Here is a 56,202-nt window from a genome sequence, read left to right as displayed (position 1 = left end):
ATCCGCGGGTGGACTTGGTTACTACTGATGGCTTCCTCTACCCTTCTGAGGAATTGAATCGCCGTGGGATTATGCAGCGCAAGGGGTATCCGGAGTCGTATGATCAGCGTGCGTTGATGCGGTTTGTCACGGCGGTGAAGTCGGGGGCGCGGCATGTGAAGGCCCCGGTGTATTCGCACACGCTCTATGACCGGGTGCCGGATGAGTTCGTCGATGTTGACCGTCCGGACATTCTCATTCTCGAGGGGCTCAACGTTTTGCAGACGGGCCCGACGCTGATGATTTCCGATCTTTTCGATTTCAGTGTCTACGTCGATGCCCCGCGCGCGGACATCGAGCGTTGGTACATCAGCCGTTTCCTCCGTCTCCGCCAGACAGCGTTTCGCGCTCCGGGCGCGCACTTCGCGGATTATGCCACGCTTGACGACGAAGCTGCGGCCGAGGTAGCCCGACGCATTTGGCAGCAGGTGAACTTGCCGAACCTTACGGAAAATATTTTGCCCACTCGAGTGCGTGCGTCATTAGTTCTTACGAAGTCTCGGGACCACAAGGTTTCGAGGGTCCGGATGCGCAAACTCTAACATCCGGAAATTTTTCCGGATGTAGGGAGGTTATTTGCCGAAGCGGCGCGAGCGCTGCGAAAAGTCTCGAAGTGCGCGGAGGAAGTCGATGCGGCGGAACTCGGGCCAGTAGGTATCGGTGAACCAAATCTCGGAGTAGGCGGTTTGCCAGAGGAGGAAGCCGCTGAGCCGCTGTTCTCCGGAAGTGCGGATGACTAGATCGGGGTCCGGTTGTCCGGATGTGTAGAGGCGGCGAGAAATGGCATCGGTGGTGATGCGCTCCTCAAGCTCGGAAGCATCGATTCCCTCGGCGACTGATTCCCGGATGATTCTGCGTACTGCGTCGACGATTTCCTGCCGGCCGCCGTAGCCAACGGCGATGTTGACCTGGATGCCGGTGTTGTTCGCGGTGACTTCTTCGTCGTGACGCAGCCGGGCGGTCATTCTTTCCGGAAGGAGCTCGAGGTGGCCGACCATGCGCAGGCGCACGTCGTTAGGCGATTGTGCCAATTCGTCGACGACGTCAGCGATGATGTCGAACAGTAATTCCAGCTCTTCGGGGTCGCGCCCGAGGTTTTCGGTGGAGAGCAGGTAGATGGTGACCAGCTCGATTTCCTGCTCGGCGCACCAGCCGACGAATTCTGCGATTTTGCGGGAGCCGACGCGGTGGCCGTGGCTGACGTCGGTGAATCCAGCCTCCCTCGCCCAGCGGCGGTTGCCATCGGCCATGATGGCAACGTGCTTGGGGCGAGGTTTTCCTTCTAGCTCTTGGGCTAGTTTGCGCTCGTAGAGCGGATAGGCGATCCGCCGGAGTGAGGACGGCTGGTTTTCTTTCACATATGTAACCCTACCCAATGGGCACGGCCACTTTGTGCTTAGTCGCGTGCCTGCCGACGCTTCCGGACTTCTGTCGCAAGCGTACGCAGCAACCGGTCGGTGGTTTCCCAATCCATGCACGCATCGGTGACGGACTTGCCGTATACGAGGCCCTTACGACCATCGGTAATTTTTTGCGCGCCGGCTTCGAGGAAGGACTCCATCATGATGCCGGTGATGCGCTCGTCGCCGCCCCCGATGAGCTTGCCGAGCTCCTCAACGACCTCGGCCTGGCGCACCTCGGATTTTCCGGAATTGGCGTGGGAGGCGTCCACCATAATGCTGACGGTTTGCTCGGCCTTGTTCAGGCGGGCTTCGGCGTCGTTAAGCGATTCTTCGTCCCAGTTCGGGCCGGAGGTGCCACCGCGGAGGATGATGTGGCAGTTGTGGTTGCCGGCGGTTTCGACGACGGCGGCGCGGCCTTGGTCGTTCATGCCGAAGAAGAAGTGCGGGTTTGCTGCGGAGACCAGCGAGTCCACGGCGACCTGGACGTTGCCGTCGGTGCCGTTCTTGAAGCCGATGGGCACGGAAAGTCCGGAAGCGAGCTGACGATGGACCTGCGACTCCGTGGTGCGCGCACCAATTGCACCCCAGGAGACGGCGTCGGAAATGTACTGCGGGCTGTTGGGCTCGAGGAATTCGGCGCCGGCGGGCAGGCCGGTGCGCAGGACCTCGATGAGTACCTCGCGGGCCATGTGCAGGCCCTTGTTGATTTTGAAGGAGCTATCCAGGTCGGGGTCGTTGATGAGTCCCTTCCAGCCGACGGTGGTGCGCGGCTTTTCGAAGTAGACGCGCATGACGACCAGCAGGTCCTCGTCGAGCTCATCGGCGGTGGCCTTCAGGCGGCGGGCGTAGTCGATGGCGGCCTCAGGGTCGTGAATGGAGCACGGGCCGACAACGACCAGCAGACGATCGTCTTCACGGGCGATGACGCGGGCGACGTCGAGTCGCGACTGCTCTACCTCGTTAACCAGGTTTGGGGTCAGTGGCTGTTTGGCCATGACCTCTTCTGGGGAGGGCAGGTCGTGGAAGGCTACGACGCGGCGGTTCGCGGTCGAGGCGGGGGCTTCGAGGGAAGTTGGAGGGGTCATCTGAGGTCTCTTTTCTCTGGGTGATTAGTTGCGCATTTTGGCTGTAGGTACGACAAAAGGCAGCGCCCCGATTGGTTGGGGCTGCTGCCTTTGGCTCCGGTTGGTGGCGACGTGACGATTAGCCGCCGGCTGTGACTATGTCGTCACTGCCTCCGGAGCCTTCGAAAAATAAAATCGCCACATACGCATGTGCTTGACTGTAGCGCACTGCCTAGAATCCCGCAATTCGAACTCCAAATCCCGCCACACGGGAAACAATCAGGGGTGCGCGCAACTGCCCGTCGTCAAGCGACGCGCACACACCTTGACGCTGACTACTCCGCTTCACGACGCTGCTCTGCTGCAGCCATCGCCTTATCCACAGCCTCGGAATCGAAGGGATCCATGTCGTGCGCCTCGGCGAACTTCCGGCGAGCGGCCATGCGCTTCGCGCGCCGCGAGAGATCCCAGCCGAGAGCCAGGATGACGATGAGCAAAACGACAATGATGAGCAGGCCAACAGGAGAGGCCTTTCCGAAGTCAGCACCCCGCGGACCAGTGGGGTTCTGCGCCAGGAAAATTGTCGTGCGAGCCGCCAAGGCATCGAAGCTTTCAATCATGAGTTCCAGCTTAGCGTTAATTCCGGACTATTCCGCGTCGGGGTCGATACCGGCGAAGAGATCGGTCTCTGGCAGCTCGGTCTGCACTCGAGTGCGGGCAAGCTCAAACTCTTCGGTCGGCCAAACGCGCTGCTGAATGTCTACCGGCACGGCGAAGAATGGCCCGTTCGGATCGATCTGCGTAGCGTGCGCCAGCAGCGCCTGATCCCGCTGCTGGAAGTAATCGCCGCACTCAACCTGCGTGGTCACGCGGGTCATGATGTCGCCGGGAGTCTTAGTCCAACGGCGGAAGGACTCGGCCAGCGGGCTTTCCAAACCGTTGTCGCGATAGTAGTTGTCCAGCGCGATGAGACGCGCCTTGATGAAACCGTGGGTGTAGTAGAGCTTGGAAATTTCCCATGGTTCACCGAGCTCGGGGTACTTATCCGTTCCAGACTCCAGCCAAGCGCGCATGGACACGATATGGGTCATGATGTGGTCCGGGTGCGGGTAGCCACCGTTTTCGTCGTAAGTAATGACGACGTGCGGACGAAACTCGCGAATTGCCCGAATGAGAGGCTTGGTCGCATCCTCGACCGATTGGCGAGCAAACACTCCGTGCGACAGCACCGGCACCGGGTTGCCCGCAGGCAGACCGGAGTCGGTAAAGCCGAGCCACTCATGTTCAACGCCGAGAGTCTCAGCGGCTGCAGCCATTTCGTGAACGCGCACTGCGGCGATATTCTCCCGCACCTCCGGCCGATCCATCGCAGGGTTGAGAATGCTGCCGGCCTCACCGCCGGTGCAGGTCACCACTTTGACGCGATGCCCTTCCGCCGCATATCGGGCCATCGTTGCGGCGCCCTTGCTCGATTCGTCATCAGGATGAGCGTGAATTGCCATCAGACGAAGTGTCAATTGAAGTCACTCCCGCTACTATCTCAGTCCATGTTTTCTGGCCAAGGCCGGAGCCCTTCGACCGCAACGATGCTACTCCAGCACCGTTTCAATACCGCCCCACTATAGCGCTGCACCATCATATGACCACGCAGCATCGCTACTCGGTGGAACGACATAGCAGCAGGACACCGCGCCACACCAGAAAGATTGTTTAACTGTCAACATTTTACCACGTCGACCGAGAACTCCGATAGGCTAAAAAGCATGGCTGAAAGTTCGGAGCGAAACACCCGAAATACCGCAGCGCCGAAGCGAGAGCGCGAGCGCTATGGGGACAACAGTCGCACTCTCCCCGCAAAATTGGTTGTCATCGCTATTGTTGGCATGCTCGTCATCGCCGGCGCATACATCTTCGTTCAGATGAACCGCGTCTCCGCCCCGGATGTCTCTGCAACGCAAGCGGGCTGGAGCCGCACTCCAGGTAAGGAAGATGAGCAGTTCATCTTCACGCTGGACGTCACCCGCGAAAAGCCGGAGCTGGATAGCTACTGCATTATCTATGCGCTGAACTATGACGTGGCAGAGGTCGGGCGTCGCGACGTATTCATCCCGGGCGGCGGCCCCGCTACCGTGCGGATGGACGTCCCCATTGCCACCCGCGAGCTGGCCGTCGCAGGCGATGTCTATGGCTGCTCCACCGACATTCCGGAGTTCCTCGCACCTGCGAAGTAATCTCCCTTCGCGACTGAGGATCATGCGCTGCGGGGGCACGTCGTAAAGCGTGCGCGACAACACTCCGACGCGCCTGTTATTGCCATGTGGCGTGACAGTGCTATCCTGTGACGCAGCCGACGGCCCCACGCGGGGCCGCTTTTGTATTAAATAGCCAAAAACACAGGAGGAACCATGACTGAGGCAAAGAACAATAGCCCATGGCTCACCCAGGAGTCCTACGACAAGCTCAAGGCCGAGCTTGAGGCGCTATATGAAAACCGCCCGGTCATCGCCGCCGAGATTAACGAGCGTCGCGAAGAGGGCGACTTGAAGGAAAACGCCGGCTACGATGCCGCCCGCGAGCAGCAGGGACAGGAAGAGGCACGCATCCGCTACCTCGAAGACCTGCTGCAGCGCGCCACCGTCGGCGAGATTCCACAGGAGTCCGGTGTGGCTCTGGTCGGCACCGTGGTCCACGTCTACTACGACGGCGACGAAGACGACACCGAGACCTTCCTCATCGGTACCCGTGGCGCTGACTCCTCCAACCCGAACCTGGAGACCTACTCCACCGATTCCCCGCTGGGCAAGGCTCTGGTCGGCGCTAAGGAGGGCGAGACCCGCACTTACGCTTCCCCGAGCGGCGACGAAGTGTCTGTCACTGTGGTCAAGGCTGAGCCGTACGACCCGGAGATGGACGCCTAAGCGCTCCCGGCGTTAGACCGCCTCAACCCAGGCGGCAACTTCGGGCCACAGTGCCCGATTCTTGGACCGATAGAAGCCCATATGGCCTATCGGTCCATTTTTTGTGCCCTCTCCCGCTTCGATATCGCGCTTTACGACGTCACACTGCACAGCCCTATCGGTCAATACGTCGACTGCCAACAACAAAGCGCCGGCCAACCCGTAATAACGGGCTAACCGGCGCTTGTGCGTTAGTTAGTTTTCTAGCGTTTAGTCCCTGAAGTAGGACAGCAGACGCAGAATCTCGGTGTAGAGCCAGACCAGGGTCACAGCCAGACCGAGGGCGACACCCCAGGCGTACTGAGCCGGAGCGCCAGCGCGGACCAGGCGGTCAGCCTGATCGAAGTCAATCAGGAAGCTGAAGGCTGCCAGGCCGATGCAGACCAGCGAGAAGATGATCGACAGCATGCCGCCGTCACGCAGCGGGAAACCCAGGCCGAACAGGGAGAGCACCAGGTTGCCCAGCATGAGGACCAGGACACCAATCAGAGCCGCACTCATAAAACGGGTGAACTTCGGGGTCACGCGGATAGCGCCCGACTTGTAGACGAAGAGCATACCGATGAAGACACCCAGGGTAGCCAGCACGGCCTGCATAATCAGCGCACCAGCGGCAACGCCCTGAATTGGAGCAGTGAACATGAAGCTGATGCCACCGACGAAGAGGCCCTCGAAGGCCGCGTAGGTGAGGGTAACCGGCGCGGAGCCGTACTTCTTGCCGAAGGTGGAAACCAAAACAGTAATCAGACCACCGATGGCGCCGACAATGGTCAGAATCATGGCCAGGCTGGTGGAGACACTGACGGCAATGAAGAAATTGACCGCAGCCAAAACGATGATGGTTGCCAGCGTGATGCCGGTCTTGGAAACGACATCGTCGACCGTCATCGGACGGTAGTCGGCGGCAACCTGCGACTGGTACGGGTTATCCCCGTAGCCAGCGCCCATCTGACCTTGGCCGTAGTGATGTGCGCCCGCCTGTCCGCGGGCGACGGTCTTAGTAAGTGAACTGAATGCAGGATTGCTGCTTTCGCGCACGTCGTCCTTCTTTCTTTTCTCAGTTTTTCTTACGTTTTGTATTCAGGCACACGCGCTTACGTTTGCCTACACTTTCTACAACGGGCGATGTAAAGGTATTGTTCCCAACCCTGAAAAACAGTTAGTATCAAGGTAATTCCTCGCCTGCTGGCGGTGATTTTGTAATCGCGGAAAAACTCACAGTCGCCAGGCGTGGGCACCACATGAGTGATTATGAAACAGGAGGTTGGTCAAGATGTCTGATGGCCTTGACTACGATCCGGATACCACTGGTGATTTCGACGAGACCACGCTCGATGGCTCAGAGGGACTCGATGGCGACTTCCTCACCGGTGATGGCGAGAATTATGTAATGGATCCGCCGGACCGCTGGCGGGGCGCTTCTCCGCATGACACTCTCGGCAAGCGGTTGGCCGAGGAAAAGCCGGACATCGACGTCGACGACGATCTGGATGATGACCCGGAGATGCGCTACGGCGATGTCGACGGCCACGAACCGTTCGAGTTCGGCAACGATGGCCCGCGCGACCCGGACCGCAACCGTCGGATGGGCTGGACTACTTACTAAAGTTTTCTAAGTTTTTGTAGTTTTGCCAAATTTACTATCTCGGGGCGCCGCGCAACAGTAGTATCTGTGCCATGACAGCATCTACTGCTACGACAAACCGAACTACCATCCGCAATCCGCTTAACGACGAGCTCGTTGCCCGCCTTCTTCAGCGCGTCACGGTAGCTGATAAGTCGAAGACCGCCACTATCTCGGCACCATTTACCGGCCAGGAGCTGGCGCAGATTCCTGTCGGTACCCAGGCCGATGTCGACGAGGCCTTCAAGCGTGCCCGTGCCGCGCAGAAGAAGTGGGCCCGCATGGCGCCGGAAAAGCGCGGCGAAGTGCTGCACCACTTCCACGACCTGCTCTTTACCCACTGCGACCAGGTGCTGGACCTGCTGCAGGCCGAGACCGGTAAAAACCGCGCCAGTGCCCACGAGGAGCTCGTACACACAGCTATCACCGCCCGCTACTACGGCAATCAGGGCCCGAAACTGCTTGAGCCGAAGCGAGCACACGGCGCTGTCCCGGTACTTTCCAAGACCACCGTCTACCACCATCCAAAGGGCGTAGTCGGTGTTATTGCTCCGTGGAATTACCCACTGACCCTCGCGGTTTCCGACGCGCTGGCTGCACTGATGGCCGGTAACGCCATCGTGCTCAAGCCGGACAGCACCACTCCGTTTACTGCTCTCTTCGCTGTCGATTTGCTCTACCGCGCTGGCCTTCCGGAGGATCTCTTCCAGGTCATTCCAGGTCCCGGTCGCGTTGTCGGCCAGGGCATTGTCGGCCAGTGTGACTTCCTGATGTTCACCGGCTCCTCCGAGACCGGCCGCTCGCTGGCGCAGCAGTGCGGCGAGCGCCTGATTAGTTTCTCCGCGGAGCTCGGCGGCAAGAACCCGTTGATTGTCGCCGAAGATGCCAACATCAACCGCGCGGTCGAGGGCGCACGCATTGGCTGCTTCACCAACTCCGGTCACCTGTGCGTGTCCATTGAGCGAATCTATGTCGTGGACTCCGTCTGGGACGAGTTCGTCCCGGCATTCACCGACCGCGTGAAGGCAATGTCCATCGGCGCTGGCTACGAGTGGGAAACCGAGATGGGCTGTCTGCAGTCGCAGGGCCAGTTCGACACCGTCAAGTCCATGGTCGACGAGGCCATCGAGGCCGGCGCCACCGTGCTGGCCGGCGGTCGTCCTCGCCCGGATCTGGGACCGCTGTTCTACGAACCGACCGTGCTTACCGACGTCCCGGAGGGCGTCGCCCTGCTGACCGAAGAGGTATTCGGCCCGGTGGTAGTCCTCCAGCGTGTCTCGGATGTCCACGAGGCTATCGCCAAGTCCAACGATTCCCGTTATGGCCTCAACGCTTCGCTGTGGACCTCCCCGCGTCGCGCAAAGGAGCTGGCTCCACAGCTTGAGGCCGGCACTGTCAATGTCAACGATGGTTTTGCTGCGGCCTTCGCGTCTGTCGATGCCCCGATGGGTGGTTTCAAGGATTCGGGTGTGGGCCGTCGTCAAGCAGCGGGCGGCCTGCTGAAGTACACCGATGAGCAGACAGTGACCGTGCAGCGTCTTTCCCCGGTATCGATGCCGCAGATGCCGCGTGAGCTGTACTCGAAGGTGTTCAACACGGCACTTGTCCTCGGCAAGAAGTTCAACGTCCTGCCGTAATCCGCATGTAGCGCGCACAAATAGCAAAAGGCCAGGTCAGAAAACTCTCTGACCTGGCCTTTTGGTGCCCCCAGTGGGACTCGAACCCACACTGAAAGGGTGTTACTAGGTGTTTCGTCTAGTGTCGTTGATTCTCACTAGTTGCAGTTTCTCCAGGTCAGCTACGCCTAGCGGTTTACCTAGTGTCGTTGATTCTCACTAGATGCGTTTATTACTTGTTGATTAAGTGTTGACCATTCTCACGGGATTTCTAAACCCTATAGGAAAGTTTAGTAAAAAACGTGTTCCCCATGTTCCCCAAGGTCAGAGAATGTTTTTACTATGTTCCCTTTATGTTCCCTCCGTGTTCCCCCAGGTAGGGAACATGTTCCCAATGGTCTCAAGGAATTTAGCTTTTCCTTCACGGTTCTCGCCCCGTTGCGCCTACCGGTTGCCCCTGTTGCTGCGGGTGGCTGATTCTAGGGAGCTGAGGGGTGTAGCGATTCACGATCCCCTTTTTGCCGTGGCACCTGCTCTCGGTTCAACCGTTACGAGGTTCGTAGCAGATGACTTTTTTCGGAAAATGGAAGAAAGTGTTCTCGGTCAACAATGACCGGGAAGGTTCCCGGAACCGGGAATATCTCCCGTGAGCATGTAGGGCTTACCTCTGAACCGGCGAATTTTACACCGGTGTAAAATCAGTGCGGCCCTGGCAGGTGATCCATTTGGATCACGTGAAGCCTTGGGCATAATCCATAATTCTGGATTTTGAATCTTTCAAGATTCGGTGCTGGTGATGAGGTGGTGTCAATGTCACCACCTAAAGCCGTGAATGTTAAGGATTTTAACAATGTTAAGATTCGGTGCCGGTGGCCCAATCGCCTGTTGTTTACAAGTTGTAAATATCTCGGTGAGACCCCTTGGAAATTCGGAAGAACTTCCGTTATTGGAGGATTCTCCATTAATAGCTTCCGCGCGCGGGGCTTATGTACGGTTCGCTCGATTCGACGGATTCGTCGATATAGCTTCCATGCACTCGCGGGGCTTAAGTCGGGATTCCGACCTAAAACCCCTGTTCGCAAATCGATTCTAATCGGTTAAAGGGCGGGAGCACGTACCCTAACACCCTCCAACCGCTCACAGAGCATCCTAGAGTTAGTCGTTTTCTAGGTCTCCTAGATAATCCTCAATCAACGGAGGTGGCGCAGTGTAATAAGCCTCGGTGGTAGTCCGCTTAGAGTGCCCCAGCTGACGTTGCGCCGCGTCGATACCGTACTTCTCGGAAATACGGCTAGAGATCGTAGACCTAAACTGTTTCGGCGTTATCTTCACACCAAAGTTCAGCCCAGCGGTTGCGAGACGTAGCCAACGGTTCAGATTCCGAACGGTGATGTACGTCCCGTTCCTGCTGGGGAAAAGTGGCTCACCCCAGAATTGAACGGCTTCACTGTCTAACTGTTCCTGTATCGCTGCTGCCGCGTCTGCCGTGATGGTGATGTTTCGCCGCGCGAACTGTGACGCATGGTTTTTTATCCGTTCGGTTCGCCCGCCGCTCGCGTCTGACTGGCCGGTAACGATGACGCGCCTGTTAGCCGGGTCTACATCTGTAATGCGCAGTCCTAGTACCTCGGAGCTTCGCAGGCCGCTACCGGCTATCACTCGAACTATTTGGGGTAGCCCGTGGCCGCGCTTATGCCCCGCTGGTTCTTCATCATCGCCCTGGTTGGGATCTAGCCCAGTACACCATCGTTCAATGGCTTCAATGTATGCGTCTTGCTGTTCTTTGGTGATGTTTGCAACTGGTTTTCTATCCGCTTTAGGCAGTTTGATTGATTGCCAAGGTGAGGTTGCTAGTCCGCCGACGCGCACGGCGTAGTTGAGTGCCGCCGATAGGACGGTGGCTGTGGTTTTGGCTGTACCTGGGGTTAGCTCGTTGATAAACGCCTGCAGGGTTACGGGCGATAGCTCGTTGAGCCGTAGCTGGCCTATCCCTTCTTGAATGTGTGCATCGATGACCTGTTTGTAGATCCGTTTTGAGTGGTCGGTTACGTCGTGTTGGTCAATCCAAGTTTCGATGAGTTTGGATAGTTGGGTGTTTGGGGTTATGACTTCGGCGTATGGGGTGCCTAGTCGTTCTGTGCAGCGTGCTTCTAGTTTTCGGGTGGCTTCTGCTTTGCTTTTGCCGGTGGCTGTGACTTGTACTCGTTTGCCGGTGTAGAGCCGTAGGTTTGTGAGTGCTTTGATTTTTCCGCTGGGGGCGGTGCTGTATGAGATGTTTCCGTGTGTGCCCGGTGGTGTAGGTGGCTGACCCCTGGACACGGCTAGTCGTCCTTTTCGGCAACACTGCCGCCAAGCGACTCAATTGTTTGCTCGAGTCGCTGCACAACCCTTTTGAACCACGTTAGCGATTCCTCAAAGTCTCCGTGCTCCTCCATCATCTTTAACGCCTTGTATTGAGTGTTTTCCCGCTCCTGAGCAGCCTTAACTAGCTGGTTCTCAAAGTAGTTAATTTCCCCGGACGCGGCCACGAAGGTTGAAGTTCCTTCTACCCATGAGCCCGCTCGGATTGCCCGATCTTCCAGCCCCGGCAGGTACTCAACAATGCCGTCCGGGTAGGCAGGGAACAAGAGCAGGATAGGGGCGGTGTTGAGCGCAGCGGCCAAAACTAGCCATTCGGCAACGCTGATTGACTTCCGGTTGCCGTTTTCAAGCTGAGATAGCCCGCTTCTTGCGACCTTGTGCCCTAGCTCGGCTGTTCGTGTTTCTAGCCAGAGTAGAGACCGGTCGCCGCGTAAGCGCTGCACTTCCGATCCAATTTTGGCGGTCATTTCTTTTTGCCAGTCACCCATATATCGCACTTTAACCAAGAAATGCGATGTTCACTAATGTTTCAGGTATTGCGCTGTTACTGCACATGTAGTAACGTTCTTTCTAGAGGCAGTAATTGTACTGTTTCTGAACATCACATTTTTTAGGAGGTATGCGAATGCCTAATAGAGAGCTACCGCCAACTATCTCGGTGCAAGTGGCCTCACAGCTTCTAGGAATCAGCTCCAGTGGAGGATACGCAGCTATTCAGAAGGGAATTTTCCCCACTCAAGTAATCAAGATTGGCGGCCGCTACGTCATTCCAACCAAACCATTGCTTGACCTGCTTGGACTCGACGAACTGCCGACCGAAGTAACCAGCACAGATACCCCTCAAGCCGCTTAAGGAGAAATACCGATGACTACTAACGATCTGGCACACACCGCCGCCGAGCTGCAGGCAATTACCACAGAGACGCACAGCATCTATTCAGAGTGCTACTTCAACGGCGTGAAGCAGGTCACCACCTCCGCCACTGCCACCAACCTCAAGGACGCGACCGCCGACCTGCTGGACTTCTGTAACCAGCACCCACAGTCACGCCACGACTTCGCCATCTATGACACCGCTGAGAACGACAACGGCACCACTGTCACCATCGAAGGCACCCTGTCACCAACGGACGGCGAAACAGACGAAACGAACTGTGTCGTTATCGTGTTCGCCATTCCCCACCAGCAGGCCGCGTAATACCAAGGAAGGAACAACCTCAATGACTACCAACTACACCCCCGCCGACTCCCTGGCCTACCTCGCCAACACCTCAATGCTCGACATCGCAATCGAGCTACTGGAAGAGCTCAGCGACAATAACCCATCGGTTCAGGTATCAACCTCAATTCAGGTCATCCACACGATGGAAAAACTCATTCAGGCCGAAGCCAGCGCGCACAACGTGGCCGACCTGCAGCGCTACTCAAACGAGGTTCCGGTGAACATCTCGTACACCGATGAGGACGGCGAAATGACCAGCACGCTTCACCCGTCCGGGAACTACTCCAACCCTGCCTTGGGCATGTCCTTGGATTGCGCGTAACCCCAAAAAAAGAAGAAAGGGCTGCACTCATGACTACACAGACCATCAACGAGCACATGGCCAACTTGTGCGACCTGGCAGAGCACTTCATCAACCAGGAGATGCCAGACCGCGCGAAAGAAGGCGCCCCCTGGGAACAAGTGGTTAAAGACCGACTGGCCGCCGAAATTGCAGGAAACCAGGACTACCGCCGGGTAGCTGCCGCGCTACTCATCGAACGGTCGGCAGGCGTCACGATCTCCGATGGGGACATGGCGACCGAAAAAACGAAGAAGTTCCTCGACGGGCTGGCAGGCATCGACGATTTTAACGAGATCATCAACGCTGTAGACGGGGCGGTTTTTGACTACACGATGCAGGAACTTACCGCCAAGGGTGAAGCCGTCATGTCGGCAATCTTCAACTACATCGAAAAGCAAGAAAACCAGGAATAGAAAAAGACGCTCTAGCCAAGGGCTGAAAAGCTAGAGCGTCTACATTCCCAAAAAGAAAGGAAGGACATCAAAATGACTACCAACCAGAAGATTACCACAACCGAATCAACGAGCAGCAAGCATAAGCGCCGCCGCAGGCCTTACCATACGCGCGCCCGCGTTACTGACGCTGGCGAATATATGGTTTGCGGCCACTTCATCTCGAAGAACCGAATTATCGATGTCAACACCTACACCGGTGACATTGAGTTCTTCCCCTGCCCGGGATGTGAGTACATCCACCGCCTGGAAAAAGAGATGAAAGGCCATTGGCCAATCTTTCGTATCCCAGCGTCCCTAGCACTGGACATCGTGGACATCGCTCAACCGAAGGACAGTGCAGCATGATCACGATGGACGCCACCGCCCTACTCAACGCGGCAGACGAAGAACTAGTCAACTGGGCAAACGCCCTGCTCAACATCCTTGATTTAAGCGGTTTTACAAACACCGCCGCCCAACTATAAGGGGAGAAAACAAGGGTGTGACGAAATAGAGTGACGAAAACAAACTGAATAGCAGCCCTGGACAGCGAACGCGGGTGCAATTCCCGCGCAGGGCACGAAGCCCCACAAACCGCGTGGGCAGCCACGGGCGCAGGCCAGGAGCCACATAAGCCGCCCCACACAGACAGTGGCTTAGGCGCAGCCAGGAGCTGACCCTAGCGAACCTCACCACCCCGTTGACACATTGGAGGTTCCTTCATGACTCGTACGCAGCAATACGCCGACGCAGCCACCCTCGCAGGGTGGGGGCTGGAAGTCTTTCCACTCAAAGGAAAAGCACCTCTAACCCGCCACGGCCACAAGGACGCAACCACCAACCAAACACAAATAGAATCATGGTGGACGCGCTGGCCACATGCCAACATCGGAGCACGACCCGCCGCGAACGTGATTGTGTTCGACATCGACCCGCGCAATGGCGGCAATAGCACCTGGCGCCGAATCAACAAGGGGAAATACCTCCCCGCCACGCTGGTCACTCGCACCGGCTCCGGTGGCCTTCACATCTGGTTCCGGCTCCCCTACTCGGCTCCCGTGAACAAGACAGCCGGGGACGGCATCGATCTTAAAAACCACCGTGGCTATTTGGTTATGCCCGGCAGCACACACCCGGGCACTGGCCGCCCTTACGTGTTTCAGTCCTGGCATGACCCTAACCAGCTCCCAGAACTGCCGAAGCATCTACATCGCTACGTGTTCCGGCCACCGGCGAAAGTCCAAGCGGTTATCCCTCGCGCAGTTTCCTCTAGCGGAAACCTTGCCGGCCGGCTTATCAACGACGTGGCCGCCGCACAGTCTGGTTCTCGCAACGAGACACTTAACCGCGCCGCCTTCATCGCCTACAAGTACGGGTTAGACATCTCGGAAGAACTAGCTAGCGCAGCCGCCTGCACCGGGCTATCCGAGCCGGAAATTATGCGCACCCTCGCTAGCGCACGACGCGCAGCGCAGGAGGTGGCAGCATGACCACCACCACGCGCATGAACCTCGCAGACCGCGTAGACGCCGGACTCATCCAACCACCCGCCGACTGGGGCATCTACCCGGCACCAACGCAGCCAATGGCGGTAGCCCGCCACCTTGTTCGCGACCTCTACACCAACCCCGAAAACCTTCCTCTACTCGCGTACTGGAAGGGGCAACTCTGGCATTACGCAGGCGCCGAATGGCACGCCCCGAAAGATGCCATTGAGTCCAAGGGCGATATTTGGGAGCACTTAGAAAAGCAGGCTTACCCCGCTGGCACCGATGGTGAGGTTAAGCCCTGGGCACCAACCACCCGCCGCGTCTCGGACATCCTGGAACCTCTCAAGATCCTCACGATACAGGGCTACGACGCTACCCCGCCTTACGCCACCGGTACCGGCACCCCAGCCGGAAACATCATCTCGATGGCTAACGGACTGTTCAATCTGGACACCCGCAAGCTCACTGACCACACGCCCGCAATCTTCAACACCTGGAGCCTGCCATTTAACTATGACCCCAACGCCAAGTGCCCACGATGGGCAAAGTTCCTTGACGAAGTTTTTGAGCACGACCCCGAAGGCGCTCATCTACTCCGAGAATTCATGGGCTACCTGCTCAGTGGCCGCACTGATCTTCAGAAGTCCCTCATGCTCATCGGAGCAAGCGGCGCAGGCAAGGGAGTCATAGCAACTGTAATCCGCGCGCTGATGGGAGACGGCAACACCGCAACAATCACCCTCGACGGCATCGCCCGCAATGACTCGATGCTATCCGGTTGCATCGGTAAACCACTGGCCGTCATGGAGGACGCACGCGACACCGAGCACGCCGGAAAACGGGCTGTAGAGCGCCTGCTGTCCCTCATCGCAGATGATCCAATGGGCATTGACCGCAAATACAAAGACCCGTGGTTTGGCCGCCTAGGTACTCGCCTGCTGTTTGTCTCCAACGAGCTGCCGCGGTTTAAGGACTCATCCGGCGCTATCCTGCGCAGGTTTTCCATCATCCGCCTGGAAAAGAGCTTCACGAATAACCCAGATCCAGACCTAGCCGACAAACTTCTAGCAGAACTCCCCGGAATTTTCGTGTGGGCACTCGAAGGACTAGACCAGCTCGACAAGCAAAACGGACGGTTCACAACCCCCTCCGGCGCTCGCGGACTCGTAGACACTCTGGCCGACCTTGCCCGCCCGCTCGATGAGTTCATCGACTGGGCAGACGAAAACGACAAGCTCATCATCACCGGAAACAAAAACGATGCCGCTGACGCCAAGGAAGTTAACCGCATCTACCGCCAATGGTGTGACAGTCAAGGCCGCGCGCGCATGAACTCAGTAACCCTGGCCAACACCATCACCGCCGCTTACCCCACCGTTGAACACATCATGCCGAAGGAGAAAACCACTCGCGCCGACGGCACTTCCAAGATTAAGCGCTGGCGTGAATATCGCGGCATCAAGCTCATCGACACCGACACCACCGACAGCTGGATCATCGCAGGAATCTCATAGGAGAAACATCATGGTAACCGACCCGCGCATCGCAACGATACGCAAGCCCCATGGAGAAAAAATCGCAGTTCGCGCCCGCCGAGACCTCAAAGACGGAGGGAACGGAATCTTCCTCATCATCGGATGTGAGGCTTACCTAATTAGCCCCCGTGAAGTAAGGCAGCTGACTAACAACCTCGTAGACCTCATGGAGCAAATCACAGATGCCTAGAGCCAAATACCCCTGGCCGAACATCAAGGAAGTACCCGCCTACCTCGCGCCACTGCTGACACCCGCCTACAGCCTGATTTTCACTCAAGCCGCGTGCCGTGGCCGAGCACCACTGTTCGACCACACCATCGACGGCGAAACGACGGAGCAGCGCGAAGCCCGCCACCATCACGCCCGAACCCTCTGCCGCATCTGTGACGCCCGCCGAGAGTGCCGCAAAGTAGCCGCCAACACTCCCCCAGAACAACGCCGCGGCATCTGGGCAGGAGAGCTCTACGGAGACAACGGACACCCACTAGACCACCAGGAAGCAGCATGACCCCCACCCCACTACAACGAGCACCACCGCCCTACCCACCAACACCAACACATCTACACACAATCAACGCCCAAAGGAGGCACACCAACATGACAATCCCTGGCATTGGCAACATGGCCACCACCACCGCGCGCCAGCAGCACATCAACTTCATCGACACACCACCGGTAAGCGCCGACACCGGCGCCGCCGAAATGACCTGGCTCGCGCAGACCTGGGAAACCAAAATCAAGCCACCGAAGCAGTGGAACGACCTACACCAACGCGCAATGCAGGCACCGAAGTTCTTCCACGACCTCGCACGCCAAGAACAGCAGGCAAGCCGTGACGCCCTCGTAGACGCCCTGGTATCAACCAACGTTGACCAGTGGGACAAGACCATCACCGCCCATGTGGAAAAAGCAGCTACCCCCACCTACCTCGCGGACGGGGGTGGGGTCTCCCCACTCGAACGCGCCACCACCGCCGCCCTCCGCAGCGCAGCCCGAGGGGTAGCCAACAACCGCGCCACACGCCTACAGATCGCAGCACAGCTCGACACCGACACAGTGCAGCGCAACTTCCAAGAAGCAGCGCGCGCACTCGGACAACTCGCATGGAGCACAGACCACAAGGCACTAGCAGCACGCGGCAACGACTACACAACCTTTATCACCAACGGAGCTAAGCTGCAGGCGCTCCAAATCTACTTTGCGCAGCGAGGAGGAACCGAAGCACAGCGCGTGCCTGGCATCTGCCTGTTCGCCGACATCACACCACTTGAACCACTGCAGCAGGTCAACAACGGCATCATGACCGGATGGGAATCAACCCAACACGACATCGACGAGCACAGCAGCCGCACGAAGATCGCAGCCGAAGCACGAAGCCACTTTCCAGACTTCCTCGTAAAGCTCGCACAAGGCGAATACGACGGAATGAAGCTCGACATCTCAACCGACGAAGAAACCATCAAGCAGCGCATCAAGGCACTGGACAGCTGGGGCAAAACCGAAGTACGCGAAGATGCAGCCGCCCGCGTGAGCCTTACCCCAGGAGACCACCAGCGCGCAGCAGAACAGCGAGCCGCCTTCTACTAGCTCCTTCATCTCACCCCGCCTAGTGGCCGCCACCGCATCACACCAGATGCCCCGTGACGGCCACTTTTTCATGCACAAAACCTATCAACGAAACTGTTGATACAACACCTAAAAACGGGAACACAACCGGGGAACGCGAAAAACACCGCCAGGGAACACGGGGAACACACCTGGGAACACGGAGGGAGCATGAACTGCAGCCCCTCTACCAGCGGGAACACGGGGAACATAGGGAACACGTATTTTCTTTAAACTTTCTACGGTATATAGCCCCCAATAGGTAAAACCTTAACCCCCTAGGGCTTCACCGATGCCGACCCCTGGGGAGGGAACCCTAACCAGACCACGGAAGCAAAAAGGGCACTGCATTGCCGCGATACCTCCCCAGTGTCTCGGTGTCACAACGGTGTCAAAAATAGAGCCGGGGGAAGGTTAGGTTTTCCTTAGTTTCCGCAGGTAGTGGCACCTTTTTCATTGGGTTGAGCCGTAAAGTTAACGAGCCCAAAAACGTAAAGTGAACGGACACCCGTAATTACTTGTGGATTAAGTGTTGACTTTTGGCGTTTACGTCAAAAAGACCAGGTAGAAAAACGCTTCTACCTGGTCTTTTGGTGCCCCCAGTGGGACTCGAACCCACACTGAAAGGATTTTAAGTCCTCTGCCTCTGCCAATTGGGCTATAGGGGCCCCTAAGAAAGATTAATGGGCGATATGGGTGTCTACCAAACTCGCCACAATTCCGTCGAGGATATCCTTCTCGCTGATGTAGAAAAAGCGCTGCTCTTCCTTCGCTGCCTCGGAAAGCGGCAGCGCCTCAAACATGTCCATCAGACCGTCCACAATGATGGAACCGCCGGCGAAGACATCCGCGCGCTTCGGATGCATCACGGGATTGGCAGCGAGGGACTCCGCGTCGGTCTCAATCACGGACGCGGTCAGCGCACGCAACGCCGCAAAGCGCAGCTGCGACAGGTGGATTGCCTCCGGGTCGTAGGTTTCTAGCCCCTGTTCCAGCGCCGACAGCGTGGTGAAGGTCCCGGCGCAGCCGACGATGGTGCGAGCCTTGTCGACAGGCACCTTCGCAACAATCTCGTCGGCCAGCTCCGCAACATACGAACGCGCCTCCTGGACCTGTTCCGCCGTCGGTGGCGAGGCCTGCAGGAACCGTTCGGTCAAGCGCACACTGCCCATAGCCACGGAATCAGAACCGGCTACCGTACCATCGTGGTCACCGACAATAACCTCGGTGGAGCCACCGCCGACGTCAATGACGCAATACGGACCGAGCTCGGGCTCCAAGTCATCGACTGCCCCGCGGAAGGACAGCGCGGCTTCCTCGTCGCCGGAAATGACCTCGGCCTCTGCACCCCACGGAGCGAGAATCTCGCGGGTCATGGCGAAGAAATCGTCGCGGTTGCTTGCGTCGCGTGTCGCCGATGTCGCCACCATTCGGACTGCTTGCACTTTTTCGACCTGCATAAGCTCCGCATACTTCGTCAGAGCCTCCCGCACGCGCTCCAGCGCCTCTGGAGCCAGCATGCCAGTGGCATCCACGCCCTGGCCAAGGCGGACGATTTCCATCAGTCGGTGCAGTTCTGTGATTTCGAGAACTCCATCGACGACCTCGACCCGGCTGATAAGCAGGCGAAGCGAGTTAGTGCCGCAGTCGACGGCAGCGAGGGTCGTCATTTATCCCTCCACCCCCGGGTACGCAATACCGAGCTCGGCAATCGTGGGCCAATCTGCGGGAATCGCAGTGCCGCGCAGCTTCTCGTTCTCCGCCGCCAGCGCCACCGACTCAGTACCCAGTCGGAAGTGATCCGGCCCCTTGGCCAGCGCGTAGGCAATAAGGACGTGCAGGCACTTCACGCGCGTAGGCATGCCGCCACCGGAGAAGTCCGTGCCCAGGTCTTCCATCTCATTGCGCTCCGCCAGAAATGCCTCGTGCGCGCGCTGGTAATCGGCCGCGAGCTCTTCGTCGCTTTCCAGACGCGCGGTCATTTCCTTCATCACGCCGGTCGTCTCCAACCGGGAGGCCTCCGCTGTCAAACGCGGATCAGTCAGGTAAAAGAGCGTGGGAAACGGAGTGCCATCGTCCAAACGAGGCTTCGTCTTGACCACACCAGGAGTGCCGTCGGGGCTGCGGTAAGAGATGTCCACTACACCCCGTGGTTCACGTCCGAGCTGCTCCGCTATCACTTCCAAATCTGCGGTATCCACAGACATCGGTCACACTCCTTTTGCTTCCGTTTTACTGACACATAATCTCACAGTCGCCTTACAAGCGCGTTGTTTCGCTTTACGACGGCACACTCCGCCGCGCATGCAACCTCACCGAGAGGCTCAGGTAGCCGTATGGAGGTTTAGGACTCCGGTACCGTCGGCAAGCTCTCTGGCCTCGTTGCCTGATCGCGCCCCGGATTCGGGCGAGTCTCTTCGGGTTCGGGCGGGATGGAAATGGAATCCCACAGCGTCTCGTACCACTTCTTAGCCTGGTGCTGCGGAATTTCCTCCGGCTGCGTCACAGGCTGTTCGCCCACGGCCGGATCGAGGATACGGAATGGGGTCTCCCCCGGCTCTACCAGCCCCAGGCGCAGACGTGCCTGCTCCTTAACGTAGGCGGGGTTGGAGTAAAGCTCCTTTTCATCCTCTAACTGCTTAATTCGCTGTTCCATGCGAGCAATATTGTCCTGCGTGGCGGCGACATCCGCCTGTTGTTGTGCAAAAGTCCGCAGCGGAATTGCGAGAACAGATACTAAGAAAAGCACCAGCAGACCAATGCCGATCTTCTGTGCTGTGCTCAGCGAGCGCATTCCCGATGCGATTGCCGCTGCCGAACGCTGCCCCGCCCCTGCAGGGCGCGACTGTGTTCCGCGGCGAGATCGGTCCGATGCACTCATGCCCCACACTCTACCCGACCGCCAGCCGATGAAATAACAAAAACCCGCCCACAACCACGTGCGTGGTGCGGACGGGAAGTGCTAGACGCAGCTTTCGCAGCGCCTCAGCTCTTTACTTGAAACGCGGGAATGCGCTGCGACCAGCGTAGACTGCGGCGTCACCCAGGTACTCCTCGATGCGCAGCAGCTGGTTGTACTTAGCAACGCGCTCGGAGCGAGCCGGAGCACCGGTCTTGATCTGGCCACAGTTCAGGCCGACAGCCAGGTCAGCGATGGTAGTGTCCTCGGTCTCACCAGAGCGGTGGGACATCATGGACTTGTAGCCGGCGTTGTGAGCCATTGCGACGGCCTCGAAGGTCTCGGACAGGGTACCAATCTGGTTGACCTTGACCAGCAGAGCATTAGCGGCCTTCTTCTCAATGCCCTCTGCCAGACGCTTCGGGTTGGTGACGAAGAAGTCGTCGCCGACAATCTGGACCTTGTCACCAAGCTGAGCGGTCAGGGTGGTGTAGCCCTCCCAGTCATCTTCCTGCAGCGGATCCTCGATGGAGACGATGGCGTAGTTCTCAACCAGGTCAGCGTAGACAGCTGCCATCTCCTCAGCGGTGTGCTCGCCGCCCTCGAAGTGGTACTTGCCGTCCTTGAAGAACTCGGAAGAAGCGACGTCGAGAGCCAGAGCGACATCGTCGCCCAACTTGTAGCCTGCGGCCTCAATTGCCTCAACAATCAGGTCCAGTGCAGCCTTGGTGGAGTCAACCGACGGAGCGAAGCCACCCTCATCGCCGAGGCCAGTGGACAGGCCCTTGTCCTTAATGACCTTCTTGAGTGCGTGGTAGACCTCAGCACCGACGCGCAGTGCTTCCTTGAAGGTCGGGGCGCCAATCGGAGCAATCATGAACTCCTGGACGTCAACGCCGGAGTCAGCGTGTGCGCCACCGTTGAGGATGTTCATCATCGGAACCGGCAGAACGTGACCGTTCGGGCCGCCGACGTAGCGGAACAGATCCAGGCCAGCGGACTCAGCAGCAGCCTTGGCAACAGCCATGGAAACACCCAGGATTGCGTTAGCACCCAGGCGGGACTTGTTGTCGGTGCCGTCCAGCTCAATCATGGTCTTGTCAACCAGACGCTGGTCCTCAGCCTCGAGGCCAATAATTGCGTCCTCAATCTCCTCGAGCACAGCGCGGACAGCCTTCTCGACCCCCTTGCCCAGGTAACGGTCTCCGCCATCGCGGAGCTCGTGTGCCTCATGAACGCCGGTGGAGGCACCGGACGGAACCGCAGCGCGGCCCACAGCGCCGTCTTCCAACAGCACCTCAACCTCAACGGTCGGGTTACCACGGGAGTCCAGAATTTCGCGTGCGTTCAACTCGATGATTGCAGCCATAGGTCACCTTTCCGCCGGAACCGTTCCGGCACATGACTCCAATTGTGGCACGGTTTGCCGACCTTCGCCTTAAATCCTTTTCACCCTATGCGGGCTGATTCAGCGCATAGTTCGCCGCAGCATCCCGAACATCGCGAAGATACTGCTCAGACTGGTTATACGAGCGAATTGCAGATGCCCACCCTTCCGGGGTGGCGAGGTCGCGTTCCCCACTGCAGAGCATCCGTGCGGTGGTCGCAGTTGCGTCGTCGATGTTGTTGGGGTCGGCGACGCCATCACCAGAAGCATCCATCGCAAAACGATGCCAGGTCTCGGGAATAAACTGCATCGGCCCCACAGCGCGGTCATACTCTGTGTCACCGTCGAGTTCGCCGTTGTCAGTATCGAGAACCTCAGCAAACCCACTCGTGCCGTCCAGCGGCGGACCGATAATCGTCGGACTGACTACCCCATCGGCGCCGATATGAGCCGGCTTGAGCCAATTGCCCGAGTACGTGCCGTGATTAGTCTCCACTTTGCCCAGTCCTGCAAGCGTGTTCCACTCCAGGTGGCAGTTCGGGAACTGTTCTGCCGCAATCACATATGCGTTGCCGTAGGCGCGGAGAGCGTCCTCAGAAATACCCGTCTTCGGGGAAATCTGCTGCGCCCACTGTCGGAGCTGTTCCGAGGTGCGCCCGGGCGCGTTGACATCAATCATCGGCGGTGGCTCAGCCGCAGCAGGCGGCACATTATCCGGAATCGGCTTCTTGGTCAACGACGGGATTACGGGTCCAGTGAACATAGCCAACGCCCCAACCGTGCCAATGATGATCAGCACCGCCAGGGAGGTTAGACCGAGGCAGCCACAGCCTCTCGAGGACTTCTTTTTCCCCTTACTGCGGCCACGCGGCTTCGCCCCGCGGGGTGCGGGGTGCGCGTATTCATCAAAGGGAGAATTAGAAGGCATGGGGAATTACTCTACGGGGTAGACCGTAAAAATCACTCAAACTCGAGGACAGAAATCACTTTTGCTGGAAACTAGCTGTCGCTTTCCGACGGGCCGAAGTCCTCAGCCTCTTCGTTATCTTCGCTGCCCGCTGCCCACTGCTCAGCACTGCCGGCCTGCTGATTCTCCATCTGGGCCAGCTCAGTCAGGAATGCGCGTGAAGCCTGTCGGGTCCGTTCTTCCGCACCGGACTCAGTCTCCAGCCCCGGGGTCGGGACCAGAATCTCCACTGGAATGTCTGCATCGGACAGTCCCAGTGCACGTGCGCGGCGGATGGCTTCCTCAGCCAAAGTCAGAGCTGGCAGCTGTGTGGCCGGGTTCGAGCGCGGACGTCCGCGGCCGTAAGCCCACAGTCGCTCCTGTTCTTCCTCCGACACCATCTCTCCCTCGGCCACAGTGCCGTCGAAGAGGTACGGCTGACGAGCGCGCATCTTCAAAATAAAGTCGGTCGCCACATCGTCGAAGTCGAAGTCCTCCGCGATTTCAGCGTGGAAGAGGATCTGCAGCAGCAGATCTGACAGCTCGCTACGAATGTCACCGCCCTCGTTGACTGCGTCGACAAACTCGTAGGTCTCTTCAATGAGATACGGCAGCAGGCTCTTGTGCGTCTGGCGAGCTTCCCACTGCCCCGTGCGCCGTGCTGCCGCCATGATGTCCACGGCCTCGACGACGTGGGGCAGACGAGCTGCGGCAAGCTGTTCCTGCGGAGTCAGCGGTTCTGCAACAGGCTCTGCCCCTGGCTCTGCAACCGGTTCTGACTCAGGTTCTTTCACCGAGTCCTGCTGGGGAGCCGCCGCAACCTGAGCTGCCGGAGCTGCTGGGTCCTGCGCATCATCCAGCTCGACCGAGTAGACCTTCTCGCCCGCATCGAGGCGATCGAGTACCTCGTCGTTTTCCATATCGGTGGTGACCAGAATCTCCGCCTGGGACACCGAGTGCCCACCGGCGTCGGCGATTGCCCAGCGCACACGGATCGGGACTTCTTCGGTGTAGCTGACTTCACCGGTCAGCAGGCTAGCGGCTTCCAGCGGAATCGCTGTTGGAAAGCGGCTATCGAGCTTGATGATAGTCATACGGTTTCTAGTCCTTTCCCATGTGCGAGATATCCATACGTGGAATTCCCGCCATCGATGTCAAGAAGTCTGCTACCCACTGCACCAATGCAATATCGCGGACAGGTTTTGCCCGCAACCCTCGCCCTTCCTTCGGCATTCCGACGGAAACCGTGCGCGTTGCCGCACGATAGGTCGCCTGTGGATACAGGCGCTTGAGACGCACCTGCTTGGAGTCAGCAAGCTCCATAGGGGTTATTCTAATGTGCGCACCCATGGCTTGAACTTCATGCACGCCGAATTCCCGGCAAATAATTCGAAGTCGTGAAATAACCGCCAGTCTCTCCACCTCAATGGGTGGGGTTCCGTAACGGTCAACAAGCTCTTCGAGCACTACGTTGATATCGTCCAGCGCACTGGCGGCAGCAAATTTGCGGTACGCCTCTAGACGTAGGCGTTCCGACGACACATATTCGGCCGGAATATTCGCATCGACCGGCAAATCGATCCGCACTTCCTTCGGTTCGTTATCGGAAGCATCCGGAGTTTCACCATCGGCCACTGCCTTCAGCGCGGCCACGGCCTCGCCAACCAGTCGGACGTACATATCGAAGCCGACACCGGCAATGTGACCGGACTGCTCCGCACCGAGGATATTTCCGGCACCGCGCATTTCCAGGTCCTTCATGGCCACAGCCATACCGGCACCCAAGTCATTGTTCTGCGCGATCGTGGACAGACGGTCGTAGGAAGTCTCCGTCAGCGTCTGATTTTCCGGGTAGAGGAAGTAGGCATAGGCGCGCTCACGGGAACGGCCCACACGACCACGCAGCTGGTGCAGCTGGGAAAGGCCCATATGGTGCGCGTTTTCCACAATCAACGTATTGGCGTTGGCAATATCCAGGCCGGTCTCCACGATGGTGGTACACACCAGCACGTCGTACTCGCGCTGCCAGAAGCCATCGACCGTGCGCTCCAGCTGCTCCTCCCCCATCTGACCGTGGGCCACTACCACGCGGGCCTCGGGCACCAAATTGCGGATAGTCTGGGCGACTTTGTCAATGGTTTCCACCTTATTATGCAGGTAGAACACCTGGCCGTCGCGAAGCAGCTCTCGCCTGATAGCAGCGGCGACCTGCTTGTCGGACTGCGCGCCGACGTATGTCAGCACCGGGTGACGGTCCTGCGGCGGGGTGAGAATCTGGCTCATCTCGCGGATGCCAGCAATCGACATTTCGAGCGTGCGCGGAATTGGCGTTGCGGACATGGTGAGTACGTCGACGTGGTGCCGTAGCGCCTTGATGTGTTCCTTGTGTTCGACGCCGAAACGCTGCTCCTCGTCAACGATGACCAGGCCGAGTTCTTTCCACTGCACGCCGGTCTGCAAGAGACGATGCGTGCCGATAACAATGTCGACCGTCCCGTTCTTCAACCCTTCGAGGACCTCCTTGGAGTCCTTCGGCGAGGTGAAGCGGGACAGTCCACGGATGGTGACCGGGAAGCCCTCCATACGTTGGGTGAAAGTGGTCAAGTGCTGCTGCGCCAGAAGTGTGGTCGGCACCAACACTGCCACCTGACGGCCATCTTGAACAGCCTTGAAGGCAGCACGCAGTGCCACCTCGGTCTTGCCGTAGCCGACATCGCCGATGAGCACGCGATCCATCGGCACCGGCTTTTCCATGTCGGACTTAATTTCGTCGATGGCCTGCAGTTGATCTTCGGTCTCGGTGAAGGGGAAGTTATCCTCCATCTCCTGCTGCCATGGCGTATCCGGCGCGAACGCGTGGCCCGGCGCGGCTTGGCGCTCGGCGTAGAGCTTGACCAGCTCTTCCGCAATCTCGCGGACGGCACCACGGGCCTTGCGCTTGGTGGACTTCCAGTCCGACCCGCCCATCTTCGACAGGGTGGGCTTTTCGCCGCCGACATAGCGCGACAGCAAATCCAAGCTCTCCATCGGCACGTAGAGCTGGTCCGAGGGACCTCCGCGCTTGCTCGGTGCGTACTCGAGCACCACGTACTCGCGGCGTGCCTGATCCTCGCCCGTGCCGATGGTGCGCTCAGTGAGCTTCACAAACCGACCAATGCCATGCGTGTCGTGCACGACATAGTCACCGGCCTTCAGCGCCAGCGGGTCCACCCGACCACGGCGCTTCGCCGGCTTGCGGCGCCCACCAAGCGCGCCTTCCGCGATGCGGTTACCTGTGATGTCCTGCTCGGTAATCAGAGTCAGCGCGCCACCGGGGATTCGCGGGAACACCAGGCCACCGTGCAAAACACCCTGGTAGACGGTAATTCTTCCGGACTCGGGATACTCCGGGCCCGCCGCCATGCGCGTCGCAATTCCGGCTTCCCTAAACTTTTCCGCTTGCCGACGCGCCCCCGCGGGCGTCGCCGCCACGTACGCCACTCGCTCCCCCGCGACCGTGGCATCGCGCAGCTGCTTCATCAGGTGACCAATTTCCTTTAAGTCGCCGCGTGGCGCGGGCCCAGGCTCAAAGGTCAGCGGCAGCACATCATCTTCGGTGACTCCCGCCTCCAACATGCCGGGCGGGGAAATATGCCACGAAGTGGGCATCGGGATAGAGGCCAAGCTGCGGTACGCGCTGGGCTCCAGCCCATCCGTGGCGATTGGCGCCGAGCCACCCATCGCAGCAGTTTCCCACGCTGCGGCCATAAACTCCTCGCCTGCACTGATAAGGTCCTGTGCGCGAGAGCGAATGCGCTCCGGCCCGCACATGAGCACATGAGTTTTCTCCGGCATGACCTCGGTGAGCATCTTCATCGGATGCTGACTAATCAGTGGAATCAGCGATTCCATGCCCTCCACCCACTGGCCGTCGCCGATGCGGGTGAGCATTTCTTGGACCTGACCCGAGCGCGTGGTGGCGAGTTTCTCCGCGGCGGCCTTAACGTCGTCGTCGATAAGCAGTGCACGACACGGGAAGATATCCAGCTGGTCGACCTCTACCTCAGAGATCGTGCGCTGGTCAGCGACGGAAAAGGCGCGCAGGTCGGTGACCTCATCACCCCAGAGCTCGATACGTACCGGCAGCTCTTCGGTCGCAGGGAAAACATCGACGATGCCGCCACGCACGGCAAACTGGCCACGCCTGCCGACCATGTCCACATGCGAATAGCCGTGATGCACCAGCCGCTCAACCAGGTTCTCGCAGTCCCGGTCCAGTTGGACGTGAATGGGGGCGCTGGCTTCAGCCTCGAGGTCGTCCACAATCGGCTGCACCAACGAGCGCGCCGCCGCAATCAGAACGTCGACTTTGCCCCGGCGAACGTCGTAAAGCGCCTTACGACGCTGCGCCACGGTATCCACCGCTGGCGAAAGCTTCTCATGCGGGAGCGTCTCCCACGAGGGGAACATAGCTACACGGTCGCCGATCATCGACTTGACCTCGGCAGTCAGGTCCTCCGCCTCACGGCCGGTAGCCGTGATGACCAGCACCGGCACCTTCGTAGACATGGCGTAAATAAGGTGCGAACGCACCGCGTCCGCACCCGTGAGCGCCAGCTCGTCTTCGCCGATGCGCCCGAGCACGCCGACAAATTGAGGATCCGTGACAACGAGGCTTTCCAGCCCCGACAGCGGGTTCGGCAGAATGCTGGGTGTGGCTTTCGCCGAGGAAGACGCAGAAGTTGGCATAGCCCCAATATAACCATGCACCCCGGATCCACCCTGCGTGCTGGTTAGCCGTTCTCCGCCACCTGCATCGGGTCTGCTGCGGCACCTGCGCCGAACTTCGCGCCCTCAGCGGCCGCTGGCACATCAGCGGAGCCATGCAGAGTCGGAGAACCCTCCATGCCGGCCAGCCCGTTCCAACACAGGTTCACGATGTGCGCCGCCACTGTCTCCTTATCCGGACTGCGCTTCTCCATCCACCAGCGAGCGGTCTGCGAAACCATACCGACCATGCAGTTTCCGTAGAGCACCGACATGGCCGGGTCGAAGCCGGCGCGTTTGAAAGCCTCGGCAAGGATAGGCGTAATCGACTCAGTGGCATTATTCAGCAGCGTCTCATAGCCACCCGCCACGCCGGGGTCCCGAGAAATAATGGAGAATCCCTCCGGGTTTTCCTCCACATAAGTCAGCAGTGCCAACACCGCCTGTTCGATGCGGTAACGCGAGCGTCCCAGGGACAACGCTTCCCTAATCGTGGCCTCCAGGGTCTTCATCTCCTGGTCGACGACTGCCTGGTAGAGCCGCTCTTTGGTACCGAAATGCTCGTAGACAACCGGCTTTGATACCCCGGCTGCGGCAGCGATCTCCTCCATTGAGGCGGCATCAAGCCCCTTGGCGGCAAAGATTCCACGGCTGACTTCTGTCAGCTGAGCTTTGCGCTGTGGACCGGTCATACGTCGTCTCGGAGAATTGGAGGCCATGCTTTTAGATTAGTGGCTAAAGTCTTGCTATCGTATATCGCAGGCGCAAGCGAGTTGGCTGAGTCGAATCAGCCATGCAATTTTTCGCGTTTGCCCCATTCTCCCATGGTGTAATGGCAACACTCCGGTTTTTGGTACCGGCATTCTAGGTTCGAGTCCTGGTGGGAGAGCAAGCGGGGGGCCGGCCCCTTAATTAAGAAGTGACTTTTCGCCCCGCCGTGACCGTGATGCACCCTGACCGAGGAGTAGCAAGTTTCATGTCGAACGGTTCGGCCACCGCTGTGGTCATTCTCGCCGCGGGTCAAGGCACCCGAATGAAATCCGATACGCCGAAAATGCTGCACGCTATCGGCGGTCGTACCATGTTGGAGCACGCGCTCTATGCCGCCAAGGGCATTAATCCGGATGAGATTGCTGTTGTCGTTGGCCACCAGCGCGAAAAGGTAATCGACGCCATCGGGACTTGGGCTTCGGATACCGAGCACTCCAACGGTGTCGTCATTGCCCACCAGGACGAGCAAAACGGTACCGGCCACGCTGTTCAGTGCGCGCTGGAGCACCCCGAGCTGCAGAACTTCGATGGCACCATTCTGGTGACCACTTCCGATGTTCCGCTGCTGGATTCCGAAGCGCTCCAGGCACTGCTCGAAGAGCACAACCGCAAGCCACGCGCTGCCGTGACTGTGCTGACCTCCACTGCTGACAACCCGCACGGCTACGGCCGCATCGTTCGCAACGCCGACGGCGAAGTTCTGCGCATCGTGGAGGAAAAGGATGCCTCCGACGAGGAACGCGAGATCACCGAGGTCAACTCCGGTGTCTACGCATTTGATGCCGAGACCCTGGCAAACGCTCTCAAGCAGCTGGACACCAACAATGCCCAGGGCGAGCTCTACCTCACCGATGTCATCGGCATCGCCCGTGAGGCCGACCGCTCAGTACGCGGTCACCGCCTCGCCGATGCCACCGTCGTCGCCGGTGTCAATGACCGCGTCCAGCTGGCTACCCTTGGCCGCGAACTCAACCGTCGCACCTGCGAGGCAGCTATGCGCGGGGGCGCCACTATCGTCGACCAGGACACCACGTGGATTGACGTTGAGGTGGAAGTCGGCCGCGACGTCACGATTCTGCCGGGCACGCAGCTGCACGGCAAGACCGTGATTGGCGACGGGGCCACCGTGGGACCGGACACGACACTGACCAACATGGTCGTCGGCAAGCGCGCCAGCGTCGTACGTACACACGGTTCCGATTCGGAGATCGGCGAGGATGCGACGGTCGGACCGTTCACCTACATTCGCCCGAACACCAAACTCGGTGTCGGCGCGAAGCTCGGCGGCTTCGTAGAAGCGAAGAACGCGCAGATCGGAAACGGTTCGAAGGTTCCGCACCTGACCTACGTCGGCGATGCGGAGATTGGCGAGCACTCCAACATTGGTGCCTCCAGCGTGTTCGTGAACTACGACGGCGTCAACAAGCACCGCACTGTTATCGGCTCGCATGTTCGCACCGGCTCCGACACCATGTTCATCGCTCCGGTGACCGTGGGTGATGGTGCGTACTCAGGTGCAGGTACTGTTATTAAGGACGACGTTCCTCCGGGAGCATTGGCGGTCAGTGGTGGCCGTCAGCGCAACATCGAGGGATGGGTCGAGCGGAAGCGTCCAGGTACCGCTGCTGCTGAGGCAGCGCAGGCGGCGCAGGTAGCTGACAACGCTGACAACAACAAGGAAGACCAGGAAGGCTAGACGGCAGATGACCGGCCAGTGGATCGATAACCAAAAGAACCTCATGCTCTTCTCCGGAAGGGCACACCCGGAATTGGGCGAGGCAGTTGCCAAGGAGCTCGGCACAGAGCTGACTCCGATGACCGCTCGTGATTTTGCCAACGGCGAAATCTTCGTGCGCTACGAGGAATCCGTCCGCGGTTCCGATGCCTTCGTACTGCAGGCGCACCCGGCACCGCTGAACAAGTGGCTCATCGAGCAGCTGATTATGATTGACGCGCTCAAGCGTGGTTCGGCCAAGCGCATCACCGCTATCCTGCCGTTCTTCCCCTACGCCCGCCAGGACAAGAAGCACCGTGGCCGTGAGCCGATTTCCGCTCGCCTGGTCGCTGACCTGCTCAAGACCGCAGGCGCTGACCGCATCGTCTCCGTGGACCTCCACACCGACCAGATTCAGGGCTTCTTCGACGGCCCGGTCGATCACATGCACGCCATGCCGATTCTGTCGGAGTACATCAAGAAGAACTACTCCCTGGACAACCTGGTCGTGGTCTCCCCTGACGCCGGCCGTGTGAAGGTTTCCGAGAAGTGGGCCAACACCCTGGGCGACGCCCCGCTGGCCTTCATTCACAAGACCCGTTCCGTCGATGTCGCAAACCAGGTTGTCGCCAACCGCGTGGTCGGCGAGGTCTCCGGTAAGACCTGTCTGCTCATCGACGACATGATTGACACCGGCGGCACCATCGCCGGCGCTGTCAAGGTGCTGCGTGAGGCTGGCGCTGAGGACGTCATCATCGCTACCACGCACGGCGTCTTCTCCGACCCAGCTCGCGAGCGCCTGTCGAAGTGCGGTGCCCGCGAGGTCATCACCACCGATACCTTGCCGCAGTCCACCGAGGGCTGGGACAACCTGACCGTCCTGCCAATCGCACCACTGCTGGCTAAGACGATCCACGAGATCTTCGAAAACGGTTCCGTCACCACCCTCTTCGAGGGTCAGGCATAAGTTCTTTCCGCTTGCCGACGGGCACCCCGCCGCGACCAGCAACCTAGTTTTGCTGGTGGTGGCGGGGTTTGCTGTTTGACCTGTTAGTCCACTACAATTTCTCCGGTAAGTCTCGGCGAGGGCGGCCACAGTAGGTGGTTGCCGTTATCGACGCGACGCTCGCAGCCCAACTTTTGCGCCCACGGTGGCATGGATGCGGCACGTGCTCGACTCGACGACTCAGTATCGAATCGTTTAGGAGTCCATTTTCATGGCAAAGCCCAACATCATCAAGATTGATGCCCGTAACCGCACCGAGTTCGGCAAGGGTGCCGCTCGCCGTGCCCGCGTTGCTGGCGACATCCCGGTTGTCATCTACGGCGCTGACCTGGATGCCCCGAAGCACATCCTCGTTGACACTCTGGATTTCCACGCTGTCATCCGTAACCACGGTGTCAACGCTGTTCTGGACGTCAACATCGAGGGCGAGTCCCAGCTGTCCATGGTCAAGGCTGTTGACCAGAACCCGCTGACCCTCGACATCGACCACGCTGACCTGCTCGCCATTCACCGTGACGAGAAGGTTGAGGTTGAGGTTCCGGTCGTTCCGACTGGCGAGCTCGCTCCGGGCGCCCTGCTCATGCAGGATGCCGAGACCATTCTGGTCAACGCACCGGTTCTGGCTATTCCGGAAGAGATCGAGGTCTCCGTCGAGGGTGCAGAGGTCGGCACCATGGTTCACGCCGGCGACGTTACCCTGCCGGAGGGCCTGGTCCTCACCGACGACGCTGACCTGCTCATCTTCAACATTGTCGAGCCGGAGGAAGAGCCGGCTGGTGACGTCGATGCCGACATCGAGGGCATGGGCGAGGCTGAGACCCCGGATGAGCCAGCTGAGGAAGAGGCTGCTGAGTAATTATGAACTCGCAGGCCTAGCTACCACAGCTAAGTAAAAAGGGACGGACACTCTGGTCCGTCCCTTTTTTGTTCTTGAAACTCCCCGAAGCCAACAGACCGCGCACCGTGTGCCAAGATTGAATTCATGAACGCCTCCACCACACCTCTGCTTGTCGTGGGGCTCGGCAACCCTGGGCCCAAATATGAACTCACCCGCCATAACGTCGGGCATCTGGTGCTAGATGAACTAGCGAGCCGCACTTCTCCGATGCCTTCGTCGTTTAGCGTGCATAAGAAGTCCAACGCTGAGATTGTGCAGACTCGGTTTAAGACCTCCGATGGCGGCGAGCGACAGGTGATTCTGGCTAAGCCCCGGACCTACATGAATCTGTCGGGTGGTCCGATTGCGGCGCTGGCCAAGTTCTTCAACGTCGCGCCTACCGACGTCGTGGTAGTCCACGATGAGCTGGACCTGGACCCAGGCGTGGTACGGCTTAAGCGCGGCGGGGGCGAGAATGGCCACAATGGCCTGCGCTCGACCACGAAGTCGTTGGGCACGAAGGACTACATGCGGGTACGTATTGGCATTGGCCGTCCTCCGGGCCGCCAGGATCCAGCTGATTATGTGCTGCGCAACTTCAATGCCAAGGAGCGCGAGGAACTCGCTTTCACTCTGCCCACTGCTGCGGAGGCGGTGGAGCTAATCGCCAGCCACGGGCTGGAGATTGCGCAGAACCAGATTCACGGGCGGTAGCAGTAGCGGGAAGGGGGCTATTTTCACGTTCCCGGGAGCTTCAGTCTTTACAGCTCGTCGGTGTTCGTGCTGCTCGGCGTTTTCGTCGGCGTTTTCGCTCTGTCCACCGAGCGCCTGGCGGTGGGATTCGGGAAGCTGCGGCAGGGCGCCCGTGAGGGCATCGACCAGGTGATGAGGATCAGGCGCCCGAGGAGCTCCCCGTCCGGCACGCCCACGACTCGGCGTAGCGGCCGCCCTTCGCCAGCAATTCATCGTGCGTGCCCCGCTCTGCGACCGTCCCGTCCTCCGAAAGCACGACGATGAGGTCGGCATCGCGAACGGTGTGCAGGCGATGGGCGACGACAATCACGGTGCGATCGCCGCGCAACGCCTCCATCGTGCCGACGATCGCCCGCTCAGTGGCCGCATCCAGCGAGGACGTCGGCTCGTCGAGAAGCACCACCGGGGAATCCTTCAGAAGCGCCCGGGCGATGGCGAGGCGCTGCCGCTCGCCTCCCGACAGCAGCGTCCCCTCCTCCCCCACCGGGGTATCCCACCCGGAAGGCAGCAGCTCCACGATGCGGTCCACCCCGGAACGCCGGGCGGCCTCGCGCAAGCGATCCCCGTCACCGGGCTCGGAACCGAATCCGGGATCGGCGAAGACCACGTTGTCCCGCACGGACGAGTCGAAAAGGAACGTCTCCTGGAACACCGGGGTCACCAGCGAGTTCACGCCGTCGGTGCCAATCCGAGGCAAGGGTACCCCGCCGATGAGGACCTCCCCCGAGTCCGGATCATGAAAACGCGACAGCAGCCGCATGACCGTCGTCTTGCCCGCCCCCGACGGTCCCACTACGGCAACCAGCGCTCCCTGAGGTGCACGGAAGCTGACGCCGTCGAGAACCTTCTTATCCCCGTACCCGAAGCTCACGTCGCGGAACTCCACGTCATGCCCGTCGGGCAGCTCCGGTGCGGCAGGTTCGGGAAGGGCGGGGATTGCCCGCAGGTCACGCAACGCAGCCAACGTGTTGCGGCCCGCACCGAAACCGCCGGACAACGCTCCCGCCGTGGTGATCGGTCCGGTGAACTGGACGACCACGATGAGCATCGGCGCCAAATGCGCCGGCGCCATCCCGCCCGTCGCGGCGACTGCCACGGCGACTATCACCGCCGCCGTGAACACCGCATGGACGACCGAACCCAGTCGTCCGATGGCCGCCCCCTGCGTCGACGTCGCCTTCGCGAACGCATCGTGTTGGGCCCGGATTGCCTCATCCACCATCGCGTCCGCCGCCGAACCGTCGCCCGCGGCGCGAATCGCCTGCTGGCAGCGGGTGAACTCGATCAGCCTGCCGGAGACGGCAGCGACGGCGTCAGCATGCGCTTCGTCCGACTCCCCGCCGACCCGACCAATGGCCCGGTAGGCGAAGAAGATCACCGGCGCCGACGCGACGAGAACCAAACCGACGCGCCAATCCACCGCCAGAATTCCGAAGGCGATGACGGTCGGCGCAACCGCCGCGGCGATGACAGGCCGCAGGATCACGTGCGGCACGGACGCCGCGAACGCGATACCCGACGATGCCATCTCCGAAAAGCGGCCGGCCGTGGACTTGGTGACGTACCCGAGTGGCAACGTCAGCACGCGTTCGCCCAGAGAACGCAGTAGGGACGACAGCACCGCTGCGGAATTCGCCCTGCCGACCGTCCCCGCGGCGAGAGACAGCACCGCATGGGCGGCCGCGAGGCCGGCGATGACGCCGGTGAAACGCCACGCCGTCGCATCATCTCCCTCGGCCAGAGCCGACAGCAGCGGCAGCAGCGCGACGAACGCCGCTCCCTGAGCCAGCGCGGCAAGCGCGGCCAACGCAATGAGCCACGCCAGCGTCATTCTCGAGCGCCGATCCGTCATCGACCACAAGTCCCGAATCATCGGTTCCCCGCCTTTTCATCGTCTAATTCAGTGCCCCGCGGGGCGGATGGTTCGTCGTCGAGCGCGAACGCGCGCCACAAATCCCGGTAGCGGCCACCGCGCGCAAGCAACTCGTCGTGGGTACCCGCCTCCGCGACCGCTCCCCCGTCGAGAACGAGGATGCGGTCGGCGTTGCGGATCGTGCTCAACCTGTGCGCGATCACAATCACCGTCCGTGAACGGGCCAAACGCTCGATTGCGGACTGGATGAGGGCCTCGGAAGCCGGATCCGCGTAAGCGGTTGCCTCGTCGAAGATGAGCACCGGCGCGTCCGTGACGATCGACCTCGCGATGGCCACGCGCTGCGCCTCACCACCGGAAAAGGTCACGTCGACGTTGACCACCGAATCCAGGCCCTTCGGCAGCGCCGCGATGACCGCACCGAGGTTCGCGAGCTTCGCGGCCGCCATGATTTCGCCGTCGGTGGCGTCTCTCCTGGCCAGCCGGATGTTCTCCCGCAACGGCAGCGTGAGCAACTGCGGATCTTGGAACACTACCGACACCGAGCGGTGCACGTCACGCACGGCGATGTCGCGAAGATCGGCGCCGCCCAGCAGCACCGAGCCTTCAACGGGGTCGTAGAAACGCGCCAACAGCCGGGCGACGGTGGACTTTCCGGAACCGGAGGACCCCACCAACGCCGTGAGGGTCCCCGGTTCGAACGTCGCGGACATCCCGTCGAGGACCCGCGGCCCATCGCCGTAGGAGAAGACCAGGTTCCGGGCCTCGAGCGCGCCTCCGCGCGCGGGCACCGGATCGGCGGGCTCGACGATCGGCGGCGTGCCCAGCACCTCCGCGATGGATTTCAGGGCCGCGATCCCCGCGATGATGGGTTCGGAGTTCATGGCCACCCGCACGATCGCCGCGGAGAGTCCAAGGCCGAGAACCAGCCCGGCGACGAGACCCTCCGGTGTGCCGCCCGCTGCGTCCCGCAGAGCGAGGCCGGCGCCGCACACCACTGCGAGGACCGTGATTGGAGACGTCACCACGTCGATGAGCCCAAGATAGATGTTCGACTGCCGAGACCAGGCGGACCACGCGCGGACGAACGACGACGCCGCGGCATCGTAGCGGCCCGAGCCCTGGTTGGCGCATCCGAAGGACTTCATCACCGGGATGCCGCGCACCAACTCGATGACCGCGGCCGTCACTCCTTCGGAGGCTCGCTCGTAGTCGCGCTGAAGGCCGGCGCCACGCGACATCATTACGCCCATCAGGGCGAAGGTGACCAGCACCGGGACGACCGCCACCGCCGCGATCCGCCAATCCACCGCGACGAGCGCGATGAGGGAAAGCAGGGGAACCAGCACCGCCACCACGGTCTCACCGACGGTGTGGCCCATGAGCTGGTGGACAGCCGCGACGTCCTTCTCAACCGACCCGATGATTCCCGACGAGCGCCGGGCGTCTAGCCAGCCCAGCGGCAACTTCCGGATTTGGGCGACCAGCCGGCGCCGGAGGTGGAGCTGCAGGTCGTTATCCGCCCGGTGCGAGAGCATGCCGGCGGCGCCGTCCGCGGCCATGCGCACCGTTGCGGCGACGACGATGACAGCCACGGCCAACCACGTCCGATGCTCCGGGGCCTCCGGGTACGTCATCGCGATGTCGATGATGCCGACCAGCGAAGCGACGGTAGCCACCGACGACAGGACGGATAACGCGACCACCGCACGCATCCGAGTCCGGATCGGGGCGAGCAGCGACCACGGGCCTACGGTCCCGTCCACAGCGCTCACTTGCCCGCCTCCCCGATCGCGCTTTTCTTCGTGAGAGTGCAGAAGTACACCATGCCGGCGTGTGAGGCTCCGCCCAGCTTCAGCCCGTTGGCTTCGGCGAGGTCCTCGAGCTCGCTGCCCCGGAACACCCGGTGGCCCATCTTCGCCATGACGGCCATGTCGACCCGCTCGTTCACGTCGGGATCCTCGGCGAACGTCTGCACGTAAGCGATGCCGCCGTCGGCGAGCAGCCTGGCGACCCTGCCGAGCGCGGCACCTGCATCCTTCATTTGGTGGAGCGCGCCGCACACCCAGATTTCATCGGTCCTGCCGGGCTCTCCCGCGAGCGGCGCGAGGACGTCGGCGACGTGGAATTCCGTCCGGGCCCCGAGCCCGTCGACGGCGGCGGCGTCCATCGGTTCACGCGCATAGCGGCTGAGGAACCTCGGCTGGACCTTGTCCTGGTAGGCCGCGAGGAGTCTGCGGTTGTTCTGGACGATCTGGGCAATCGACTTCATCTGGTTCTGTCTCCGGGGTGTGTGGGCCGCGTCCACGCGGCGGTTTCGGGTTAGGTGCTCGGGTTCGCGGGCCGTCGTCGGCGGCGATGCCCCCGTGGACGTGCCCGTCATGCAGACTCCCCCGGCCTCGTTTTCACGGCGATGCCCCACGCCGCGAGCACGGCGATGCCTAAGAACCAGGCCGCGCAGACCACCAGACCCGCAGCCCCGGTGCCGTTGACGGCCTCGCCGGCCGCGGATACGGGGGTGTGCCCGGCGATTCCGCGCAGGAGAGGACGGAAGTGGTCGGCGGGCATGAGCACCGTGTTGACGAACATCGCAACGATGATTAACGGGATGAGGGCCACGGAGCCCTGGGGGCTGGTGATGGAGAACGCGATGTACGTGCCGGTGCATGCGGCCGCCGCGGCAACCATCGCGCCGGTCATCGCGATCCTCCACCACCAGGACGCCTCAGGGGGGCTGTCGGAAAGCAAGGCGGCCACCGCCACGACGACGGCCGTCATCGCCATGATCCGGATAAACTCGGCGATGATCCGTGCGGCCGGCACGGCCGCGTACGGCGCCGGCATGGTGATCAACCGCTCGTGGAGGCCATTGCTGCGTTCAACGAACACGGTGGACGATCCCGTGATGGCCAGGATGAACGCCCACGCCGTCACGACCAGGATGACCGCGTTCGGGAGTTCGAACTCTCCGGTGAGCTGCCTGACCAGGCCACCGAACATGCGGTTGACGATGAACAGGTACACGAGCGGAGCAATGAACGTCATGAACCAGAAGTCGGGGCGCCGCAGCCAAATGTGGGCAATGCGCCGCAGATGCACGAAGATGGGGCCGATCATGATTCGCTCCTCGAGGTGAACCGGCGGATGAACAGGACGATTCCGGCGACCGCCGCGACACCGAGCCACAGGGCGGCCTCTTCCCCGGCGCTATCCGGGAAGGCGTCCGGGGACGCTGCCCTGATCACCTCGATCATCGGCGAAAACGGCATGTGACGTACGACGTCGCGAAGGGAGCCGTCCAAAGCGGTCGCCGGAATGAACGCGGTGGAGAACATAAGCAGCAGCATTTCCAGCGCCTGGATCGATGAGGCCGTCGACACCGGGGCGGGCACCATCAGGATCACCCCGTCCGTGACCAGGGACAGAACCGCTGCGGCGAGCAGTGACCACAGGACAGTCCACGCGACGTCACCGACAGTCATGTCGAGGCCACAGGCCCACGCGACGACCAGCAGCGCCGCGATCGACGCGGACATCCGCAGCAAATCGGTGGCGAGCCTGCCGGCGACATAGCCGCCTGTGGCCCCGGGCAACACGCGCACGCGGTCAACAAGCCCGGATTCGACGTCCTGTCCCACCGCCATCGCCGACGCCGCGGCGGTGAACATCGCCGCCTGGAACAGGCAGCCGCCGAGCACGAAACGCAGGTACCCGAAGCCGGATTGCCCCGCCGAGTACCCAAACACCGCGTACAGGCACAGCAGGAAGAGGGGCGGAACTACGAACATGGAGATCAGCGACGCGGTGTTGCGTCGCAACAGCAGCAGATCCCGATGGAGAAACGCCGCGACCGACGTCGCACTCATCGCGCCGCACCCCCTGCGTTCATCGATATGAACACCTCGTTGAGGGTGGGCGGCGACACGCTCAGCGAATCCGGCGACGCTTCCGAGGCCTCCATCGCCTGCGCCACCGCCTCGAGGACCCGCGGTCCGGGGTCGACGTCGAGGGACACCGACTTCCCCGCGACGCGGGCGCCGTCCAGGCACGTTCCCCCGAGGCAGCGGGCGAACGCCTCCGCCTCGGCGGCGGTGGCAAAGGACACGCGGAGCACGTGCGACCCGAAGTCGCGGCGCAATTCCTCCGGCGTTCCGCTGGCGACGATGCGGCGATCCTTGAGCAGATGGACGTGGTCTGCCAGCGCCTCCGCCTCTTCCAGGTACTGGGTGGTCAGCACCAGGGTCATTCCGTCGTCCCGCAGTTGCCGGATGAAGCCCCACAGCTCTTCGCGGCTGACCGGGTCCAGCCCCGTCGTGGGTTCGTCGAGGAACAGCAGCCTGGGCACGACGCACAGCGACGCGGCGATGTCGAGGCGGCGCCGCATGCCACCCGAATAGGCCGACGCCAGCGTCGAGGCACTGTCCGCGAGCGAGAATTGCGCGAGCAGTTCCGTCGCGCGGGCGGCCGCGGCGGCGCGGTCGAGTCCGCGCAGCCGCCCGAAGAACTCCAGGTTCTCCCGGCCGGTGAGGTTCTCGTCGATCGCCGCGAATTGGCCGGTGGTGGCAATGTCAGCGCGCACGCCCGCCGGGTCCTCTTTCACATCGCGCGAGAAGATGCTCACCTCGCCGGAGTCGGCGGTGATGAGCGTCGACAGGATTCGGATGAGGGTGGTCTTGCCTGCACCGTTGTGGCCGAGGAACGACACGATCGCCCCGGTGGGCACGGTGAAACTCACGCCGTCGAGCACATGCTTGCGCATCCGGGCACCGCGCTTTCCCTTGCGGCCGCCGGCCGGCGGGGCACCTGCCCCGCCTTCGGGCGGGGTGCCCGCTTTGCCCGCAATCGGGTAGCTCTTCGTGAGGTCGCGGACGACAATCGCCGCACCTCGTTCAGCTTGATCCGTCATCGTTTCCCCTTTCCTTTGGTATCGCAGTGGGCCGCTGTCGGCAGCGGCCCCGTGGTCGGGTTGTCATGCGGCACCTCGATATGGATGCCCGCATCGCGGGCGAAGGCGAGGACCGGTTCGAGGAGCCGGGGGTGGCCGACGAGATCCCGGCACCCCGGCGCGACCGGCTTCCCCGCGACCGCCACAACGGTGGCGGCAGCAATCGCCGCGGTCATTTTGTAGGAACCCGGGCCGGTCGCCCGGACGACGGTCGTTTCGGCCGGTGCCTGGTCACGGCCTCGAACCACCTCGGGGGATCGGCGACCACCTCGGAAACCGGCAGCAACACCTGGTCGTAACCACAAAAAAGGGCGTAGACGTGGAAGCCGATCAGCGAAAGGTTGTGGGTCAAAGGTAGCCACGTGAGCATCTTGTTCTCGTACCGGTGTGCGTGGCGTGGGATCGTCGCGCGCAGACCGTTCAGCACGGACTCGTTGGTTACGATGACGCCCTTTGGCGATCCCGTGGAGCCGGACGAAAACTGGATAAGGGCTTCGCCGGCCGTCCCACCTCGCACCGGGAACGCGGGGACCGCCCCGGAGCCATCCCCGGAATCCACGTCCCCCGCCTGAGAGAAGTCCGATTCAGCATCACCCGGCATCGCCGCACCCGGTTCCGCGGCAGCGTCATTGACGATGGACACGTCGAGCAGCCGGTCCTCGCCCACGACCACGGCACCGTTTGCGCCGGTGAGCAGCGTGTGACTGCGTTCGTCGACCAGGATCGGGGCCCCGGGCATCATGTCCGAGAGCGTCCGCACCCTGTCGACGTCAACCGGGCCCGCCACCGCCTCCGCATGGACCCGGCCATACGGGACGAAGACGTCCCGCCGATTCTCGACGAAGGTGATCCCCTTTTTCGTCTCATCGGCCTTGTCCCGAAGCACGTCGCTGATGGTCCGGATCGTGTTCATTGGTACCTCTTTCGGTTGTCGGCGCCATGCCGGTGCCGGGCGGACCGGGCCCGCATGGCGTGACCCGGAGGATGTGTCTGAAGGGTTGAAAGGGTGAAGCAACTGGGTGGGGCGCGTCTCCGCACAAGCTCAGAAACGCTCGCGGGCCCGGGACCCGCCGGTTCCAGGCGCCCGTCAAGTCACTGCGGACACCAGGGCGGCGACGAAGACCGCGGCGGACGCTGCGGCCGCGAACCCGTCACGCACTCGCCAGGGGTGATCGGTGCGGAAGGTACGCCGCGGATAGAGGCCGAAGTTGCGCATCGCCAGGGTCAGGGACAGCTTTTCGGCGCAGCGCACGGCGCTGACGAACAACGGGAAAGCGATGCGCGCGGGCGTCGTCGCGCGAATGAAACCGGAGCGGAAAGACTGCTCCGGTCGCATCGAGCGCAATCTAATCGCCCATGTCAGCTGGGGGATTTCACTGCGCAGGAACGCTGCGATGCTCACCCCGGAAATCGCTATGGTGCACCATGTGTAGGGCACCCGGAGGCGTTGCACCATGGCGTCGAAAAGCTCCTCGACGCGCATGCACGCGGAGACCAGGACCGTCCCCGCGAACACGGCCATCAACAGCAGTCCGTGATGGATGCCGTGGCGGACGGCTTCCGACGCATCCCCACCGCCGTAGAACTCGGAGCGCCACCCGAGCAGGCCGAAGAACACCCCGATTAACAGGACAAGAAGGACCTTCCCCGCCGTCGCCCGAACGTCGCGTTCCGCGATCGCAGCGAGTGCGAGGAACGCGACCACCGTCAGGGCGAGAACGGCGTCTCCGCCGGAGAGCAGCGCGGCGACGAGGACGAACATCACCGCCGCGACAATCGTGATGGCGTTCAACCCCGCGCGCCTTCGAGCGGCGGATCCACTGGTCCAGGGGCTTTCGTCCAAGGACGTCCGTGCGCCGGCCGCGGGCAGTGCACGATCCCGCCGGGACGACTCCGGGGAAGCCGGCACGTCGGCTGCGGGACCGGACCAGGCGACCTTCCCTTCGGCGACGATGCTCGCCCGATCCGCCCACGTTCGCGCGGCACGGCGGTCGTGGCACGTGAACACAACGGTTCCGCCGGCCCCGGCGTATTCCGCTAGGGCATCCAGTACGATGCGCGAGCTCGGCGAATCCAGGTGCGCCAACGGCTCGTCGAGAAGCAGCAAACGGCGATTGGCCGCCACCGCCAGGAAGATGCCCAACCGTCTTTTCTGTCCGCCCGACAGGACGAACGGCGAGACGGGGTCAAGTGCCCGGGGGCACAGGGCTTCCCGCAGTTTCCGCAGCTCATCGGCGCCGAGTGGTCCGTGCGGGTCCGTGCCGGCCAGCGCGGAGTCGATTTCCGCGGCGACGGTCGCGCGGGTGAACTGGTGCTCGGGGTTCTGGAACGCCAACGACGCGAAGGCGTCGGGCACGCGCCGGGCGGACGCGCCGTCAATCCGGAGGTCCGCTCCCGCCGTCATCTGGCCCGACAGCACCGCCAGCAAGGTGGACTTACCGGCTCCGTTGGCACCGACTAGGGCATGAATCTCGCCCCGTTCCAGTGTCAGATCGGCCCCGTTCAGGATCCTCTCCCCGCCTCGGGCCACGTGGGTTCCGGTCAAGGCCAGCAGTGGAACGGCATCCGCCTCCGATTCCGGATCGGGACGGTCCGGCGCCCCCGTGCCCGGCGTACTGGCGTCCGGCGTTCCGGCGGTCGCGGCCGTCGTCGCAATGCCCTTCACCGCGATGCCATCCGGCGCTCCGTGGGCGGCGACGCTCCCGTCCGCATCGAGGACCGTCACCGTGTCGACCCACCCGTCGAACGGGCGGAGGTCGTGCTCGATGAGCAGGATAACGCGCCCCGGGGCCCGCAAATCACGGATGGCGGCGAACAGCGACCGGCGACCGTCCTCGTCGACGTGGGCCGCGGGCTCGTCGAAGATCATGACCTCCGGCGCCCTGGCCACCGCACCGGCGATGGCCATCCGCTGGCGTTGCCCGCCCGACAAAGCCCACGGATCCTTCTCCGCGAGCTCTGACAGCCCGACCTCCGATAGAGCCTCGGCTGATCGCTTGGCGACGATACCGGCTTCCACGAGGGAAAACTCGAGGGCCATGGCCACGTCATCGACGACTCGGAGCGTGAGCACCTGCGTCGCCGGGTCTTGCCCGACGAAGGTGACCCGGTCCCCGTCCACGGGGCGTTCGGTGCCGTCGGCATCGATGATGTGCACGAATCCGGCATGGTCGATGGGGATGTGCGAGGGGATCAGTCCAGCGATGAGGTGGGCCAGGCTCGTCTTTCCGCATCCCACGGGCCCCGTGATGGCGTTGATCGTGCCGAAATCGAAGGAGAGATCCACCATGTCGGGTGCCCATCGCCCATCGGCGTGCCGCACACCTGCACCACTAACCCGTAACCGGGCCGGGGCCGTCCCGCGTGTCGCACCGGCGCACGCGGGTGCTCCGCCGGTCACCGGGTGACCCCGCGGCTGCGAAGCCCCTTTGCGACGGCAAAGCCCAGGACCAAAAACACCAAGCTCGATGCCAAGGCTACGGCGAAGCTGATCAGGGTCATGGGCGTGGTCGGCGAGTCGACGCCGACTGCGCGCGGGGCCATCGTTCCCATCAGCGCGGAGAACAACATCGCCGAGGCCACGAACTGGGGACGCGTCCACCGCCGGTACAGGGTGACCATGAACGGAAGCTCGATGAGCAATCCTTCCATAATCAGCGCCCCGATTGCGGCGACGCCGAACGGGGTGGTCGCCGCGGACACGACGCCCATGGCAAGGCACGCGATGAGGCTCGCGCCAAGCTTGCGGACGACGATGAGGGGAACAACGCACTGCAGGAACCACAACCCGAGCGTCGCCGCGACGAGATAAACGTGGGCGATGCCGGCAAACACCTGCAGGTAGGTCAGGGGCACGATGATGAGAGACCCCGCAACGCCGATCGCGGCGGCGACGAGCATGTCGCGGGTGGATGGTCGGCCACCCGCTGCGACCGGTGCGACGTGCACCAACCGCCCGTCATCCGTCTGCGACGCCACCGCGTCCCCGGCTCCCCCTCCGGAGAGGGGTTCTCCGGTCGATCCACGTTTTCCGTTCATCGTCGCCGCCTTGCTTCCGTTGCCGATTCCCGATCGGGAACACCACCTGAAACAGTATTAGGTTAGGCAATGCTTATCGCCTTACGCCAGGCTCAATTTACTGAGCTTACCCCCGCCCTCCCCCGTTACCGTGATGGTGCCCCCTCACGGGGCGCGGTCACCGGGCCCGGCATGGCTTATCTGCGTGAACATTTCCATAATCCGGGGGTGTTGCCACCGGACACCGGGGACAACCGCTGACAGCTAATAGGGACACGGACCAAACAGAGATCTCGTCGTAACGTGGGTGCCTGCAACGGATGTCCAAGACACCGGCGACCAGCCGCAACAGAAGGACACCACCATGGAACCGTCCACAACACCCGAAATCATCATCGGCCTCGACGTCGGCAAAACCGGCCACCATGCCAGCGCGCTGACCAACACCGGCGAGAGAATTTACGACAAACCACTGCCCAAAGACGAAGCCGCACAGCGCGAAATCTTCGCGTCCATGCAGGCCCACGGCAGCGTTCTCATGGTCGTCGATCAACCCAACACGATCGGCGCCCTGCCCATCGCCGTGGCCCGCGACTGCGGTTGCACGGTCGGAGACCTCCCCGACCTAGCCATGCGAAAAGCAGCCGATCTCTACCCTGGACGATCAAAAACTGACCGCCGGGCTGCATTCATCATCGCCGACACCGCCCGCACCATGCTGCACACACTGCGGGCAGTCGACCGCGACGACGAGATACTAGCAGCGCTGAAGACGCTCGCCGGATTCCACGACGACATCACCAAAGACGCCACCCGAACGAAAAACCGCCTTCGCAGCGTGCTCACACAGATTCACCCCGCACTCGAGCGCGTCTTTGCAGGTGAGATTCTCTCGCGCACGTTGGTGCTGGACTCGCTCATCCACTACGAAGGTCCGACAAAACTGGCCGCCGCAGGTCGGGGCCGGGTCCTGAAGTGGATACGCAACCGCGCCAAGAAGGACCCTGCTGCCCTGGTTGACGCAATTCTCGCTGCCCTTGCCGAGCAAACTGTCACGGTACCCGGCACTGCGGCAGCAGAATTGGTCATTTCCCAGCTGGCGGCGAACATCAAAGCGCTTCAAGCACAGCGCGACACGATCGCCGGGCAAGTCGAGGAGATGCTCGAATCGTTCCCTCTTGCCCAGGTCTTGATGTCGATGCCCGGCGTAGGCATCACGACTGCCTCTAACATCTTGTTGTCCATCGGCGATTGCCAGGACTTCGCCGATGCCGCGCACTTGGCCGCTTACGCCGGCATCGCGCCGACCACCCGGCAGTCGGGTACGTCGGTCCGCGGCGAGTTTCCCACCAGGACCGGCAATAAACAGTTGAAAAACGCGATGTTTCGATCGGCGTGGATCGCGTCGAACTGCCATCCCGCATCGCGCGACTACTACCTGCGTAAACGGGGTGAAGGACAGAAGCACAATGCCGCGGTGATGTGGCTTGCCCGGAGCCACTGCAACGTCATCTATCCCCTACCGCCCCGGCCCATGCATCCGCGCCGAAGCCGCGCAGAACCACGTCCACCAGCGGTAGGCGATAGCGGCCTCCCGCACCGAAAGCTCCGTCCCCCCCTCCCCTGCCCTCCCCATCGCCTCAACCCCCGTGGTTTAGGAGGGGGAAGAGGGCGTTCGAGGGCTCAACAGCTCAAGCCCAGGACCGCCGACTTACAGCTCGTCGATGTGCTTGCGCTTCGGGTAGACGCGCGGGCGAGCACCGGCAATCTCCTCAGCAATGCGGATGACCTGGTTGGAGTAACCGAACTCGTTGTCGTACCAGACGTAGAGCACTAGGTGCTTACCGTTGGCGATGGTAGCCAGACCATCGACGATGCCAGCGTGGGTGGAACCAACGAAGTCGGTGGAGACCACTTCTGGTGAGTGGATGTAGTCAATCTGCTGGCGCAGGACGGACTTCAGGGAAACTTCGCGCAGGTAGTTGTTAACCTCGTCGCGGTCGACCTCAGTGTCCAGAGTCAGGTTCAGCACCGCCATGGAAACGTCCGGGGTGGGAACGCGGATGGCGTTACCGGTCAGCTTGCCCTCAAACTCCGGCAGAGCCTTGGCGACGGCCTTTGCGGCACCAGTCTCAGTGAGAACCATGTTCAGGGTGGCTGCGCGACCACGGCGGGAACCCTTGTGGAAGTTGTCAATCAGGTTCTGGTCATTGGTGAAGGAGTGAACAGTCTCGACGTGACCGAACTCGACGCCCCACTTGTCATTGACGACCTTCAGCACCGGGGTGATGCCGTTGGTAGTACAGGAAGCTGCCGACAAAATATTGTCAGAGTCCTCGATGATGCTGTGGTTAATTCCGTAGACGATGTTCTTTACATCGCCCTTGCCCGGCGCGGTGAGCAGAACCTTGGAAACTCCCTTGGACTGAAGGTGCTGCGACAGTCCCTCACGGTCACGCCAACGACCGGTGTTGTCAATGACAATCGCATCGTTAATGTCGTAGGCGGTGTAGTCAACAGTTGCCGGGTCGTTGGAGTAAATGACCTGGATCGGGGTGCCGTTTGCCCAAATAATGTTGTTTTCGCGGTCAACCGAGATGGTGCCGTCGAATGCACCGTGGACGGAGTCACGGCGCAGCAGCGAAGCACGCTTGACGATGTCGTCCTCACCATTCTGGCGAACCACAATCGCGCGCAGGCGCGGGCCGTTGAACAGTGCCTCACGAGCCAGCAGAATGCGGGCCAGCAGACGACCGATACGTCCGAAACCGTAGAGGACAATGTCGGTCTTCGGGGTGTGAGTCCCGGCACCGATAACCTCGGCAAGCTCCCGCTCGAGGAATGCGCGCAGGTCGCCGCCTTCCTCTTCGAAGCTGGTAGCCAGGGCGCCCAGGTCAATGGAGGCGGTGCCGAGATCCATCTTCACCAGTTCCTGCAGAATCGGCAGAGTCTGGCTCAGAGGCAGCTCCTGCGAGGTAATGCGACGGGCGTAGCGGTGCGACTTAATGATGCCGGTCTCGGTGACGTTTTCCAGTCGGCGGCCGAAGATTGAAGTCACGACATCGTTGTTGCGTCGCAGCTGTCCCAGGAGGGGGATCATCTGCTCTGCAAGGCTGATGCGCTCATTCCAGTCATTGCGCTTGATGGGGGCCGAATCCGACATAAATCCTCCTGGCTTAAATGAATATGAGTTCCCCCTCAAAATACCCCGCACACGCCGTTCACCGGCTATCGCCCTCAACTGGGTACCCCGTATTGTGGCCCAGCTTTCACCCAATCGGGGGAGGCGCTGGGAGGCGACCTGAGGAAGAAAAGTGAACCCTACTTACCCGTTAGAATTAAAGCCATGACGGAACCCCTGGATATCCAGCAGCAATCTCCCGCCCAGCCGCCATACCGCCTTGTAGTCACGGATATGGACGGGACTCTATTAAATGAAGACAAGGAAATCCCGGATTCCTTTTGGCCGGTAGTCACCGAACTGCTCGACCGCGGTGTCCACTTCGCTCCCGCATCGGGCCGCCAGTACGCCACTCTGGCCGACCAGTTCGCCCCCATTGCACACCGCATCCCAATCATTGCGGAAAACGGCAACTATGTCGCGGATGCGGGCGAGGTGGTCTCAGTTACCAGTATCGACCACGACATCGTCACCCAGTTGGTACACGCGATCCGCCAGTTCAACGACAACCGCGTGGCAGCGGGGCGCACTCCTCTATCGGTTATCATCTGCGGCGCTGCCAGCGCATACGTGGAGTTTTTCCCGCCGCATTTCAGTATTCCGGAGGAAGTTCAGCAGCTGCAATTCAACGAGGCCGCCAAGTACTATTTGAAGCTGCAGAAGGTCGATGATGTCATCGCCGCCGCCGCCGAGGACGGCATCGTCAAAATTGCCGCCTTTGATCCTTACTCCGTCGAAGACGAATCCGCCGATTACTTGCGTTCCCAGAGCCCGCACCTGCGCGCAGTAGTCTCCGGTGCACATTGGGTCGACCTCATCGACGCCAACACCAACAAGGGCACGGCACTCGCCGCCCTGCAGGAGGCCCTCGGTGTCTCTCCTGCCGAAACTGTCTGCTTTGTTGACTACCTGAATGACCTCGAGCTCATCGACCACGCAAGCCGTTCGTTTGCCATGTCCAACGGTCACCCGGAAATCAAACGCCGCGCCACCGACATCGCACCATCGAACGCGGAGGAAGGCGTCATCACGACGCTGCGCGAACTGTTCAACCTCTAACGCCACCCCAACGTAATTGACCCCTTACCCCACTGGAGCGGTAAGTTAGAAAGGTTGAACCCGATTCCCTTATTCCGATTTTCTTTTTAAGGAAAGCGTAGTCTCCCTGTGACCACTCTCGCCGAAGAAGCAGCACGCCGCCGCACATTTGCCGTCATCGCACACCCGGATGCCGGTAAGTCCACGCTCACCGAGGCGCTGGCTCTGCATGCTCATGTCATTAACGAAGCCGGTGCTGTCCACGGCAAGGCCGGCCGCAAGTCGACTGTGTCCGACTGGATGGACATGGAGAAGGATCGCGGCATCTCGATTGCCTCTTCCGCGCTGCAGTTCGAGTACCAGCCAGAGGGGCACGACGGCGAACCATACATGATTAATCTCGTCGATACGCCTGGTCACGCCGACTTCTCCGAAGACACCTACCGTGTGCTTACGGCTGTCGACGCCGCTGTCATGCTTGTCGACGGCGCCAAAGGTCTCGAGCCTCAGACGTTGAAGCTGTTCCGGGTTTGTAAGTCCAACGGAATTCCCATTGTCACCGTCATCAACAAGTGGGACCGCCCGGGTAAGGCTCCCCTGGAGTTGATGGATGAGATTGTCGCGGAGATTGGTCTGCAACCGACTCCGCTGTACTGGCCAGTCGGTGAAGCCGGCGACTTCCGCGGTCTGCTGGAGCGTGGCGAGGACGGCAAAGCCAAGCAGTTCATTGGCTTCGAGCGCACTGCCGGTGGCGCCACCATTGCCGCCGAGCGGCACCTCACCCCAGAGGAGGCCGCCGCGGAGCAGGGCGATGCCTGGGAGACGGCAGCCGAGGAGTCCGAACTGCTCTCCGCCGATAGCGCTGACCACGACCAGGAGATGTACCTCGCTGGTGACACCTCCCCGGTAATTTTCGCCTCTGCCATGCTGAACTGGGGTGTCCACCAGATCCTGGACACTCTTTGTGAGCTCGCTCCGGCCCCTGGCGCCCGCGAGTCCGACCCGGCTGCCGTTGCTGCTGCAGCGGCTGGCGGCCAGGGGGCTATCGTCGAAAAGCGCGAGCCGACGGATGATTTTTCGGGCGTCGTGTTCAAGGTGCAGGCGGGTATGGATACGCACCACCGCGACAAGCTGGCGTTCATGCGCGTTGTCTCTGGTGAGTTTGACCGCGGCATGCAGGTCATGCATGCGCAGTCTGGACGTAGTTTCTCCACGAAGTATGCCCTGACCGTTTTCGGCCGGACGCGTTCGACTGTGGAGACGGCTTACCCGGGCGACATTGTCGGCCTGGTCAATGCGGGTTCGCTGGCTCCGGGCGACACGATTTATGAGGGTCGCAAGGTCCAATTCAAGCCCATGCCTCAGTTCGCGCCGGAGCACTTCCGCACCCTGCGCGCCAAGAGCCTGGGCAAGTACAAGCAGTTCCGCAAGGCTGTCGACCAGCTCGATGCCGAGGGCGTGGTGCAGATTCTGCGCAACGATGCCCGCGGCGATGCCGCCCCGGTGATGGCGGCGGTCGGACCGATGCAGTTCGAGGTCATGATGGCGCGCATGGAAAACGAGTACAATGTCGAGACCATCGCAGATCCCATCCCCTACTCCGTCGCCCGCCGCACGGACGAAGAGACCGCGCCGGAGCTGGCAAAGCAACGCGGTGTGGAGATCTTCACCCGTTCCGACGGCGCCCTCATCGCCCTCTTCGGCGACAAGTGGAAGCTGTCCTTCATTGAGAAGGAGCACCCGGAATTCACGCTCGAGACGCTGGTCGCTGACTAAAGTTCTCGGTTGCACACAGCGGCAGCGCCAATAACAACCCAATATAGATAAGGAGATTTCACCAACATTGAGCCAACCGGTTGAGCTTCCTCCACAACCAAGTGCATGGCAGCTTTTTACTGCCTTCCACTCCCGTGCGCAGAGATGGCCAGGTGCCCTCCGCGCAGCACTCGCGCTATTCCTGCCGGGTGCCGTGGCACTTCTCACCGGACATGGCTCGGAGATGCTCCTTATCGCCGCTGGTGGGTGCGTGGTCATCTATGGCGAAGGCCACCCCTACCGCAGTCGTCTGCGCGTGATGGCCATCGCCGGGCTATGCCTGATCGCCGGAGTTATGTCCGGCAGTTTTGTCGGATCAGTGGTCCACGGTGAGATCGCTTCCGGCGGCAGCAATCTATGGCTGCTGCTCATCGCACTTTTTACCACGGCGTTGGCCACCATCGGCGCTTTTATTCAAAACGCACTGCGCCTGCCACCGCCAGGTTCATTCTTCATTGTGATGGTCTCCGGCGGCACAACAATGGTCGCCCGCCTTGGCTTCAACCCGGTTGAAACCGCCATGTGGGCTACCGTTGGTGTGCTTTCGGCGATAGTCATCGGCATGGCACCGCGGTTGTGGAATCCGCACGGCCCCGAGATGGCGGCCGTCCAATCCCTTGAATCAGCCATCGAGGCGATGGAAAAGTCAGACTCGACATCGTTCGCCGTTCATCACCAGGCGCAAACTGCACTCACCGACGCATGGGAATCGCTTGCCGACGCAGGCATCATCCGTGGCAGCAAAATCGTCAAGCCCTCCCATACGGAACTGGTCAACCGTGTCATTGCTGCTCATCAGCGGCTGATTGCTATCCGCGGCCGCTTGGGCGTGCACGGCAGCGCTGTGGACATCGTGGACACGCCTAACCTTATCGACGAGACACAGACAACCATTCCACTCGCGCGACCAAGCGTGAGTTACCGAATCTTCCGCTCTTTCGATCGCTATTCCCATGCGTCAATGACTGCGGCAAAGGTGGCTATTACTGGCGGCTTAGCTGGTCTCATCAGCGTGCTCGTCGGTCTTGACCGGCCTGACTGGGCGGTGGTCAGCGCATTGATGACTCTACAGTGGGGCCCCGACCGCACCGCCGGTTCGATTCGAGGGATTCACCGCATGGTGGGCTCGATTATCGGAATTTTCCTCTATGCGCTGCTTTTTTCCTTTGGCCTGGACAGCTGGACGCTACTTATCGCGCTTGCAGCCTGCCAATTCGGCGCGGAGATTCTCGTGGTGAAGAACTATGCGCTGACGACGATCGTCACCACTCCGCTGGCGCTGCTGCTGGGCGGAAATGTCGCTGGCGAGCTCGCACCGATTGTGACCGATCGTGTTTTGGAAGTCGGTATCGCCTGCGCGCTGGCTCTCGCTGTCCTGCACTTCTGGCCGACCGAGAGCATTGAGAAGCACTACCTGCGTCATATTCCGCGCTGCTATCGACAGATGGGTGCTCTTCTCGGCGCGCTGCTAACCGGCACTCCGAATCAGGCACTCGATATTCGTCGCGACCTCCAGTACGAGCTGCTCAGCGAGCGCCAGGCCATCTCGTCTTTGGCCACCAACGACCCCAAAATCGCCGCTCCGCACTGGGACGGCCATCGTCGCATTCGCACGGCTGGCTATTTGTTGCTGGACTACTGTCGCACGCATCCGGATATCCGCCCCTCTCACGAGGAGATTTCCAAGCTCGTTGAGGTAGTCCAGGCAGCTAAAGCTGAGGAGCGCTAGTCCTCCGGCAGCGGGGGCTCCTTGCGCAGGTCGCGGGCTGTTGCCCGCCGTACCTCGCGCGGTTCCTCCTCCGAGCCCCGCGAACGGAACTTAGCCGCGATGTCCTTCAGCGAAGACGACAGCGGCGGCAGCTTCTCCAGCGCGTCACGGCCCGCGTCCCACGCGTCGGTAGCAATATTCTCCGCTTTCCGACGGAACTTGCGGACCTTCTCCTCACGCTGCCGCTTAGTCTCTGCCGCGTCATTTTGCCGCTCGCGCTCGCGTTCAAAGGCGGCGACATCGCGGGCCTCCGCGTCGGAAAGCCTCTTCGAAGCGTGTGCCGCGGCGTCCCACGACTCCTCCAGCGATTCCGCGAGGTGCAACATGGCATCGATGCGCTTTTCAACTTCGCGCAACTTCTCGCGGTAGCCCCGCTGAATGTCATAGCGGCGCATGATGCGGCGGGCACGAGTGGCCTCATTGCGCCAGGTGATGATTGCGCCCTCAGAAATCGACTCATCGACGACGAAACGCATCGTCCACGGGTCGACATCAGCGCTGGCCAGATTGTTGCGTACCCGCTCCTCGCGGTCGAGGACGTCCTGCACGAGACTGCGGGCACGCTCTTCGGCTTGATGGGCGCGGTTGGTACGGGAGTTATCTGGTCGGAAGCTCACCTGGACTATCCTACCGCTCGGCTGCTGCCAAAGCCGGTACTTGGTCGGTCGCGGAGCTCTTCTGCTGGTCATTGTCGCTCTGGTGCTCGAGGCGAACCCAGGAGACAAAGCCCCAAATAACGAAGCATCCGTAGAAGAGGTACAGCGCCGCCGACGGGTAGTAGCCACCCTTGAGCAGCAACGGCACTCCCACGGCATCAACGGCAATCCAAATTAGCCAGAATTCGTTCCACCCGCGGGCCATACCCCAGGTCGCCAACATCGAACCGACGAAAATCCAGGCATCGGCCCATGGCCCCCACGAGCCCAGCATCTCAAAGATATTGGCACAAATCACAGTGGCGAAGATAGCCACGGTAATCATCCCAATGCGTTCCGATGCCGTCGCCCACCGAGGCTCAATTGCGACCTCGTCACCGCTCTGATTGCGGCTCTTGACCCAGCTGAACCATCCGTAGAGACTGACGACGATAAACATGACCTGACGCCCCGCCTGGCCATAGAGATCAAGATTTTGCGGCGTGTGGAAAACTCCGCCGAGGAAGACGGTAAACAGCAAGGCATTTCCGATAATGCCGACCGGCCAAGCCCATACCTTCCGTTTCATACCTAGGAAGGCACACGCCAGGCCAAAGAGGTTACCGACAATTTCACGAATCAAGATTGGTGCTCCCGCCACACTGAGCTGTGCAGTGAGGAAACCCACCAAAAAATCCGACACGTATTCCACGAATTATTCAACTCCTTCTCTTTCATCCGGACTATGACCGTCGGTTTCGGATTCCAACCGAAATCTGCTTGTCCCCTACCTGACGACCCTTCTGGCCACAGGTAGGGCGCTCGTGGACTTGTCTGCGTCAGCCGCAGCATCACCACCGGTGAGGAATTTCACCTCGCCCTGAGAATGCGAGTTCAACGTTAGCACTGTCGCCTTGCGCGCATGTGCATTTTATTCAATGAGGTTTCAATATGAGGTTCTAATACAGCCCCGACATAATTACGCATCTACAATGCGTAGTATGAGCCAAAAGCCCCGCCAACCACGTCCTCCCCGCCCCGCCCGCCGCTCCCATCACAAGCGCTCCGCTGGCTGGGTTCCGGACCAGCACGGCGCCTGGTTCATGGTCACCATTCCCCCGCTGACCGCTCTCGCCCTCACCCCCACATGGACAGGCCTTGCCGTCACCGCGACCTGGCTGCTCGGCTACTTCGCATTCTTCGCCGTGAGCGTCTGGCTCCGCTCTCGTCGCCAACGCCGCCACCTCGCACCCGCCGCCACGTACACCGCGCTCACTGCCGTCGCCGGCTGCATCACACTGCTTGCCGACGTTTCCCTCCTCACCTGGGTCGCCCTCATTGCCCCTCTTGCCGCTATCGCTATTTGGGAGACCTACCGCCGCCGACCGCGCTCACTTCTCTCTGGTGTCTCCACCGTTCTGGCCGCTAGCCTCATGGTGCCTATCATCGCCGGACCAACCCCGAAAGCTTGGGCAATTGCGGCTATCTACGCTGGATATTTCGTCGGCACCGTGCCCTATGTAAAAACTATGATTCGCAAGCGCGGCAACCGCCAGTGGCTCATTGGCTCGGTCACGTATCACGTTCTCATTACCGCCGTGGCCATCATCGGGTGGCTCCTCCTCCACGACCGGAACCTCATCAGCATCGGTGTGCCCATCGTCGCAATTGGGCTTCTCATCAGGTCTTTTACCATGCCAATCTCCGGCGCTCGCCGCGCTCGGCCGTGGACTCCGAAACAGGTCGGAATTCTCGATGCCTTCTTTGGAGTCGCCGTCGTCCTGGCTGCGTGGTAAAAACGACGGCGGGGACATACTTTGGGGATTTTTGGGGAGGGGATGAAGTCTATGGCTTCCACCAAACACGCAGTCAATCACGCAGTTTCCGTCTCAGACTTGGCCGCTAGCCTGAACTCGCGGCAGGCACCACAGTCGGGCTGGCGCAGCTGGGTTCATAAGGCCACCTGGGGCGCAATTTCACCGCGGGAATCATCGTCGGCACGCAAGCAACGCGAGCTGATAGAGCGGGTGCGACAGCCTATCTACGGTGACTACAACATCGCTGTTATCAGCGTGAAGGGCGGCGTTGGCAAGACGTCGACAACCATGTGCCTGGGCGCCACGCTTGCAAGCCTGCGCAGTGACCGAATCGTCGCAATCGACGCGAATCCGGACTTTGGCACCCTCGGTGCACGCGTCACCGCAGCCAATCCCGCATCTATTCGCGATCTGCTCCGAGCCCCGGATACGGACAAATACGCGCAGGTCCGCGCATATACATCACACACGCCGTCACGGCTGGAGGTTGTCGGCAGCGACCAAAATCCGACATCGACGATCGCGCTTTCCGACGGCGAATACTGCGCGGCCCTCGACATCCTTCGGCGGCATTACAACGTGAGTCTGACAGACTGCGGTACCGGCCTGACGCAGCCCATCTCCGCTTCGATTCTGTCTGCGGCCAATTGTCTGGTGCTGGTCACCACGCCTGCACTGGACGGCGTGAAAAGCGCCTGGACGACATTGGACTGGCTTTCAGCGCACGGCTTCGAACGGCTGGTCTCTACCACTGTCGTGGTGGTCAACGAGCTAAATAAACAGGGACTGTCCACAGAGACCGTGCACGAGTTATTTGCCCAGCGCTGCCGCGCAGTACAGGTCATCCCCTACGATCCGCATATCGCGAATGGTGCCAATATCGAGCTGGACAATCTCCAGCCCGCCACCACCCAGAGTTATCTCGAATTGGCGGCCATGATTGCCGATGATTTCGCGCCGACGACTGGCCGCCACAGCTTTGTCTAACGCATAGCCAGCTAACGAAGGTGCTGTCGAATCTCTTCGACATCAACTTCCTGCACGGTAGCGGGCTTAAAGGCGGCGTCGCGGTCCTTATCCACCAACACTGCCCGCACGCCCTCGGCAAAATTGGGGTGCTGACGCATGTAAGCGCCAAGCTTCATCTCCCGGTCTAGCGCCTCCTGCAAGGTGACCTCGTGGGCCGAGTTAGCCGCATAGAGTTCCACGGCCGCTACGAGACTTTCCGGGTTGGCGGGTGCCAGCAGGTCGCGAAAAGTCTCCACTGTTGACGATGCACAAGAGCCCGCCTCAGCGGCTTCGTTGAGAGCTCGCTCAATCTCCGCCCAGGTATCAGCCCCAAAGCAAGCCTCAATGCAGTCGCTCCACTCGGCCAACTGCGGATCCCCGAGCAGATCACGAGCCTCAGCTGAGTCCACATCGAGCGCATACTCCGCGAGCGCCGAATCAATTCCATCGCGGTCCAGAGCCGCAACAAACTCGTCCAGCTGCGCGGATGGCACCGCATGTGTCGCCCATCCAGACCACAGCATGTCCGCCGCAGTTAGGCGGTAACCGGTCAGCCCGGTAAACCTCGCGATTGCCGACGAGGGCCCTCCTAACCGCGTGTTCACATGCTGCGAAAAGTGGGTAATTCCAACGTCGGGAATAAAGCCGATTGCCATTTCTGGCATGGAAGCGCTGGCACGCTCGGTCACGATTCGGTGGGAGCCGTGCATGGAAACACCAAGGCCACCGCCCATAGCGATGCCATCAATAATCGCGATATATGGCTTGGACTGCGCGAATTCCGCAATCATCGCGTTCATCTCGTACTCATCCCGGAAAAACTCCTCCCCCTGCTCCGGAACGCCATCGAGCACAGCCTGCCGAACTGCGCGCACATCACCACCGGCACAAAACGCCTTGGGGTGACCGGATGAAACAACAATGTGGTCCACCGAGTCGTCGTCACGCCATGCGCGGAGCCCCTCGACGACCTCGGTGACCATATCCAAATCGAGCGAATTAAGTGCCTTCGGCCTATTCAGCCGAAGGTGACCAGATCGCCCGTGGACTTCTCGCAGCACCTTCGGCTCATCGACCTCGGTGCGTGCAGTGCCAGAACCGTTATCAGTAGCAGTCATGTCACCCAGTGTGACACAGATAACTAACCAGGGAAAGGTTCTGACGGGAAGGTTCTGCTGCGAAGGTTCTGACGACCAGAACCTCACTGAGACTAAGGAGCTACTTCTTCTTGCTCTTCTTGTCCTTTTTGCCCTTCTTGTGCTTCTTGCCCTTCTTATCGGACTTGCCTGCGCCCTTTACGCGGTCAGCCTCG

55 protein-coding genes, 2 tRNA genes, 1 pseudogene and 1 riboswitch (2 of these 59 running past the window's edge) are annotated in these 56,202 nt (G+C 61.0%); of the genes and pseudogenes, 27 read left to right on the top strand and 31 right to left on the bottom strand.

Going from position 1 to position 56,202, the window contains the following annotated elements:
• On the top strand, positions 1 to 581 hold the 3' portion of the coding sequence (coaA, locus tag CRD13_RS09135) for a type I pantothenate kinase (protein WP_042388837.1). Its footprint begins 355 nt before the window's first position; the window shows 581 of its 936 coding nt (coding positions 356-936); its start codon lies beyond the left edge, outside the window; the stop codon is at positions 579 to 581.
• A 30-nt stretch (positions 582 to 611) separates the two neighbouring features.
• Here coaA and CRD13_RS09130 read toward each other — a convergent pair whose 3' ends face one another.
• The 4 genes from CRD13_RS09130 to mca form a co-directional block, all read right to left on the bottom strand.
• Entirely contained in the window at positions 612 to 1,397 is a 786-nt protein-coding gene (locus CRD13_RS09130) for an isoprenyl transferase (RefSeq protein WP_016423188.1), read from the bottom strand.
• 38 nt (positions 1,398 to 1,435) lie between these two features.
• The gene (locus CRD13_RS09125; protein WP_187401549.1) at positions 1,436 to 2,527 is read right to left on the bottom strand and encodes a 3-deoxy-7-phosphoheptulonate synthase; all 1,092 of its coding nucleotides are present in this window, start codon (positions 2,525 to 2,527) and stop codon (positions 1,436 to 1,438) included.
• A gap of 314 nt (positions 2,528 to 2,841) precedes the next feature.
• Positions 2,842 to 3,126, bottom strand: a complete 285-nt coding sequence (locus CRD13_RS09120; RefSeq protein WP_016423190.1) for a hypothetical protein — start codon at positions 3,124 to 3,126, stop codon at positions 2,842 to 2,844.
• A gap of 27 nt (positions 3,127 to 3,153) precedes the next feature.
• Entirely contained in the window at positions 3,154 to 4,008 is an 855-nt protein-coding gene (mca, locus tag CRD13_RS09115) for a mycothiol conjugate amidase Mca (RefSeq protein WP_070546065.1), read from the bottom strand.
• 261 nt (positions 4,009 to 4,269) lie between these two features.
• Between mca and CRD13_RS09110 the strand changes: the two genes are divergently transcribed.
• Positions 4,270 to 4,737, top strand: a complete 468-nt coding sequence (locus CRD13_RS09110) for a DUF4307 domain-containing protein (protein WP_070566587.1) — start codon at positions 4,270 to 4,272, stop codon at positions 4,735 to 4,737.
• 174 nt (positions 4,738 to 4,911) lie between these two features.
• On the top strand, positions 4,912 to 5,424 hold the full coding sequence (gene greA, locus CRD13_RS09105; RefSeq protein ID WP_048733968.1) for a transcription elongation factor GreA: 513 nt from the start codon (positions 4,912 to 4,914) through the stop codon (positions 5,422 to 5,424).
• A gap of 249 nt (positions 5,425 to 5,673) precedes the next feature.
• Here greA and CRD13_RS09100 read toward each other — a convergent pair whose 3' ends face one another.
• On the bottom strand, positions 5,674 to 6,501 hold the full coding sequence (locus CRD13_RS09100) for a Bax inhibitor-1/YccA family protein (RefSeq protein WP_048733966.1): 828 nt from the start codon (positions 6,499 to 6,501) through the stop codon (positions 5,674 to 5,676).
• Between the two features lie 235 nt (positions 6,502 to 6,736).
• On the opposite strand from CRD13_RS09100, the gene CRD13_RS09095 reads away from it, so the two are divergent.
• Together CRD13_RS09095 and CRD13_RS09090 are read left to right on the top strand one after the other, a co-directional pair.
• Positions 6,737 to 7,069, top strand: a complete 333-nt coding sequence (locus CRD13_RS09095; RefSeq protein ID WP_048733964.1) for a hypothetical protein — start codon at positions 6,737 to 6,739, stop codon at positions 7,067 to 7,069.
• Positions 7,070 to 7,140: 71 nt separating this feature from the next.
• On the top strand, positions 7,141 to 8,724 hold the full coding sequence (locus CRD13_RS09090) for a succinic semialdehyde dehydrogenase (RefSeq protein WP_049172253.1): 1,584 nt from the start codon (positions 7,141 to 7,143) through the stop codon (positions 8,722 to 8,724).
• Positions 8,725 to 9,858: 1,134 nt separating this feature from the next.
• Here CRD13_RS09090 and xerC read toward each other — a convergent pair.
• Both xerC and CRD13_RS09080 read right to left on the bottom strand, forming a co-directional pair.
• A complete protein-coding gene (gene xerC, locus CRD13_RS11160; protein WP_187401548.1) occupies positions 9,859 to 11,022 on the bottom strand; it encodes a tyrosine-type recombinase/integrase in 1,164 nt (387 codons plus the stop codon).
• A 2-nt stretch (positions 11,023 to 11,024) separates the two neighbouring features.
• Entirely contained in the window at positions 11,025 to 11,552 is a 528-nt protein-coding gene (locus tag CRD13_RS09080) for a hypothetical protein (protein WP_187401547.1), read from the bottom strand.
• A 137-nt stretch (positions 11,553 to 11,689) separates the two neighbouring features.
• On the opposite strand from CRD13_RS09080, the gene CRD13_RS09075 reads away from it, so the two are divergent.
• The 11 genes from CRD13_RS09075 (at position 11,690) to CRD13_RS09030 (ending at position 17,676) form a co-directional block, all read left to right on the top strand.
• Positions 11,690 to 11,917 carry a DNA-binding protein gene (locus tag CRD13_RS09075; RefSeq protein ID WP_255467832.1) on the top strand — a complete coding sequence of 76 codons (228 nt, stop codon included), beginning with the start codon at positions 11,690 to 11,692 and terminating at the stop codon, positions 11,915 to 11,917.
• A gap of 12 nt (positions 11,918 to 11,929) precedes the next feature.
• The gene (locus tag CRD13_RS09070; protein WP_187401545.1) at positions 11,930 to 12,262 is read left to right on the top strand and encodes a hypothetical protein; all 333 of its coding nucleotides are present in this window, start codon (positions 11,930 to 11,932) and stop codon (positions 12,260 to 12,262) included.
• Positions 12,263 to 12,284: 22 nt separating this feature from the next.
• Complete coding sequence (locus CRD13_RS09065) at positions 12,285 to 12,608, top strand: hypothetical protein (protein ID WP_187401544.1); 324 nt, start codon at positions 12,285 to 12,287, stop codon at positions 12,606 to 12,608.
• Positions 12,609 to 12,637: 29 nt separating this feature from the next.
• On the top strand, positions 12,638 to 13,042 hold the full coding sequence (locus CRD13_RS09060; RefSeq protein WP_187401543.1) for a hypothetical protein: 405 nt from the start codon (positions 12,638 to 12,640) through the stop codon (positions 13,040 to 13,042).
• A 72-nt stretch (positions 13,043 to 13,114) separates the two neighbouring features.
• Positions 13,115 to 13,429, top strand: coding sequence for a hypothetical protein (locus CRD13_RS09055; RefSeq protein ID WP_187401542.1), 315 nt, complete (start codon positions 13,115 to 13,117; stop codon positions 13,427 to 13,429).
• A complete protein-coding gene (locus CRD13_RS11035) occupies positions 13,426 to 13,548 on the top strand; it encodes a hypothetical protein (RefSeq protein ID WP_255467830.1) in 123 nt (40 codons plus the stop codon). Before CRD13_RS09055 ends, CRD13_RS11035 begins: the two co-directional genes overlap by 4 nt.
• Positions 13,549 to 13,785: 237 nt before the next feature.
• Complete coding sequence (locus CRD13_RS09050) at positions 13,786 to 14,553, top strand: bifunctional DNA primase/polymerase (RefSeq protein WP_187401541.1); 768 nt, start codon at positions 13,786 to 13,788, stop codon at positions 14,551 to 14,553.
• Entirely contained in the window at positions 14,550 to 16,067 is a 1,518-nt protein-coding gene (locus tag CRD13_RS09045) for a phage/plasmid primase, P4 family (RefSeq protein ID WP_187401540.1), read from the top strand. Before CRD13_RS09050 ends, CRD13_RS09045 begins: the two co-directional genes overlap by 4 nt.
• 10 nt (positions 16,068 to 16,077) lie before the next feature.
• Positions 16,078 to 16,278, top strand: coding sequence for a hypothetical protein (locus CRD13_RS09040; RefSeq protein WP_187401539.1), 201 nt, complete (start codon positions 16,078 to 16,080; stop codon positions 16,276 to 16,278).
• Positions 16,271 to 16,597 carry a WhiB family transcriptional regulator gene (locus tag CRD13_RS09035; protein WP_151011170.1) on the top strand — a complete coding sequence of 109 codons (327 nt, stop codon included), beginning with the start codon at positions 16,271 to 16,273 and terminating at the stop codon, positions 16,595 to 16,597. The genes CRD13_RS09040 and CRD13_RS09035 overlap by 8 nt, the downstream gene beginning before the upstream one ends.
• An 89-nt stretch (positions 16,598 to 16,686) precedes the next feature.
• Entirely contained in the window at positions 16,687 to 17,676 is a 990-nt protein-coding gene (locus CRD13_RS09030) for a hypothetical protein (RefSeq protein ID WP_151011167.1), read from the top strand.
• 609 nt (positions 17,677 to 18,285) lie between these two features.
• Here the strand turns inward: CRD13_RS09030 and CRD13_RS09025 are convergent.
• The 9 genes from CRD13_RS09025 to CRD13_RS08985 form a co-directional block, all read right to left on the bottom strand.
• Positions 18,286 to 18,362, bottom strand: a tRNA-Leu gene (locus CRD13_RS09025).
• A 12-nt stretch (positions 18,363 to 18,374) separates the two neighbouring features.
• On the bottom strand, positions 18,375 to 19,364 hold the full coding sequence (locus CRD13_RS09020; protein WP_187401538.1) for a Ppx/GppA phosphatase family protein: 990 nt from the start codon (positions 19,362 to 19,364) through the stop codon (positions 18,375 to 18,377).
• A complete protein-coding gene (locus CRD13_RS09015) occupies positions 19,365 to 19,901 on the bottom strand; it encodes a DUF501 domain-containing protein (RefSeq protein ID WP_049182367.1) in 537 nt (178 codons plus the stop codon). It lies immediately after the preceding gene.
• A gap of 137 nt (positions 19,902 to 20,038) precedes the next feature.
• Positions 20,039 to 20,575, bottom strand: coding sequence for a septum formation initiator family protein (locus CRD13_RS09010; RefSeq protein WP_048733957.1), 537 nt, complete (start codon positions 20,573 to 20,575; stop codon positions 20,039 to 20,041).
• A gap of 112 nt (positions 20,576 to 20,687) precedes the next feature.
• Entirely contained in the window at positions 20,688 to 21,962 is a 1,275-nt protein-coding gene (gene eno, locus CRD13_RS09005; protein ID WP_048733955.1) for a phosphopyruvate hydratase, read from the bottom strand.
• Positions 21,963 to 22,047: 85 nt separating this feature from the next.
• Positions 22,048 to 22,908, bottom strand: coding sequence for a lytic transglycosylase domain-containing protein (locus CRD13_RS09000; RefSeq protein ID WP_049172246.1), 861 nt, complete (start codon positions 22,906 to 22,908; stop codon positions 22,048 to 22,050).
• A gap of 71 nt (positions 22,909 to 22,979) precedes the next feature.
• Positions 22,980 to 24,020 (bottom strand): MazG nucleotide pyrophosphohydrolase domain-containing protein, encoded by a 1,041-nt coding sequence (locus CRD13_RS08995; protein WP_049182369.1) that lies wholly within the window; start codon positions 24,018 to 24,020, stop codon positions 22,980 to 22,982.
• Positions 24,021 to 24,027: 7 nt separating this feature from the next.
• Positions 24,028 to 27,654, bottom strand: a complete 3,627-nt coding sequence (mfd, locus tag CRD13_RS08990; protein ID WP_049182371.1) for a transcription-repair coupling factor — start codon at positions 27,652 to 27,654, stop codon at positions 24,028 to 24,030.
• Between the two features lie 44 nt (positions 27,655 to 27,698).
• On the bottom strand, positions 27,699 to 28,391 hold the full coding sequence (locus tag CRD13_RS08985) for a TetR/AcrR family transcriptional regulator (RefSeq protein ID WP_101687444.1): 693 nt from the start codon (positions 28,389 to 28,391) through the stop codon (positions 27,699 to 27,701).
• A 99-nt stretch (positions 28,392 to 28,490) separates the two neighbouring features.
• Here CRD13_RS08985 and CRD13_RS08980 point away from each other — a divergent pair.
• From CRD13_RS08980 to pth, 5 genes are all read left to right on the top strand, one after another.
• Positions 28,491 to 28,561 (top strand) — tRNA-Gln (locus tag CRD13_RS08980).
• An 87-nt stretch (positions 28,562 to 28,648) separates the two neighbouring features.
• Positions 28,649 to 30,139 (top strand): bifunctional UDP-N-acetylglucosamine diphosphorylase/glucosamine-1-phosphate N-acetyltransferase GlmU, encoded by a 1,491-nt coding sequence (gene glmU / locus CRD13_RS08975; protein ID WP_147719318.1) that lies wholly within the window; start codon positions 28,649 to 28,651, stop codon positions 30,137 to 30,139.
• A gap of 7 nt (positions 30,140 to 30,146) precedes the next feature.
• Positions 30,147 to 31,124 carry a ribose-phosphate diphosphokinase gene (locus CRD13_RS08970; protein ID WP_016423206.1) on the top strand — a complete coding sequence of 326 codons (978 nt, stop codon included), beginning with the start codon at positions 30,147 to 30,149 and terminating at the stop codon, positions 31,122 to 31,124.
• A 250-nt stretch (positions 31,125 to 31,374) separates the two neighbouring features.
• Positions 31,375 to 32,019, top strand: coding sequence for a 50S ribosomal protein L25/general stress protein Ctc (locus CRD13_RS08965; protein ID WP_049172236.1), 645 nt, complete (start codon positions 31,375 to 31,377; stop codon positions 32,017 to 32,019).
• A gap of 126 nt (positions 32,020 to 32,145) precedes the next feature.
• Entirely contained in the window at positions 32,146 to 32,754 is a 609-nt protein-coding gene (pth, locus tag CRD13_RS08960; RefSeq protein WP_016423208.1) for an aminoacyl-tRNA hydrolase, read from the top strand.
• A gap of 178 nt (positions 32,755 to 32,932) precedes the next feature.
• On the opposite strand, the gene CRD13_RS08955 is transcribed toward pth, so the two are convergent.
• From CRD13_RS08955 to CRD13_RS08910, 10 genes are all read right to left on the bottom strand, one after another.
• A complete protein-coding gene (locus tag CRD13_RS08955) occupies positions 32,933 to 34,666 on the bottom strand; it encodes an ABC transporter ATP-binding protein (RefSeq protein ID WP_187401537.1) in 1,734 nt (577 codons plus the stop codon).
• Positions 34,663 to 36,441: an ABC transporter ATP-binding protein gene (locus tag CRD13_RS08950; protein ID WP_187401536.1), complete on the bottom strand. Its 1,779-nt coding sequence runs from the start codon at positions 36,439 to 36,441 to the stop codon at positions 34,663 to 34,665. The genes CRD13_RS08955 and CRD13_RS08950 overlap by 4 nt, the downstream gene beginning before the upstream one ends.
• Positions 36,438 to 36,938, bottom strand: coding sequence for a class I SAM-dependent methyltransferase (locus CRD13_RS08945; RefSeq protein WP_049189769.1), 501 nt, complete (start codon positions 36,936 to 36,938; stop codon positions 36,438 to 36,440). The genes CRD13_RS08950 and CRD13_RS08945 overlap by 4 nt, the downstream gene beginning before the upstream one ends.
• A 107-nt stretch (positions 36,939 to 37,045) precedes the next feature.
• Positions 37,046 to 37,783 carry an ABC transporter permease gene (locus CRD13_RS08940; RefSeq protein ID WP_070438221.1) on the bottom strand — a complete coding sequence of 246 codons (738 nt, stop codon included), beginning with the start codon at positions 37,781 to 37,783 and terminating at the stop codon, positions 37,046 to 37,048.
• The gene (locus CRD13_RS08935) at positions 37,780 to 38,532 is read right to left on the bottom strand and encodes an ABC transporter permease (protein ID WP_187401535.1); all 753 of its coding nucleotides are present in this window, start codon (positions 38,530 to 38,532) and stop codon (positions 37,780 to 37,782) included. The genes CRD13_RS08940 and CRD13_RS08935 overlap by 4 nt, the downstream gene beginning before the upstream one ends.
• The gene (locus CRD13_RS08930) at positions 38,529 to 39,572 is read right to left on the bottom strand and encodes an ATP-binding cassette domain-containing protein (protein ID WP_070438215.1); all 1,044 of its coding nucleotides are present in this window, start codon (positions 39,570 to 39,572) and stop codon (positions 38,529 to 38,531) included. Before CRD13_RS08930 ends, CRD13_RS08935 begins: the two co-directional genes overlap by 4 nt.
• Entirely contained in the window at positions 39,569 to 39,787 is a 219-nt protein-coding gene (locus CRD13_RS08925) for a hypothetical protein (protein WP_224783744.1), read from the bottom strand. Before CRD13_RS08925 ends, CRD13_RS08930 begins: the two co-directional genes overlap by 4 nt.
• On the bottom strand, positions 39,784 to 40,524 hold the full coding sequence (locus CRD13_RS08920; RefSeq protein ID WP_070438210.1) for an AMP-binding protein: 741 nt from the start codon (positions 40,522 to 40,524) through the stop codon (positions 39,784 to 39,786). Before CRD13_RS08920 ends, CRD13_RS08925 begins: the two co-directional genes overlap by 4 nt.
• A 174-nt stretch (positions 40,525 to 40,698) precedes the next feature.
• Positions 40,699 to 42,900 carry an ATP-binding cassette domain-containing protein gene (locus tag CRD13_RS08915; RefSeq protein ID WP_255467829.1) on the bottom strand — a complete coding sequence of 734 codons (2,202 nt, stop codon included), beginning with the start codon at positions 42,898 to 42,900 and terminating at the stop codon, positions 40,699 to 40,701.
• Between the two features lie 107 nt (positions 42,901 to 43,007).
• Positions 43,008 to 43,589: an ECF transporter S component gene (locus CRD13_RS08910; protein ID WP_224783742.1), complete on the bottom strand. Its 582-nt coding sequence runs from the start codon at positions 43,587 to 43,589 to the stop codon at positions 43,008 to 43,010.
• Between the two features lie 403 nt (positions 43,590 to 43,992).
• Here CRD13_RS08910 and CRD13_RS08905 point away from each other — a divergent pair.
• Positions 43,993 to 45,150 (top strand): annotated as a pseudogene (locus CRD13_RS08905) (IS110 family transposase); the annotation flags it as partial.
• 189 nt (positions 45,151 to 45,339) lie between these two features.
• Here CRD13_RS08905 and CRD13_RS08900 read toward each other — a convergent pair.
• Entirely contained in the window at positions 45,340 to 46,791 is a 1,452-nt protein-coding gene (locus CRD13_RS08900; protein ID WP_049189550.1) for a glyceraldehyde-3-phosphate dehydrogenase, read from the bottom strand.
• Positions 46,792 to 46,974: 183 nt separating this feature from the next.
• On the opposite strand from CRD13_RS08900, the gene CRD13_RS08895 reads away from it, so the two are divergent.
• The 3 genes from CRD13_RS08895 (at position 46,975) to CRD13_RS08885 (ending at position 51,391) form a co-directional block, all read left to right on the top strand.
• The gene (locus CRD13_RS08895; RefSeq protein WP_187401533.1) at positions 46,975 to 47,868 is read left to right on the top strand and encodes a Cof-type HAD-IIB family hydrolase; all 894 of its coding nucleotides are present in this window, start codon (positions 46,975 to 46,977) and stop codon (positions 47,866 to 47,868) included.
• Positions 47,869 to 47,976: 108 nt separating this feature from the next.
• On the top strand, positions 47,977 to 49,623 hold the full coding sequence (locus tag CRD13_RS08890; protein WP_187401532.1) for a peptide chain release factor 3: 1,647 nt from the start codon (positions 47,977 to 47,979) through the stop codon (positions 49,621 to 49,623).
• A gap of 67 nt (positions 49,624 to 49,690) precedes the next feature.
• Positions 49,691 to 51,391, top strand: a complete 1,701-nt coding sequence (locus CRD13_RS08885) for an FUSC family protein (RefSeq protein WP_187401531.1) — start codon at positions 49,691 to 49,693, stop codon at positions 51,389 to 51,391.
• Here CRD13_RS08885 and CRD13_RS08880 read toward each other — a convergent pair.
• Together CRD13_RS08880 and pnuC are read right to left on the bottom strand one after the other, a co-directional pair.
• Positions 51,388 to 52,047, bottom strand: a complete 660-nt coding sequence (locus CRD13_RS08880; protein ID WP_016423226.1) for a hypothetical protein — start codon at positions 52,045 to 52,047, stop codon at positions 51,388 to 51,390. The genes CRD13_RS08885 and CRD13_RS08880 overlap by 4 nt on opposite strands.
• 10 nt (positions 52,048 to 52,057) lie before the next feature.
• Positions 52,058 to 52,777: a nicotinamide riboside transporter PnuC gene (gene pnuC, locus CRD13_RS08875; protein WP_049192843.1), complete on the bottom strand. Its 720-nt coding sequence runs from the start codon at positions 52,775 to 52,777 to the stop codon at positions 52,058 to 52,060.
• A gap of 10 nt (positions 52,778 to 52,787) precedes the next feature.
• Positions 52,788 to 52,957, bottom strand: a riboswitch (FMN riboswitch).
• 109 nt (positions 52,958 to 53,066) lie between these two features.
• Between pnuC and CRD13_RS08870 the strand changes: the two genes are divergently transcribed.
• Both CRD13_RS08870 and CRD13_RS08865 read left to right on the top strand, forming a co-directional pair.
• Complete coding sequence (locus CRD13_RS08870) at positions 53,067 to 53,861, top strand: YwiC-like family protein (protein WP_065419938.1); 795 nt, start codon at positions 53,067 to 53,069, stop codon at positions 53,859 to 53,861.
• A gap of 51 nt (positions 53,862 to 53,912) precedes the next feature.
• Complete coding sequence (locus tag CRD13_RS08865; RefSeq protein WP_246817603.1) at positions 53,913 to 54,869, top strand: MinD/ParA family protein; 957 nt, start codon at positions 53,913 to 53,915, stop codon at positions 54,867 to 54,869.
• A gap of 11 nt (positions 54,870 to 54,880) precedes the next feature.
• Here the strand turns inward: CRD13_RS08865 and CRD13_RS08860 are convergent, their stop codons facing one another.
• Both CRD13_RS08860 and ppk2 read right to left on the bottom strand, forming a co-directional pair.
• Positions 54,881 to 56,008: a 3-hydroxyisobutyryl-CoA hydrolase gene (locus CRD13_RS08860; RefSeq protein ID WP_070595379.1), complete on the bottom strand. Its 1,128-nt coding sequence runs from the start codon at positions 56,006 to 56,008 to the stop codon at positions 54,881 to 54,883.
• A gap of 100 nt (positions 56,009 to 56,108) precedes the next feature.
• On the bottom strand, positions 56,109 to 56,202 hold the 3' end of the coding sequence (gene ppk2 / locus CRD13_RS08855; protein ID WP_049172194.1) for a polyphosphate kinase 2. 812 nt of this gene lie beyond the right edge of the window; 94 of the gene's 906 nt are visible here — the last part of the coding sequence; its start codon lies beyond the right edge, outside the window — the gene reads right to left on this strand; its stop codon occupies positions 56,109 to 56,111.

The sequence above is a fragment of the Corynebacterium sp. LK26 genome (assembly GCF_014335085.1).
GTDB lineage: Bacteria > Actinomycetota > Actinomycetes > Mycobacteriales > Mycobacteriaceae > Corynebacterium > Corynebacterium jeikeium_D.
This window is presented reverse-complemented; position numbering and strand designations above follow the sequence as displayed.

What these genes read in the sequence shown, in the direction of transcription:
- CRD13_RS09090 (WP_049172253.1), top strand. Translation starts at nt 7,141, where the DNA reads ATGACAGCATCTACTGCTACGACAAACCGAACTACCATCCGCAATCCG.
- CRD13_RS09010 (WP_048733957.1), bottom strand. Translation starts at nt 20,575, where the DNA reads ATGAGTGCATCGGACCGATCTCGCCGCGGAACACAGTCGCGCCCTGCA.
- CRD13_RS08940 (WP_070438221.1), bottom strand. Translation starts at nt 37,783, where the DNA reads ATGATCGGCCCCATCTTCGTGCATCTGCGGCGCATTGCCCACATTTGG.
- CRD13_RS11035 (WP_255467830.1), top strand. Translation starts at nt 13,426, where the DNA reads ATGATCACGATGGACGCCACCGCCCTACTCAACGCGGCAGACGAAGAA.
- CRD13_RS08860 (WP_070595379.1), bottom strand. Translation starts at nt 56,008, where the DNA reads ATGACTGCTACTGATAACGGTTCTGGCACTGCACGCACCGAGGTCGAT.
- CRD13_RS08870 (WP_065419938.1), top strand. Translation starts at nt 53,067, where the DNA reads ATGAGCCAAAAGCCCCGCCAACCACGTCCTCCCCGCCCCGCCCGCCGC.
- CRD13_RS09075 (WP_255467832.1), top strand. Translation starts at nt 11,690, where the DNA reads ATGCCTAATAGAGAGCTACCGCCAACTATCTCGGTGCAAGTGGCCTCA.
- CRD13_RS08865 (WP_246817603.1), top strand. Translation starts at nt 53,913, where the DNA reads ATGGCTTCCACCAAACACGCAGTCAATCACGCAGTTTCCGTCTCAGAC.
- CRD13_RS09000 (WP_049172246.1), bottom strand. Translation starts at nt 22,908, where the DNA reads ATGCCTTCTAATTCTCCCTTTGATGAATACGCGCACCCCGCACCCCGC.
- CRD13_RS08995 (WP_049182369.1), bottom strand. Translation starts at nt 24,020, where the DNA reads ATGACTATCATCAAGCTCGATAGCCGCTTTCCAACAGCGATTCCGCTG.
- CRD13_RS08900 (WP_049189550.1), bottom strand. Translation starts at nt 46,791, where the DNA reads ATGTCGGATTCGGCCCCCATCAAGCGCAATGACTGGAATGAGCGCATC.
- CRD13_RS09030 (WP_151011167.1), top strand. Translation starts at nt 16,687, where the DNA reads ATGACAATCCCTGGCATTGGCAACATGGCCACCACCACCGCGCGCCAG.
- pth (WP_016423208.1), top strand. Translation starts at nt 32,146, where the DNA reads ATGAACGCCTCCACCACACCTCTGCTTGTCGTGGGGCTCGGCAACCCT.
- CRD13_RS09015 (WP_049182367.1), bottom strand. Translation starts at nt 19,901, where the DNA reads ATGTCTGTGGATACCGCAGATTTGGAAGTGATAGCGGAGCAGCTCGGA.
- CRD13_RS09125 (WP_187401549.1), bottom strand. Translation starts at nt 2,527, where the DNA reads ATGACCCCTCCAACTTCCCTCGAAGCCCCCGCCTCGACCGCGAACCGC.
- glmU (WP_147719318.1), top strand. Translation starts at nt 28,649, where the DNA reads ATGTCGAACGGTTCGGCCACCGCTGTGGTCATTCTCGCCGCGGGTCAA.
- CRD13_RS09095 (WP_048733964.1), top strand. Translation starts at nt 6,737, where the DNA reads ATGTCTGATGGCCTTGACTACGATCCGGATACCACTGGTGATTTCGAC.
- CRD13_RS09055 (WP_187401542.1), top strand. Translation starts at nt 13,115, where the DNA reads ATGACTACCAACCAGAAGATTACCACAACCGAATCAACGAGCAGCAAG.
- CRD13_RS08930 (WP_070438215.1), bottom strand. Translation starts at nt 39,572, where the DNA reads ATGACGGATCAAGCTGAACGAGGTGCGGCGATTGTCGTCCGCGACCTC.
- CRD13_RS08970 (WP_016423206.1), top strand. Translation starts at nt 30,147, where the DNA reads ATGACCGGCCAGTGGATCGATAACCAAAAGAACCTCATGCTCTTCTCC.
- CRD13_RS08985 (WP_101687444.1), bottom strand. Translation starts at nt 28,391, where the DNA reads ATGGCCTCCAATTCTCCGAGACGACGTATGACCGGTCCACAGCGCAAA.
- CRD13_RS09070 (WP_187401545.1), top strand. Translation starts at nt 11,930, where the DNA reads ATGACTACTAACGATCTGGCACACACCGCCGCCGAGCTGCAGGCAATT.
- mfd (WP_049182371.1), bottom strand. Translation starts at nt 27,654, where the DNA reads ATGCCAACTTCTGCGTCTTCCTCGGCGAAAGCCACACCCAGCATTCTG.
- CRD13_RS09045 (WP_187401540.1), top strand. Translation starts at nt 14,550, where the DNA reads ATGACCACCACCACGCGCATGAACCTCGCAGACCGCGTAGACGCCGGA.
- CRD13_RS08895 (WP_187401533.1), top strand. Translation starts at nt 46,975, where the DNA reads ATGACGGAACCCCTGGATATCCAGCAGCAATCTCCCGCCCAGCCGCCA.
- CRD13_RS09080 (WP_187401547.1), bottom strand. Translation starts at nt 11,552, where the DNA reads ATGGGTGACTGGCAAAAAGAAATGACCGCCAAAATTGGATCGGAAGTG.
- CRD13_RS08920 (WP_070438210.1), bottom strand. Translation starts at nt 40,524, where the DNA reads ATGAACACGATCCGGACCATCAGCGACGTGCTTCGGGACAAGGCCGAT.
- mca (WP_070546065.1), bottom strand. Translation starts at nt 4,008, where the DNA reads ATGGCAATTCACGCTCATCCTGATGACGAATCGAGCAAGGGCGCCGCA.
- CRD13_RS08955 (WP_187401537.1), bottom strand. Translation starts at nt 34,666, where the DNA reads ATGATTCGGGACTTGTGGTCGATGACGGATCGGCGCTCGAGAATGACG.
- CRD13_RS08925 (WP_224783744.1), bottom strand. Translation starts at nt 39,787, where the DNA reads ATGACCGCGGCGATTGCTGCCGCCACCGTTGTGGCGGTCGCGGGGAAG.
- CRD13_RS08935 (WP_187401535.1), bottom strand. Translation starts at nt 38,532, where the DNA reads ATGAGTGCGACGTCGGTCGCGGCGTTTCTCCATCGGGATCTGCTGCTG.
- CRD13_RS09065 (WP_187401544.1), top strand. Translation starts at nt 12,285, where the DNA reads ATGACTACCAACTACACCCCCGCCGACTCCCTGGCCTACCTCGCCAAC.
- CRD13_RS08965 (WP_049172236.1), top strand. Translation starts at nt 31,375, where the DNA reads ATGGCAAAGCCCAACATCATCAAGATTGATGCCCGTAACCGCACCGAG.
- CRD13_RS08915 (WP_255467829.1), bottom strand. Translation starts at nt 42,900, where the DNA reads ATGGTGGATCTCTCCTTCGATTTCGGCACGATCAACGCCATCACGGGG.
- CRD13_RS08945 (WP_049189769.1), bottom strand. Translation starts at nt 36,938, where the DNA reads ATGAAGTCGATTGCCCAGATCGTCCAGAACAACCGCAGACTCCTCGCG.
- CRD13_RS09035 (WP_151011170.1), top strand. Translation starts at nt 16,271, where the DNA reads ATGCCTAGAGCCAAATACCCCTGGCCGAACATCAAGGAAGTACCCGCC.
- greA (WP_048733968.1), top strand. Translation starts at nt 4,912, where the DNA reads ATGACTGAGGCAAAGAACAATAGCCCATGGCTCACCCAGGAGTCCTAC.
- CRD13_RS09120 (WP_016423190.1), bottom strand. Translation starts at nt 3,126, where the DNA reads ATGATTGAAAGCTTCGATGCCTTGGCGGCTCGCACGACAATTTTCCTG.
- CRD13_RS09060 (WP_187401543.1), top strand. Translation starts at nt 12,638, where the DNA reads ATGACTACACAGACCATCAACGAGCACATGGCCAACTTGTGCGACCTG.
- CRD13_RS09040 (WP_187401539.1), top strand. Translation starts at nt 16,078, where the DNA reads ATGGTAACCGACCCGCGCATCGCAACGATACGCAAGCCCCATGGAGAA.
- CRD13_RS09110 (WP_070566587.1), top strand. Translation starts at nt 4,270, where the DNA reads ATGGCTGAAAGTTCGGAGCGAAACACCCGAAATACCGCAGCGCCGAAG.
- CRD13_RS09050 (WP_187401541.1), top strand. Translation starts at nt 13,786, where the DNA reads ATGACTCGTACGCAGCAATACGCCGACGCAGCCACCCTCGCAGGGTGG.
- eno (WP_048733955.1), bottom strand. Translation starts at nt 21,962, where the DNA reads ATGGCTGCAATCATCGAGTTGAACGCACGCGAAATTCTGGACTCCCGT.
- CRD13_RS09020 (WP_187401538.1), bottom strand. Translation starts at nt 19,364, where the DNA reads ATGACGACCCTCGCTGCCGTCGACTGCGGCACTAACTCGCTTCGCCTG.